The sequence below is a fragment of the Methylobacterium sp. JK268 genome, from assembly GCF_054052225.1.
The window spans coordinates 1-55,368 of the sequence record NZ_JBSVZN010000040.1; the positions used below are offsets into that span (position 1 = coordinate 1).

The window sequence follows — 55,368 nt, forward strand, 5'->3', positions numbered from 1 at the left end:
GGGCTACGGCCTTGACGGAAGTGAGTCGGGGTCTGCGAGGATTGCGCCGGCGAGCATGGCGGCGAAGCGCTGCCAGCCGCGGGCCATGATCTTGGGTCCCGGCGGCTTGCCGGCGACGTTCCAGCCGCCGTGCCGGGCCACGATCCAAGACAGCCAGGCCAGCGTCCCCGGTGGGTGTGGGTTCTGCAGGCGTGCCGTACTGCCCTCGCAGGCCCGGCCCAGCTGCGCCACCACGGGCAAGGCGACCGCGTCGAGCACGTCCTGCATCGGCCGCCCGCCGCCCGTGCGGGCATCGACCAACTGCAGGATGCGCACCGCCGCCCCCAGCGCCAAAGCCGCCAGCCGGAACAGCTTGTCGGGCACCCGCATCTGCGTCGCGTCCAGGCCCAGCCCGTCCCGCTTGAGCGCGCGGAACACCTCTTCAATGCGCCAGCGCAGCCGGTACAGCCGCACCGTCTCGCGCGCCTCGGCGGCGGTCGCGACCGGGCGCGTGCTCAGAAGGTGCCAGCACAGCGGCGCCTGACCGTCGGGCGGGGTGGGCTCCTCCACCGTCACCAGGCTCAGCGGCAGCGCGCCCGGCAGGCTCTTCGGCTCGCCCGCTGGCCGCTTCACCACCAGCGATCCGGCCCGCAACTGCACCCGTGCGGTGCGCTCGGGCCGGCCCGGCCGGGCGGGGACCGTCACCGTATCCTCGGCCAGGACCGGCCAGCGCGCCGCCTCCGCCGTCATCGCGCCCCCCGTGGCCAGCGCCCGGTCGTGGCGGGCGCGCACCAGCAGGTCGGTGCCCGCCGGACAGCGCGCGACGTGATCGTAGATGTCGCCTTCCTGGTCGGCCACCACGATCAGGCTCGCCGCGCTCTCGCCCAGGCGGGCCTGCGCGGCCTGCGCGCCCACACCCCAGCGCCGGCTCTCCTTGTCCGCGATCGGCCGGCCCGCCCGCGGCTTGACCGGCGCGTCCGCCCGCGTCCAGATCTGGGCATCGACCAGCCCCAGGATCGCCTCGTCCTGTGCGTCGACCGCCACGACCGGGTGCAGGAAGAAGCCGGGATTGCGCCCGTTGCCGGCGGGCCCGAGCCCGTGACGGCCCGCCGCCAGCGGGGTGAAGTTGATCTCGCTCGTGTCCTGCACCGCCACGACCGCGCGGCCGGCACAGGCCTGGGCCGTGCGCGCGCCAAACGCCCGCAGGATGGCGCCCACGCTCGTGTGCGGCGAGGACAGGTAGCGATGGGCTGCGGCCGTGCCGGCCTCGCTGCCCCCGACCGTGCTCAGCACCACGCTGCCGGTGGTCACGATCCGATCAAACAGCCAAGCGCCGCGCGCCTCGGTGCGGATGTCGCCGACCCCAAGTCCGTCCATGCAAAGCCTCCCGCACAGCGCAAAGGCTCACAACACGAACCGAGCGAATCAGATCCGTACAGGCCGTAGCCTGTGCGGGAGAGGAGTAGGGGTGAGGGTTCAGGTGGTTCAGCAAGCTCGTTGAACCGTCCCGCTACCAGCACGACGCTCGACGAATAATTCTGAAGGGTCCGGGACCCTCACCCCTGCCCCTCTCCCGCACGGGAGAGGGGTTCCCCGCGCCGGACTCGCTGGGTCATGTGCTTGAACAAGCGATTGTCTTGTAACATTTTTTCGATCGCTGTGCGCACACGGTAGCCCACTTGGAAAAGGGGGGAACGCCTCCCATCCTCCCGGACAGCCGTGCGCACGCGGGGAGCGAAGGCATCCGCGCCGTATCTGGCGGAATGTCGGAATGTGTCAGCCCGTGAGATCGGGAGTGTCGCGGCTCCCGCCGGGTTCGACTGCCAGAACCGCCGCCCCGCCCCCGGCGTTGTCGCCCCATGACCGCTCCCAACGACGCCCCCCGCCTCGGCTTCTGCTGCAAGTTCATCCCCGACGAGGCTCCCGGCACTCACGCGACGCTGAAGGCCGCGAAGGCGGCGGCGCTCACCATGAACGTGACGACCGTCACCATCGCCCACCTGCGCCGGCTCGACCCCGGCGCCGCGCGCGAGAAGCTCGTCGCCGTGGTGATGCACAACCTCGCGGCCCTGCGCCGCCAGGTCGACTGGGTCGCCGGGCGCCCGCCCCTGGAGCGGCTGCTGCGCCTCGCGAGCTCGATCCTGCCGGGCTACACCCATCCCGAGGTGCGCCACCTCTACGAGGATCCCGCCCTGCGCCGTGCGCTCGAGAGCGGGCTCGCGGCGGTCGGCGCCGCGGCGCGGGCGGGTGGGGTGCGGCTCAGCATGCATCCCGGGCCGTTCTGCATCCTCGCGTCGCGCAACCCGGCGGCGCTGGAGAACGGCATCGCCGAACTCGACTACCACGCCGACGTGATGGCGATGATGGGCTACGATTCCGGCTGGCACCCGCACGGGGCGCACGTGAACATCCATGTCGGCGCCCGCGATCCCGGCCTCGACGGCTTCCGGGCCACGCTGCCGAGGGTGAGCGCGGCGGCGCGCAACCTCGTCACGGTCGAGAACGACGAGGATTCCTTCGGCGTCGACGACGTGCTGCGGCTCGCCGATCTCGTCCCCGTGGTGCTCGACCTCCACCACCACTGGATCCACAGCGGCGGCGACTATCTCGATCCCGACGATCCCCGGATCGCCCGGATCCGGGAGTCCTGGCGCGGCGTGCGGCCCGTCAGCCACATCAGCGTGTCGCGGGAGGACCTGCTCCCCGGCCACGATCCGGACGCCCTGCCCGACTTCGCGGCGCTCCTCGCGGGCGGACTCAACGGCCGGGCGCTCGCCGGCCATTCCGATCTGATGTGGAACCGGGCCGTGAACGACCTCGTGGCGCGCCACCTCGCCTGGAGCGACTTCGAGATCGAGGCGAAGCTCAAGAACCTCGCCTCCGCGGGCATCGCCCGGCAGGTCTGTGGGCTGATGCCCCCGTCCCTGCCCCTCGCCGCCGAGTGAGCGGCCTCGACGCCCCCGCCCGGCCGCGCTATCGCTGAGGCGTTATGCGCACCGCCGATTGCGACATCCTCGTCGTCCCGGGCTACACCAATTCCGGGCCGGACCACTGGCAGACACGCTGGCAGGAGCGGCTCTCCACGGCGCGCCGCGTCCCGATGCCGGACTGGGACCGCCCCGAGCCCGGGCCGTGGCGCGACGCCGTGGTCGCGGCCGTCCAGGCCGCCGCGCGTCCGGTGGTCCTCGTCGCCCACAGCCTCGGGGTGGTCTCGGCGGTGCAGGCCGCCCCCTACTTGCCGCCGGGTGCCGTGCGCGGGGGCTTCCTCGTCGCCCTGCCGGACGTGGAGCGGCCCGACACGCCGCCCCTCCTCCACGCCTTCGCGCCGATTCCTCGCGAGCCCCTGCCCTTCCCAGCGGTGCTGATCGCGAGCCGCGCCGATCCCTGGACCGCCTACGACCGCGCCGAGGATTTCGCCTCCGCCTGGGGGACCGCGATCGTGGACGCCGGCGAGGCGGGCCACCTCAACGCGGAGAGCGGGCATGGGCCCTGGCCCGAGGGGCTGATGCGCTTCGCCGGCTTCCTGCGGGGCCTCGCGCCCTGACGCAGTGTTCGACGGAGCGGTCGCCGTTTCGTCGCAGACGATGCGGACAAACCAGAGACCGAGAGCAGCACTGCGACGTCGCGTCAGCGGAACCGTGAGCGGCCCGCGCCGCTTCGTGTCGAGGGCTGGCGTCGCGGGCGGGCGCCGTCGGATCGGACGAGGATGAGACCGGACGTGCTCCGCTTCCAGATCGTGCGCGCGCCCGCCGTCACCTGGATGAGCGCCGGGTTCTCGGCGCTCGTCGCGATGATCCTGATCGCGGTGGCGGGTTTCGCCTACCAGCGTCACGGCTCTGAGGCCGTGCGCCACACGGTGGTGGTCGATGGCCAGCTCGCCCACCTGCTCTCGGCGATCCAGGACGCCGAGACCGGCCAGCGCGGCTTCCTCCTCACCGGCGACGAGAGCTTCCTGGCGCCGTTCAACGCCGGCGCCGCCGCGATCACCCGCGAGCTCGATGCCCTCGACGCCCTCGTCGAGGACAATCCGGACCAGGCCGCCCGGGTCACGCGCCTGCGCGGGCTCGTCGCCGAGAAGCGGGCCGAGCTCGAGGAGACGATCGGGCTCGCGCGGCGCGGGGAGCGGGCCAGCGTCGAGCCGATCGTGGCGGGCGGGCGCGGCAAGCAGGTGATGGACGAGATCCGCGCCGTGCTACGGGAGATGGAGCGGCAGGAGGCGGCCCTGATGGCGGCGCGCCTGGAGCACGTCTCGCGGGTCGCGCTGGGGATCTGGGTCCTAGCGGCGCTGGTCGTGGTGCTGCTGACCGTGCTCGCCGTCTCGGCCGTGCGCGAGGCCGGGCGGCGCGCCTCCCTGTCGCGCTTCCTGCCGGAGGAGCTTGTCTCGCGCCTCGCCGACGACGCGGAGGGCCTGCGGGCGGGCCGCCGCCAGAGGGCGGCGATCGTGTTCGTCGACCTGCGCGGCTCGACGGCGCTGGCCGAACGCCTCGACCCGCAGGCGCTCTCCCTCCTGCTGACCGCCTTCCGGCGCCGCATCAACCGCCTTGCCCGCCGCCACGGGGGCGTCGTCGACAAGTTCATCGGCGACGGTGCACTCCTGGTCTTCGGGCTGCCGGAGCCGCGGCCGGACGACGCCGCCCGGGCGCTCGCCTTCGCGCAGGATCTCGCCGCCCTGATCGCCCGCCGCAGCGCCGCGTGGGCGCCGCCCCGCGGCCTCGCGATCGGCGTCGGCATCCACTACGGCGAGGTGTTCTGCGGCATCATCGGCCAAGCGGCCCGGCTCGAATTCACGGTGCTCGGCGACACGGTGAACGTGGCCGCGCGGCTGGAGCAGGCGACGAAGCAGCACGGGGTCGCGATCCTCGCCTCCGAGGCCGCCTGCGCGGCGGGGGGGGCCGCTGGCGCGAGGTCAGCCGGGCGCCCCTGCGGGGTCGGAGCGAGGCGATGGCCTATTACGCGCCGGACGAGGAGCCGGCCGCTCGGGCGCCGCGGGTCGCCGTGATGGCGTAGGGAGGCTCCAGGCTCATTCGGTCGTATTCGCTCGGCATCGGCGCGGTGCATCCCGATGGGTCTGGTCAATTCAGCAGCGCCACTCTACGGCCGAACATCGTCGTTGCGAGCGGCACCGATCTCGAACGTGCGGAGGCTATCCACCACGACGTTCACCGCTACTGCTTCATCGCCCGATCAGTGAACTTTCCCGTCAGCTATGCGCCGACCTTCGAGGCGCTGGCGGGGTGACATCAGCGTTCCCAAGACTCGTTCCTTCCGGGGGAGCGAAGGATTCGCCTAGGCAACGAGGGTCTGCAACGGCACGAAAGCGACGCCCCGCGGTCGGGTTGCTCAGGTGCCGACCCTACGCCCGCTCCCCCAGGCAGCGCCGGTACAGGGTGCTCCGGCTGATTCCGAGCCGCCGCGCCGCTTCGGACACGTTCCCGTCCGCCGCGTCGAGGGCCGCGCGCATCGCGTCCCGGGCGACCGCATCGAGCCGCGCGGTCGCGGGCGGCGCGCGACCGCCCGGGGACGCGAGTGGCGACGGTGACACCCGGGGCCGCAGCCCCTCGGGCAGATCCTCCGGCCCGACGGTCTCGCCCGGATCGGCGAGGGCCAGCAGGGCGCGCAACGTCCCGACGAGCTGGCGGAAGTTGCCGGGCCACTCCGCCCCCGCCAGGAGCGCCGCTGCCTCTGGCGCGAGGGAGACCTGCCGCGCCTCCCCGCCCAGCTGCGCCCACAGCCGGGTGACGAGAGCGGCGCGGTCGTCCCGCGCGCGCAGGGGCGGCAGGGTCACCCGGTAGGGGGCGATCCGATAGAACAGGTCGGCCCGGAAACGCCCCTCCTCCACGAGCTGCCCGAGGTCGCGGTGGGTCGCGCAGATCAGGCCGAAATCGACCGGCACCGGCCGCCCGCCGCCGACCGGCTGGACCTCGCGCTCCTGCAGCACCCGCAGCAGGCGCGACTGCAGGCCGAGCGGCATGTCGCCGATCTCGTCGAGGAACAGCAGCCCGCCCTCCGCCTGCCGCAGCAGGCCCTTGGCCCCGTGCCGGGCCGCGCCCGTGAAGGCGCCGGGCTCGTAGCCGAACAGCTCCGCCTCGATCAGGCTCTCGGGGAGCGCCGCGCAGTTCACCGCCACGAAGGGCGCCCCTGCCCGCGCGCCCCGGGCATGGGCGGCGCGGGAGAAGACCTCCTTGCCGGTGCCGGTCTCGCCCTCGACCACGATCGGGATGCCCGCGTCGAGGAGGCGCACGGCCCGCACGAGCAGCCGCTCGGTGCCGGGGTCGAAGACCGGGGATTCGGGGTTCGCCGCGATCTCCCCCGACCGGCGCCGGGCCGGGAGCCCGCGCGACGGCCGGGCCGTCTCGCCCCGGATGCGCCCATGCAGGACCCGCCCGGCCCCGTCGCGCAGGGCCAGGGCGCCGGGCGCCGGCGCGCGCAGGTCGGGGAACAGGCCGTCGAGGTGCTCCCGGTCGATCGCGCCCCAGTCGAGGCCCAGCAGCGCCAGGGCGGCGCGGTTCGCCCCAACCAGGCGCTGGCCGGAAAAAACCAGCACGCCCTCCCGCGGCGTGCCGAGCAGAGCCGCGTCCGCGTGGAGCCGCAGCACCGCGTGGTCGGGCCCGAGATCCTCGAACATCCGGTGCTCGATCGCGTCCACCGCCAGCCGGATCAGCCCGAGCGCGTGCATGTGCGGCACCGCGGCCGGCCCCGAGAGGTCGAGGGCACCGAGCGTCTCCCCGCGCATCCCCAGGATCGGCATCGCCGCGCAGGAGAGGATCCGGTGCGGCTCGAAATAGTGCTCGGCGCCCCGCACCTCGACGGCGCGCCGCTCGATCAGCGCGGTGCCGATGGCGTTGGTGCCGGTCACCGCCTCGCTCCACGGCACGCCGGGGCGCAGGGCCACCTGCGCGGCGCGCCCCGCGAAGCCGGTGCTGCCGAGCGTGTCGAGGACCAGCCCCTCCGCATCGGTGAGGATGACGAGGCAGTCGGTCGCCTGCGCGTCGGCGTGCAACGCCTCGATCTCCGGCCGGCAGCGGCGGCGCAGCGCCTCGTGGCGCTCGCAGGCCTCGCGCAGCTCCCGCGCGCTCAGCGGCTCGACCCGGGGGCCGGTCCCGAAATCGAGGCCCCGCGCGGCGCAGCGCTGCCAGGAGCGCAGGATCGGGTCCGGCACGCCCTCGGCGGTCCCGCCCGCGAACAGCCGCTGGCGGGCGGCCAGCAGGCTGCGCGGCGTCGCCACGCGCGTCTCCATGCTCAGCCTCCCGTCTGTCGCACGGTGCGACAGGTGTTGCAGGTGTCGCAGGATCAGTCGAGGAAAATCGCGCGGCCGCACAGCAGCACCTTCGTCGCACGACCCGACCAAAACCCCACCGCCGCCCGCCGTCCCAAGCAACGCCAGAGGCTTACCGCATCGCAGCAACTGTCACAGGCCGGCTCTCGACCGGGCTGGCACGGCCGTCGCTCAAGGAACTGCGGGTCGCCGGTCCCGCACGCGCCGGCGACGATTTGGGAGGATGACCATGAACAAGCCCGAATTCCTCAACGCCGCCACCGCCTCGCCCTTCGCCGCCCGCTACGAGAACTTCATCGGCGGCCGCTGGGTCGCGCCGGCCGCCGGCCGCTACTTCGAGAACACCTCGCCCCTCACCGGCCGCGTGATCTGCGAGGTCGCGCGCTCCGACGCGCAGGACATCGAGAGGGCGCTCGACGCCGCCCACGCCGCCAAGGAGGCCTGGGGCCGCACCGCGCCGGCCGAGCGCGCCCGCATCCTCAACCGGATGGCCGACCGCATGGAGGAGAACCTCGACCTCCTGGCCCGCGCCGAGACCTGGGACAACGGCAAGCCGATCCGCGAGACCACGCACGCGGACATCCCGCTCGCCATCGACCATTTCCGCTACTTCGCCGGCTGCGTGCGCGCCCAGGAGGGCTCGATCTCCGAGATCGACCACGACACGGTGGCCTACCACTTCCACGAGCCCCTCGGCGTCGTCGGCCAGATCATCCCGTGGAACTTCCCGATCCTGATGGCGGTCTGGAAGCTCGCCCCGGCGCTCGCGGCCGGCAATTGCGTGGTGCTCAAGCCCGCCGAGCAGACGCCGGCCTCGGTGCTGGTGCTGGCCGAGCTGATCGGCGACCTGCTGCCGGAGGGCGTGCTCAACATCGTCAACGGGTTCGGGCTGGAGGCGGGCAAGCCGCTGGCCTCCTCGCCGCGGATCGCCAAGATCGCCTTCACGGGCGAGACCACGACCGGCCGGCTGATCATGCAGTATGCCAGTCAGAACCTGATCCCGGTGACGCTGGAGCTCGGGGGTAAGTCGCCCAACATCTTCTTCGCCGACGTGATGGCGGAGGACGACGCCTATCTCGACAAGGCGCTCGAAGGCTTCACGATGTTTGCCCTCAACCAGGGCGAGGTCTGCACCTGCCCGAGCCGGGCCCTGGTGCACGAGTCGATCTACGAGCGCTTCATCGAGAAGGCGGTGGCGCGGGTGCGGGCGATCAAGCAGGGCTCGCCGCTCGACCCCGCCACGATGATCGGCGCGCAGGCGTCGAGCGAGCAGCTCGAGAAGATCCTCTCCTACATCGATATCGGCCGGCAGGAGGGCGCGGAACTCCTCACCGGCGGCGACCGGGCGCGGCTGGAGGGCGAGTTCGCGGAGGGGTTCTACGTGACGCCCACCGTGTTCCGGGGCCACAACCGGATGCGGATCTTCCAGGAGGAGATCTTCGGGCCGGTCCTGTCGGTGACGACCTTCAAGGACGACGCCGAGGCGCTGTCGATCGCCAACGACACCCTGTACGGGCTCGGCGCCGGGGTGTGGACGCGCGACGGGACCCGGGCCTACCGGTTCGGCCGCGCGATCCAGGCCGGCCGGGTCTGGACGAACTGCTACCACGCCTACCCGGCGCACGCGGCCTTCGGCGGCTACAAGCAGTCGGGCATCGGGCGCGAGACGCACAAGATGATGCTCGACCACTACCAGCAGACCAAGAACATGCTGGTCAGCTACTCGCCCAAGGCGCTGGGCTTCTTCTGAGGCCATACCGCCGCCGGCTGCCGAGCCGGCGGCCCCCGCGGGCACCGCCCGGCCGGACACGGTCGCGGCGGTGCCGTCGATTCCCTCGCCGAGGCCTCGCCGATGACCGATCTCCCCCCGCGCGTCACCGCGACCGACACCGCTCTCGCGCTGATCGAGACCCTGCGGGCCGCGCACGGTCCCGTCCTGTTCCACCAATCCGGCGGCTGCTGCGACGGCTCCTCGCCGATGTGCTACCCGGTCGGCGACTTCATCATCGGCGACAGCGACATCCATCTCGGCCGGATCGGCGGCGCCGATTTCTACATCAGCCGGGCGCAATTCGCGTACTGGAAGCACACGCAACTGATCATCGACGTGGTGCCGGGCCGCGGCGGCATGTTCTCGCTGGAGAACGGCCGCGACGTCCGCTTTCACGTTCGTTCCCGCCTGTTCAGCGATGCGGAAAGTCTCGCGCTGAACGGGTGAAATTCCTAAATAGAACGCTCTCGCAAGGCATTGTCGTTGCTGGGGGATTTGAAGTACTTGGTTTTGGTGATCATGGCGCGGGGAACCCCTCTCCCGAGTGGGAGTGGGGCAGGGGTGAGGGACGGACGCTTCAGCAAGAAGGCGGGACCGTGCCGCTGGCAGCTCAACGGTACAGATCGATCCTGAACCCGAGCCACCCTGCGCGATCTTCGATCGCCCCTACCCCTCTCCCACTCGGGAGAGGGGATCGCGCGCCAGTCTGGAAGTGCCAGCATCAAGAATTGAATGTCGTCGCCGTCAATCAGAACACGCGTTCGTCCGCAAGGGACGGCGAAGCCGGTGACGAACTCATACGATGTCCAGTTGATGGCTTCGCAAGGCAGGTATCGCCTTCGCTCAGCCGCCGCGGCATCGCAGCGGGTCTGCGTCGCGCAACAGGTTCTCGCCCATGAAGCTCACGAAGGCGGAGAGCTTGGGCGACGGGTGGCGGCTCGCCGGCCACAGGATGTGGAAGGCGCCGACATCGCGCAGGTGATCCTCCAGCACGCTCACCAGCGCGCCGGAGCGGAGCTGGCGCCGGATCGCGAAGACCGGCAGGCAGGCGAGGCCGAACCCTTCCTCGGCCAGGCAGATCTGCGGTTCGAGCGTGCTCGCCACGACCGCGACCGGGAGGTCGAGGTCGGCCCCGTCGCCGATCAGCGGCCAGGGTTCGAGCCGACCGGTCGAGGGGTAGCGGTGGCGCAGGCAGGCATGGCCGAGGAGGTCCTCCGGCACGGCCGGCGTGCCGCGGGCGGCGAGGTAGTCCGGTGCGGCGACGATCCGGTGCGAGAAGGCCCCGGCCCGGCGCATCATCAGCCGGGAATCCCGCGCCGGGCCGGTCCGGATCACCGCGTCGAACCCCTCCTCGATCACGTCCACCATCCGGTCGGTGAAGTCGAGGTCGAGCGTGATCTCCGGATAGGCCCGCATGAAGGCCATCACCGCGGGCATCATCAGCATGCCGACCAGCGGGAGGCTGACCCGCAGCGTGCCCCGCGGCGCCGCGCGGCTCTGCGACAATTCCAGTTCCGCCGCCTCGATCTCGCCGAAGATGCGCCGGCAGCGGTCGAGGAAGCGCGCCCCCTCCGGCGTGAGGGTCAGGGCGCGGGTCGAGCGGTGGAACAGCCGCACGGCGAGCCGCTCCTCCAGCCGCGCCACCGCCTTGCCCACCGCCGAGGCCGAGAGGCCGAGCTTGACGGCGGCGGCCGCGAAGCTGCCCGCCTCCGCGGTCTGCACGAAAGCATTGAGGGCCCCGAGATGCTCCATGCGGAAGGCTCCGATTCACGAACCCGCTGTCCGGGATATCCGGAAATCGCGTGATCTTATTCCCCTGCGGCAGGGAGCTTAACCTCCCGGGCCATGACGACGAAGCCCGCCCCACCCCGCATCGATCCGAGCGCCTGCCGCTTCCCGGTCTCCTCGCCCTCGCCATGGCGGGTTTCATCACGATCCTCACCGAGGCGCTGCCGGCCGGATTGCTGCCGCAGATCGCCGCCGGCCTCGCGGTGTCGGACTCCCTGGCTGGGCAACTCGTAACCGTCTACGCGGTCGGCTCGCTCGCGGCGGCGATCCCGCTGACGGCGGCGACACAGGGGATCGGGCGGCGTCCGCTGCTCCTCTCCGCCGTCGCGGGCTTCGCCCTCGCCAACACCGTCACGGCGGTCTCGGGCAGCTACGGGCTCACGATGCTGGCGCGGCTCGTCGCGGGCGTCTCGGCCGGGCTGGTCTGGGCTCTCCTCGCGGGTTACGCTGCCCGGATGGCGCCGCCGGCCCGGACGGGCCGCGCTATCGCGATCGCCATGGTCGGGACCCCCCTCGCCCTCTCTATCGGGGTTCCCGTCGGCACCGCGCTCGGCGCCCTGATCGGCTGGCGCGCCTGCTTCGCGCTCCTGAGCGGCCTCGCAGGCCTCCTGATGATCTGGCTTCGGGCCGCCCTTCCCGATTTCCCCGGGCGGTGGGAGGGGGGCAGGCTGTCGCTGCGGCGCGTCGCGGCACGGCCGGGCGTCCGGCCGGTCCTTCTCGTCACCCTCACCTTCGTGCTCGCGCACAATATCCTCTACACCTACGTCGCGCCCTTCCTCGCCGCGGCGGGGTCCGCCTCCCGCACGGATGTCGTCCTGCTCGTCTTCGGGGCCGGGTCGCTGGCCGGGATCGGCATCGTCGGGCTTCTCGTGGACCGTCGCCTGCGGGGGCTGACGCTGGCCTGCCCTGCCCTGTTCGGTCTGGCGGTTCTCGCCCTCGAATGGCCCGGACACGACCCGGCCGTGCTGCACGGGGCGGTCGGCCTGTGGGGGCTCGCGTTCGGCGGTGCGGCGACCCTGTTTCAGACCGCCCTCGCCAAGGCGGCGGGGGACGCGGCGGATGTCGCTCAGGCGATGCTCGTCACGGTGTGGAACCTCGCCATCGCCGGAGGCGGCCTCGTGGGCGGTGTGATCCTGGCGCGGCTCGGCGTGACGGGTTTCGCGCCGGCGCTCCTGCTGCTGCTCGGCGCGAGCCTGCTCACCGTCCTGCTGGGCCGCCGCCATGGCGTCCCGTCGGGGCCGGGGGCGGTGATGCCTGATCCGGACGCGGAGGTCCCGAGTGTCCGGAAGGCGAGCAGGATTCCGTAACGTCAGATCGCGCCCTATCGTCTCGCGTCATGACCGCCGCTCCGACCGATCCGCGCCGCCGCTCCCTCCTGGCCGCCGCCTGCCTCGGCCTCGGCTCGGTGCTGCCGACCCTGCTGCGCGCCTCGGCCCCTGCGATCGCACAACCGCCAGTCCTTGTTCCCGAGACGGAGTCTCCGATGCCCTCCTCCCGTTTGGCGCAGCGTCTCGACCGGACCATCGACGGAGCCCTTGCGGCCGAGCGCATCGTCGGCGCCGTGGTCCTGGTCCGTCGGGATGGCGAGCCGGTCTATGCCCGGGCCGCGGGTCTCGCCGACCGGGAGGCCGGGATCCCGATGCGGGAGGATGCGATCTTCCGCTTCGCCTCGGTGTCGAAGCTGTTCGTGGCCTCCGCCGTGCTGGCGCTCGTCGCTCAGGGCCGGCTCGATCTCGACCGCCCGATCACGCAGTGGCTGCCGGATTTCGCGCCGGCCTACGAGGGACGTCCCGCGATCATCACGCTCCGCCACCTCCTCAGCCACGCCTCCGGCCTCGGCTACGGCTTCTTCGAGCCGGAGGACGGACCCCTGCACCGGGCCGGCGTATCCGACGGAATGGACCGCTCGGGCCTGACGCTCACCGAGAACCTGCGCCGCCTCGCCGGCGTGCCGCTGCTCTTCGCGCCCGGAACGGGATTCCGCTACTCCCTCGCGATCGATGTCGCCGGTGCGATCGTCGCCGCCGCGACCGGCCTCCCGCTGCCGGAGGCCATCCGCCGCCTCGTCGCGGAGCCGCTCGGCCTCGGCGATGCGGGCTTCACCCTGACGGATTCCTCCCGCCTTGCCGCCGCCTACGCGGACGACACCCCGCATCCGCGCCGGATGCGCGAACCCGACCGCCTGGTCTTCGCGCCCGGCCTGCCCGGCGTCCTGATGGATCCGGCGCGCGTCTTCGACGTCGACGCCTTCCCGTCGGGTGGGGCCGGCATGGTCGGGACGGCCGCCGACGTGATGCGGCTCCTCGAGGCGCTCCGCCAAGGCGGCGCCCCGCTGTTTCCCCCGGCGCTCGCCGCCGAGATGGGCCGGGACCAGATCGCCGGGATCGCCATGGAGGGGTCGCCCGGCTGGGGCTACGGTCTCGGTTTCGCGGTGCTGCGCGATCCGCGCGCGGCCGGCGTTCCCGACTCGCCCGGGAGCTGGCGGTGGGGCGGTGCCTACGGCCATAGCTGGCTCGTCGACCCGGCGCGCCGGCTCACCGTGGTGGCCCTCACCAACACGGCCTTCGAGGGCATGTGGGCCGGCGGGCGCTTCCCGGTCGACCTCGGCCGGGCGATCGCCGCGGCGCTCTGACGAGGCCCGCGGCGTCCCGCTCCGCTGCGCTGCGGCCGGGCGGATTGCCCCGGCCCTGACGCTGCGCCACTCTCCGGTCTATCCGGCCTCCCTCCCGATCGAGCACATCGCCATGCCCGCCTCCAGCCTGAGCGCCCGCCTCGACGCCGTCATCGCCGGCGCGCTGGCGGCCGAGCGCATCGTCGGGACCGTCGTGCTCCTGTCTCGCGGCGGTGAGACGCTCTACGCTCGGGCCGCGGGTCTCGCCGACCGCGAGGCCGGGAGCCCGATGCGGGAGAACACGGTGTTCCGCCTCGCCTCGGTGACGAAGCCCTTCGTGGCCGCCGCCGTCCTGGCGCTGGTGGCGCAGGGCCGGCTCGATCTCGACCGCCCGATCACCGAGTGGCTTCCCGATTTCGGGCCGACCCACGAGGGACGCCCGGTCGTCATCACGCTCCGCCACCTCCTCAGCCATTCGTCGGGGCTCGGCTACGGCTTCCTGGAGCCCGAGGACGGGCCCCTGCACCTGGCCGGCGTGTCCGACGGGCTCGACCGCTCCGGCCTCACCCTCGCGGAGAACCTGCGCCGCCTCGCGGGCGTGCCGCTTCTCTTCGCGCCCGGGACGGCCTTCTGCTACTCGCTCGGGATCGATGTGGCCGGGGCGATCGTCGCGGCCGCCACCGGGCTCGCCCTCCCGGAGGCGCTGCGGCGCCTCGTTCTCGAACCGCTCAGCCTGCGCGACACCGGCTTCGCGCCCGGCGACGCGTCCCGGCTCGCCGTGCCCTACGCCGACGACACGCCCCGTCCCCGCCGCATGCGCGAGCCCGACAGCCTGCCCTTCGTCCCCGGACTCGCCGGCATCGCGATCGACCCCGCCCGCGCCTTCCATCACGAGGCGTTCCCGTCCGGCGGGGCGGGCATGCTCGGCACGGCCGCGGAGGTGATGCGCCTCCTCGACGTCCTGCGCCGGGGCGGGGCGCCCCTGATGCCGGCCGCCCTCGCGGCGGAGATGGGCCGCGACCAGATCGCGGGCCTCGCCATCCCGGGCTCGCCGGGCTGGGGATACGGGCTCGCCGGGTCGGTCCTGCGCGACCCGGCCGAGGCCGGTTTCGCGGCCTCGGCCGGGAGCTGGCGCTGGGGCGGCGTCTACGGCCACGGCTGGCTCGTGGACCACGCCCGCGGCCTCACCCTCGTGGTGCTGACCAACACCGCGCTCGAAGGCATGTGGAGCGGTGGGCGCTTCGCCCTCGATCTCACCCGGGCGCTCGCCGCGGCCGGCTGACCGCGGTCCGGCCCCTACTCCGCCGCCTGCCGCATCGGCACGAACCCGATCGGCTGGCGCTGCGGCCCCTCCTGCTTGAGGGTGCGCAGCATGGTCTCGTAATCCTGCTCCATCTCCGGCGTCACCGAGGGCCGCGTCTCGTGCAGCGCGGCGTCGAAATGCGCCCGCGTCACCTCGCTCGCCTGCAGGTTCGCCCTGAGCGCCATCAGGCCGGCGCGGCGCGTCAGGTCCTCCAGGTCGGCGCCCGTGAAGCGCACCGTGCGCGTCGCGAGGTCGTCGAGATCGACGTCCGGCGCGAGCGGCATGCCGCGGGTGTGGATGCCCAGGATGTGGCGGCGGCCCTCGGCGTTCGGCACCGGCACGTAGACGAGTTCGTCGAAGCGGCCCGGGCGTAGCAGCGCCGGGTCGACGAGGTTCGGCCGGTTGGTGGCGGCGATCACCACCACCCCCTGCAGCTCCTCCAGCCCGTCCATCTCGGCGAGGATCGTGTTCACCACCCGCTCCGTCACGGCGGGCTCGCCGAGGCCGCCGCCGCGCACGGGGGCGAGCGAATCGATCTCGTCGATGAAGATCACCGTCGGCGCGACCTGGCGGGCGCGGGCGAAGAGCCGCGACACCTGCTGCTCGGATTCCCCGTACCATTTCGAGAGCAGGTCCGAGGATTTCGTGGCCACGAAATTGGCCGAGGCCTCGCGGGCCACCGCCTTGGCAAGGAGCGTCTTGCCGGTCCCGGGCGGGCCGAACAGCAGGAAGCCCTTGGCCGGGCGGATGCCGATGCGCCGGAACGCGTCCGGATTCTTGAGCGGGAGTTCCACCCCCTCGCGCAGCGTCGTCTGGACCTCGCCGAGCCCGCCGATGTCGTCCCAGCCGACATTCGGCACCTGGATCATGATCTCGCGCAGGGCCGAGGGCTGCACGCGCTTGAGCGCGTTCAAAAAATCCTCGCGGCAGACCTGGAGGGTCTCCAGGATCTCCGGCGGGATCCCCTCCTTCAGATTGATCTGCGGCAGCACCCGGCGCAGGGCGTCCATGGCCGCCTCGCGGGCGAGCGCCGACAGGTCGGCGCCGACGAAGCCGTAGGTGGTGCGGGCGATCTCGTCGAGGTCGACATTGTCGCCGAGCGGCATGCCGCGGGTGTGGATGGTCAGCACCTCGCGCCGCCCGGGCTCGTCGGGCACGCCGATGACGATCTCGCGGTCGAAGCGGCCGGGCCGGCGCAGGGCCTCGTCGATCGCGTCGCGGCGGTTGGTGGCGCCGATCACCACGATGTTCTGGCGCGGCTCCAGCCCGTCCATCAGGGTCAGGAGCTGGGCGACGATCCGCCGCTCGACCTCGCCGCGGGCCTCCTCGCGCTTGGGCGCGATCGAGTCGATCTCGTCGATGAAGATGATGGCCGGCGCGTTGCGCTGCGCCTCCGAGAAGATCTGGCGCAGGCGCTGCTCGGACTCGCCGTACTGGCTGCCCATGATCTCCGGCCCGGCGATGTGGAAGAACTGCGCCTCGGTCTCGTTGGCGACGGCCCGGGCGAGGAGGGTCTTTCCGGTGCCGGGCGGGCCGTAGAGGAGCACGCCCTTCGGCGGGTCGATCCCGAGGCGCTGGAACAGCTCGGGATGCCGCAGGGGCAGCTCCACCATCTCGCGCACCTGATCGACCGAGGGGCCGAGGCCCCCGATATCGTCGTAGGTGACGTCGGCCCGGCGCGCCTCCTTGGGCTCCTCGAACATCGGCCGCAGCTCGACCTCGGTCTCGCCCGTCACCTGGACGATGCCGCGCGGCTGCGTCGAGACCACGACGAGGCGGATCTCCTGCAGGCCGTAGGCCGGCATGTTGAACATCTGGCGCAGCTCCGGCGGGATCTCCTCGCGGTCCATCCGCGACTGCACCGAGGTCGAGATCACGTCGCCCGCCACCAGCGGGCGGCGGAAGAAGGTGCGCCGCAGCGCGTCGCCGGAGCCCTGGAGGCGCAGGTTCTTCTGCGCCGGGGCGAGGACGACGCGGGTCGCGGGGCGGACCTCGGCGCGCTTGATCTCCACGTAGTCGCCCGAACCGACGCCGGCATTGACGCGCTGCAGGCCATCAAGGCGGATGATGCTCAGGCCCTCGTCCTCGGTGCCGAGCGCGATGGCGAGCGCGGTGGTGTGGCGCTTGCCCACGATCTCGATCGGGTCGCCCTCCTGGATGCCGAGGTCGCGCAGGACCGCCCCGCTCACGCGGGCCACCCCGCGGCCGACATCCTGCGCCCGCGAATTCGCAACCTGCGCCCGCAGGCTCCTGGTTTCGTCCGCCATGCCCATCCGCCTTCCGATGCGCGGGCCCGCGGCGTCGGGCCCGGATGTCCCGGCCGCCGGGTGTCCCCGGCCGCCCGGAGAACGCCCGCCGCGGGCGGATTGTTCGGCGGCGGATGATCCCGTCGGGATCGTCCGGGTCGGGGTGGCGGCGCGCGATCCCGCCGGGACCCCGCCCGCGGCCGCCCCGGGAACAACGGATCAGCCGTGGAGCGTCAGGACGCCGAGTTCGCCGATGCGGTCGTCCACCGTCAGCCCTCGCAGGCTCGCCGTGAGGGCGAACCCGGTCGGGGTCCGCTCGAAGCCGTACAGGTGGTAGCCCGCGCAGTGGCTGTGCCCGCCGGCGCGGGCCGAGGCCGAGGGGGCCCCGATCACCGGCACCCGCCGCCCGTCGGGGCCGACCAGGAAGGCGACCGAGCCGACGTGGTTGTGGCCGTGCAGGAGGAGATCCGCCCCGACCCGCCGGATCATCGCTTCGAGGGCGGGCGCGTCGGTCAGGTTGCGGCCGGGCAGCGCGCCGCCGACATGGGGCGGATGATGGATCATCACCACGCGGCAGGGCCGCTCGGGCTCGCGGGCGAGGCTGCCGAGGAGCGCCTCCGCGGCGGCGAGCTGGCGCGAGCCGAGCCGGCCGCTCGCCACGAAGGGCGCGGTCGGGATCGCCGAGGACAGGCCGACCAGGGCGAGCGGCCCGCGGCGGCGCAGGTACGGGAAGGTGCGCTCGCGCCCCGCATCGTCCCGGGTCCAGGGCCCGACCGCGTCGAGGAGCCCGTCGAGGGAGCCGCGCACGTAGGCGTCGTGGTTCCCGGGCACGAAGCTCACCGCCTCGGAGCCTCCCAGCGCCTCCAGGAACACCCGGGCCGTCTCCCACTCGCTGGGCAGGCCGATGTTGCACAGGTCGCCCGTGCAGGCGATGTGATCGGGGGCGGCCGCGCGCAGGTCCGCGACCAGCGCCTCCAGCACCGCCATGTCGTGGGTGCGGTGGCGGCCGCGGGTCCAGTTGACCCAGCCCGTCGCGCGCTTGCTCAGGAGCTGGCGCAGGCGCGGCTTGGAGAGCGGGCCGACATGGGGGTCTGTCAGATGGGCGAGGCGGAACATCGCGGGGAAACGCTCGACGCGCCTCCTGGGGACCGGCGCGGATCGGCGGTCCGCCGGCTTATGGCCAAGCGCGGATGCGGCCGCAAGCCCGGCGGAAAACAGGCGGACCCCGCCGGGCCGCCCTGCCGCCATCGGCCGGGGCGGCGGCGCGCACGGTTGCGACTTGGCGCCGACGGCGCTAGACGGCGACCTCCGGTCGGGGATGTCGCTGGGGAAGTCGACGCGGCCCGTGTTCGGCCGCACCGGTCCCAAGCGGCCTCGTTGCCCCTAGGTCGTCGACGTTCGTGCTTGATGAGACCCCCCTTCACCCGCGGCCCCTGCCGCGCCCCGACTCCGCCGCTTCGCGGCGGCGCGCCGGCAGCGCGGCGTCGATGAGGACCCGCTCGCTTCCCTTCTCCCTGTGGACCTACCATCACGGCCTGATCGCCCTGGAGCCGGCCATCGCGGCTCTGCTCGTGTGGCGCCGCCGGAAGGGCAAGGAGGATCCCGAGCGGCTGCCCGAGCGGGTCGGACGGCCGGGCAAGCCCCGCCCGTCCGGTCCCCTGGTCTGGGCGCATGGCGCGAGCATCGGCGAGGCCTTGTCGCTCCTGCCCCTCGTCGAGCGGCTGACCCGCCGGGGATTCACGGTGCTGGTCACCTCGGGCACCCGCACCTCGGCCGCGCTCGTCGCCGCCCGCCTGCCGCCGGGCGCCCTCCACCAGTTCGCGCCCGTCGACGCGCCGCGCTACGTCGCGCGGTTCCTCGACCACTGGGAGCCCGACCTGGCGCTGGTGGCGGAATCGGAACTCTGGCCGAACACCATCCTGGCGCTCGCCGAGCGGCAGGTTCCGCTGATCCTGGTGAACGGGCGGATGTCGGAGCGCTCGGCCCGCGGATGGGCCCGCCTGCCGGGCTTCGCGCAGGCGGTCCTCTCCCGCATCGCCGTCTGCCTCGTCCAGACCGGCGAGGAGGCCGAGCGCTTCGTGACGCTCGGCGCGCCGCGGGTGATCGTGGCCGGCAACCTGAAATTCGACGCTCCGGCCCCGCCGGCCGATCCGCAGGCGCTGGCGCAGCTCGCGGCGATGATCGCAGGCCGTCCGGTCTGGCTCGCCGCGAGCACCCATCCGGGCGAGGATCCGGCCGTGATCGCGGCCCACCGGGCGCTGGCCGCGGCCCATCCGGGGCTGCTCACCCTGCTGGCGCCGCGGCACCCGCGCCGCGGCGACGAGGTGGCGGCCCAGGCGCGCGGGGCGGGCCTGCGCGTCACGCGGCGCAGCGAGGGCGGCCTCATCGATGGGTGCACCGACCTGCACGTGGTGGATACGGTCGGCGACCTCGGCCTGTTCTACCGCGTCGCGCCCGTCGCCTTCATGGGCGGCTCCCTCGCGGCGCATGGCGGCCAGAACCCGATCGAGCCGGCGCTGCTCGACACCGCCGTGCTGCACGGCCCGCATGTCTGGAACTTCGCGCAGGCCTACACGGTCATGGGGCGGGCGGGCGCGGCCGACCTCGTCTCGGACCCGGACGGGCTCGCGGAGGCGGTCGGTCGCCTCCTGGCGGATCCGGCGCGCCGCGCCGCCATGGCGCGCGCCGGCCGCGACGCGATCGCGGCCTGCGGCGGCGCCCTCGACCGCACGATGGCGGCCATCGAACCCTTCATCGTGCAGATGAAGATCACCGGCCGGTTCGGCTGACCATGCGGGCGCCGGGCTTCTGGTGGCGCGCGGATCCCTCCTGGCAGGCCCGGCTGCTCGCGCCGATCGGCCGCCTCTACGGCGGGCAGGTCGCCCGGCGCATGCGGCGGCCGGGCACGCGCGCGCCGCTGCCGGTCCTGTGCGTCGGCAATCTGACGCTCGGGGGGGCCGGCAAGACCCCGACCGCGCTGGCGCTCGCGGAGCTGCTGCGCGCGGGCGGGCGCCGGCCCGCCTTCCTCAGCCGGGGCTATGGCGGCCGGCTGCCGGGGCCGGTGCAGGTGGAGCCCGGCCGGCACGAAGCGGCGGATGTCGGCGACGAGCCGCTCCTCCTTGCCGCCGCAGCGCCGACCGTGGTGTCCCGCGACCGCGTCGCGGGCGCGGCCCTCTGCGCGGCGGCCGGCGCCGACGTGATCGTGATGGATGACGGGCTCCAGAACCCGTCCCTGCGCAAGGACTGGTCGATCGCCGTGTTCGACGCCGGGGTGGGCGTCGGCAACGGGCTGCCCTTCCCGGCCGGTCCGCTGCGGGCGCCCCTCGACGCGCAGTGGCCCTTCGTCGACGCGGTGCTGACCATCGGCGACGGTCCCGAGGTTCCGTTGCTCGCCTCGCTCGACCGCCCCGCCTTCCGGGGCCGGCTCGCTCCCGACCCGCAGGCGGCCTCAGCCCTTGCCGGTCGGCCGGTCCTCGCCTTCGCCGGCATCGGCCGCCCGGAGAAGTTCTTCGCGACCCTGCGCGAGGTCGGGGCGGATCTCCGGGCGACGCGCGGCTTTCCCGACCACCACCCCTACGCCGCAGGGGATCTCGCGGCGCTCCTGCGCGAGGCCGCGCGGGACGGCCTGACCCTCGTCACGACCGAGAAGGACCGCGTCCGCCTGCCGCCCGGGGCACCGGTGGCGGTGCTGCCGGTCCGGCTCGTCCTGGCGGATGGACTGGGGGACGCCCTCGCCGGGCAGCTTGCCGGCGTGCTCGAAGAGGGGCGAGCCCGCTCGTCGCCGGGCCGGCGGCCACCGTGAGCCTCGCGGCTTTCGTCATGGCGGCAGGCCGGCCTCCCCGAGCGCCCCGGCGTAGAGCCGCGCCATGCGCTCCAACGGGAAGGGGATCCGCGCGAGGAAACCCGACCGGTGAGGTTGGGTTCGATCTCCAGCAGGTCCGCGACGGCTCGGCGGGCGCGATCGCGCTGGCCGAGCGCGACATGGGCGACCGCGGCCGCCCTCAGCGCCGCCGCGAAGCGGGGGTTCTGCGCCAGCGCCCGCTCGGCCCACAGGATCGCTGCCGGGTAATCCTCCTCGCTTACCGCGGCGATCGCCATGACCCCCGCCATCAGCCAGCCGCGCGGGTCGCGCGGGTTGAGCCGCTGCGCCCGCGCCACCATCGCCCGGCCCGATTCCGCGTTGCCGCACATGGCCTCGATCCAGCCCGCGAGCGTCAAAGCCGTTGCGGAATTCGGGTTGATCAGGAGCGAGCGGCCGAAGAGCTCGCGCGCCCGCTCCCGGCCGCTCGCGGCCATGTTCCAGATCGCGAAGGCCGCCATCCAGAGCACCTGCGCGTCGCCGGGTGCGAGGTCGACGGCGCGCCACGCCAGGGTCACGGCCGCGGCGCGATCCGCGTCGCTCTGCGCGATCCAGCCCTGAAAGTGGCAGACGGCCCGGGCGTAGGCGGAGGCCGCCATGGCCGTGGCATAGGCCGGATCGAGCGACAGGGCTTGGTCGAGGAGGGCCAGGGCTTCCACCACGCTCGCGGCCGTGAAGTCGGCGAGCCGCCCATTCGCGCGAAGAAGGCACTCGTAGGCGTCGAGCCGCGGCGGCCCGCCGCGGCCGAGCCGTCCGATCTCGGCGATCTGCACGGTCGGCTCGATCGCCGCGGCCACGCTCTCGGCGACGCGCTCCTGAAGCGCGAAGACGTCCCTCAGGTCCCCGTCGAAGCGCTCGGACCAGAGCGCGGCGCCCGAGACCGCGTCGACGAGCTGTCCGGTGATGCGCAGCCGCTCGCCGCCGCGCCGCACGCTGCCCTCCAGCACGTAGCCGACGCCGAGCTCCTGCCCGACCCGGCGGACGTCGATCGCCCCGCCGCGATAGGTGAACGAGGAGTTGCGGGCGATGACGAGGAACCCGCTGCCGCGCGACAGGGCCCCGATGATCTCCTCAGCCATGCCGTCGGCGAAATCGTCCTGCGCGGGATCGCCGCTCATGTTCGCGAAGGGCAGGACCGCGATCGCCGGCAGCCGCGGTCCGGCACGCCACGCGGCGGGATCGGCGGGTGCCTCGGGCCGCGCGGGGGCCGGCGTGCTGATCTCCTCGACGTCCCCGACGAAGCGCACGCCCTTCCGGGGGAGCGTGCGGATCAGGCGCTGTGCGCTCCCGGTATCGCCGATGGCGGCCCGCGCGGCGTTCAGGCGGCTGCCGAGCGTCGCCTCGGAGACGAGGCGCCCGTTCCAGACCGCCTCCAGCAGGTCGTCGCGGGTCACCACCCGGTCGCGCGCCCGGATCAGGACCGTGAGGACGTCGTAGACCTGCGGCTCGACCGCGACGAGGCTCCCGTCGCGGCTCAGTTCGCGCCGAGCGGTGTCGAGGGTGAAGGCTCCGAACCGATAGATCACGAGACGGCCGCCGCGGTGGGGCGCATCCCGGTCGCGCGCCGCCTGCCGTAGAAATCACGCGATTCTCAAGGCGCCGTCCACGCCTCCTCAATGCGCGACGCCGCCGATCGGAGCAGTCTGCCCCCATCGCAGACGGCACCCGAGGAGGCCGCCCATGACACACGCCAGACGACCCGCGACCCTCGACCCGAGCCGCCGCCGGCTCCTCGGCCTCGCCGCCGCCGCCGCGGTGTCCGAACTCGGGCTCGGCGGCCGCGCGAGCGCCGAGACCGGCCCCGCCCAGGTGCCCGGCCCCATGCCCGGCGCGTTGCGGCAGGTCGCGGCCGGCGTCCTTGACATCGGCTACGTCGAGGCCGGCCCGGCGGAGGGCCCGGCGGTGATCCTGCTGCACGGCTGGCCCTACGACATTCATGCCTTCGCCGAGGTGGTGCCGATCCTGACCGCCGCCGGGTATCGGGTGATCGTTCCCCACCTGCGCGGCTACGGCACGACGCGCTTCCTGGCCGGCGACGCGGTCCGCAACGGCGAGCAGGCGGCGCTCGCGCTCGACGTCATCGCCCTGATGGATGCCCTCGGGATCGCCCGCGCGGTGCTCGGCGGTTTCGACTGGGGCGCGCGCACGGCGTGCATCGTCGCCGCGTTGTGGCCGGAGCGGTGCAAGGCCCTGGTCTCTGTCAGCGGCTACCTGATCGGCAGCCAGGAGGCGGGCAAGGCGCCGCTGCCGCCGCGAGCCGAACTCTCCTGGTGGTACCAGTTCTACTTCGCGACGAGCCGGGGCCGGGCCGGCTACGAGGCCAACCGGGCGGACTTCGCCCGGCTGATCTGGGAGACGGCCTCGCCGCGCTGGCGCTTCGACGACGCGACCTTCGCTCGGAGCGCCCGCGCCTTCGACAATCCGGACCACGTCAGCATCGTCATCCACAACTATCGCTGGCGGCTCGGCCTCGCCGACGGCGAGAGGCGGTACGACGCCCTGGAGGAGCGGCTGGCCCGGGCGCCGGAGATCCGGGTGCCGACCATCACGATGGAGGGCGATGCGAACGGCGCGCCCCACCCCGCACCCGAGACCTATGCCAGGAAGTTCACCGGGCGATACGCGCATCGCCTGATCGACGGGGGCATCGGCCACAACCTGCCCCAGGAGGCGCCGCGCGCCTTCGCCCAGGCGGTGATCGACGTCGACGCGGCCTGATCCGCCGGCTTCGCGGCTGTGAGCTGCAATTCGGGTCGCATGGTGCATCGCCCGTCCGCGGACTAGGGTCCTGTCGCCGCCACCGCGGCGAGCGGCGGCGGAGATCCCGGGGGATGATGCGCGTGGAGGAGCGACCGAAGCCGGCGGGGGCGGACCTCGCGGGCCTGATCGCCGAGGTCGCCGGCCGCGACGAAGCCGCGCTTCGCGTCCTCTACGACCGCACGGCGGCGAAACTCCTGGGCGTCGTGCTGCGTATCGTGCGGGACCGGGCGAGCGCCGAGGATGTTCTGCAGGACGCCTATCTCAGGATCTGGCAGAGCGCGCCCTCCTACGCGCCGGAGACCGGGAGCCCGATGGCGTGGCTCGTCGCGATCGCGCGGAACCGGGCCATCGATGTCGTCCGCCGCAGGACGGAGGTCGCGATGCCGGACGGCGAGGACGGTGAGGATTGGCTGGCGCGCATCGCGGACCCGCGCGACGAGGAGGCGGCCGTGCTCGACCGCAAGGCGCTGCTCTCCTGCCTCGCCGGGCTCGACGTCACGCACCGCGAGTGCATCGTGCTCGCCTATTGCGAAGGATTGTCCCGGGAGGAACTGGCCGCGCGCTACGCGAAGCCGGTCAACACGGTGAAGACGTGGCTGCACCGCGGGCTCGCGGCGCTCCGCCTCTGCCTGGACGCAGCCGCATGAGCGAGACCGACGATCCCGACCTGCGCGCCGCCGAATACGTCCTCGGCACCTTGAGCGCCGACGAGCGCTTCGCCTTCGAGCGCGACCGCGCGGCCGATCCGCGTCTCGCGGCGGCCCAGGCCGCCTGGGAGCGCCGTCTCGCCCCGCTCCACGAGGCGGCCTTGCCCGTGAGGCCCGATCCCGCCACCTGGGACGCGATCCGCGCCGCGCTCCCCGGGCGGGCTTCCGCGCCGGTCGTCGACCTCGCCCCGGCCCTGCGGCGCTGGCGGCGGATCGGGGTGGCGGCGAGCGCGCTCGCGGCCGGTCTCGCCCTGTTCATCGCGGTCGACCGGTTCCGGCCGGCCGAACCCGCCGCGCAATACGTGGCGGTGGTCAACCGCGGCGGCGAACTGCCCGCGCTGGTCGTGCGGGTGGATACGGGGGCCGGGACCGTGCAGGTGCGCGCGCTCGCGGCGGAGACGCCGCGCGAGCGCAGCCTCGAACTCTGGTACATCGGCCGGGATGCGGCGCCCCGTTCGCTGGGCCTCGTGCCGGGCGGACCGAGCGCCCGCTTCCTGCTGCCCGCGGCCGAGCGCACGATCGGCGACGGCGCACGCATCGCGGTCACCGTCGAGCCCCCGGGCGGCTCGCCCTCCGGCAGCCCGACCGGGCCGGTCGTCTACAGCGGGGCGCTCGTGCGGGATTGAGGTCCGAGGCTCCCGAAACTTTCCGCACCCTCCCTCCGTACAGGCTCCCGTCCCCGAGACACGGGGCGCACGAACGAAGGGATGAGATCATGACGTTCCGCCGCTTCCAGACCCCCGCCCTGGCCCTCGCTCTCGCGATCGGCGTCGGTGGTGCCGCGCTGGCCAAGAACCCGATGGTCGGCGGTGCGCCGATGTATCCGACGAAGTCGATCGTCGAGAACGCGGTGAACTCGAAGGATCACACCACGCTCGTCGCGGCGGTGAAGGCCGCGGGGCTGGTCGACACGCTGGCCGGTCCCGGCCCGTTCACGGTCTTCGCGCCGACCAACGCCGCCTTCGCCAAGCTGCCGGCGGGCACGGTCGAGTCGCTGGTCCAGCCGCAGAACAAGCCGACGCTCACCAAGATCCTGACCTACCACGTCGTGCCGGGCGCCTACACGGCCAGGGACCTGATGGCCCTGGTCAAGCAGGGCGGCGGCCAGGCCGAACTCAAGACCGTCGAGGGCGAGCCGCTCACCATCATGCAGAAGGGCAAGGCCCTCTACGTGGCCGACGCCAAGGGCGACACCGCCAAGGTGACGATCGGCAACGTGATGCAGTCGAACGGCGTGATCCACGTCGTCAACACCGTGCTGATGCCCTGATCGCGCCTCCGCGGCGCGGCCGGACGCCTCTCGCCTCCGGGCGGGGGCGTCCTCGGCGGGCGGCGGCTCCCGCCCGGTCTTCGTGCCGGCGCGACGGCCCGTTCAGGGACGGCCGGTCTCCTTGAGGCGCTCCATCGCGGCGTCGGGACCCGCGTAGGCCTCCTGACGGGCGACGCTCCAGTAGCGCAGGTCGTCGAGCGGGATCTCCGCCCCCGTCACCGCGCAGCGCACGAAGCGGCCGGGACGCACCACCCGCAGGTTGCTGTCCCCGTACTCGACCACCGCCTCACCCGAGCCCCCCCGGTCGAATCGCCCTAGCATGCCGGCCCCTCCTGTCTCGCCGACGGAGCGTGTAGGCCGCGGCGGCGCGCCTGTCGACGGGCCGCGCCGGTCGCGGGGGCCGGCGCGTCTCACAGGCGGTAGCGGATCTGGTCGGTCCAGAAGCGCTCCAGGCGCGCCAGCGACTGGTTCAGGCGCATGAAGTCGTCGTCCGAGATGCCGCCGATCGGCTGGATGGTCTTGGCGTGCTTGTCGTAGAGGCCGCGCACGATCTCGTGGACCTCGCGGCCCTTGTCGGTGAGGCTGATGCGCACCGAGCGGCGGTCGGTCTTGGAGCGGGCGTGGTGCAGGTAGCCGGTCTCGACCAGCTTCTTGACGTTGTACGAGACGTTCGAGCCCAGGTAGTAGCCGCGGGTGCGCAGCTCGCTCGCCGTCAGTTCCTTGTCGCCGATGTTGTAGAGGAGCAGCGCCTGCACGCTGTTGACGTCCTCGCGGCCGCGGCGCTCGAACTCGTCCTTGATGACGTCGAGCAGCCGGCGATGCAGGCGCTCGACGAGATGCAGGGCTTCCAGGTAGTGGCTGCGCACCGCCGGAGCGGCATCGACGGTGTGGGACGGCTCGGCAGCCTTCAGGGCCCGGTTCTTCATGGTTTCGCCTCTCTGTACTTCGGTGCGTCGGCGGCGTTTCCCGCTCCGCTTATGTCCTCAACCTAGGCCGACCCCGTGAATTTGGCTTTAAACGATAGGATAAATTCGCGATTTACCGGTGTGGGTAAATTGAAGATGAAGCGGCGGGATGCGCCGCCCCGGAAGGCTCTCTTCACCGTATCTCGCGCGAAGCGAGCCAGGATACCGTGAAGTAAACAAGTACGATTGCTCCGTCGAAAGCAAGATTCGGTAAACTCATCGGCAGGAGTTCGGGCGTGAGCAGCGCCAGGACGAAGGCGGAGGTCGCGGCGAGCAGCCAGACCACGCCGCCCCAGGCGGTGGCGAGCCAGAGGCCGACGGCGGCCAGGAGGTCGATCACGCCGAAATAGATGATGACGGCCTGGCGCCCGACCGGCGCACCCTCGAAGGGCGAGGCCCCGGGCCGCGCCCCCAGGATCTCCGCCCAGGCGCTCAGGCCCTTGACCATCCAGATCGCGGCGACGATGCGCATCAGCCAGATCAGGACGATGTCCCAGCGCGCGCCGGGCTGGGGCGCGTGGCGCTCGATGCGGTCGCCCCCGTCCTCCGAGAGCGCTATGCCGCGGGCGGGCGGCGTGCGGACCTTGGGGAGGCCGCGCATCTCAGCCGAACCGCGGCTCGTCGGGGAGCGGGGCGAAATGCGCCTCCACCGCCGCGGGCGGCACGGCGTCGAGCCGGTCCGGCCGCCAGCGCGGGGCGCCGTCCTTGTCGATCAGCACCGCGCGCACGCCCTCGTAGAAGTCGTGTCCCTCCAGGATGCGGCTGACGATCCGGTACTCGGTGAGCATCGCCTCCGGGAAGCCCATCGCGCCGCCGCGGCGCATCTGCGCGAAGGCGACGAGGAGGCTCGTCGGCGAGCGGCTGCGGATCGTGGCCGCCGTGGTCTGGGCGAAGGGGGATCCCTCCGCGTCGAGCCGCGCCAGCACCTCCGGGACGCTCGGCGCCGAGAAGCACGAGTCGATCACGGCGCGCGCCGCGTGGATCGGCCCGGGCGGGGGCGCCGGGTGGGCGCCGATGGCCGCCTCGATCTCGCCGCCGGCCGCGAGGGCGTCCACGATCGCCCCGAAGGACGCGGCCGGCGCCGCGTGGGTCGCGAGCCCGAGCACGAGCGCGTCGCCGGGTCCGACCCGGTCGCCGGTGAGGGCGAGGTAGGTCCCGGCGGCGCCGGGGAGGCGCGGCAGGGCGTAGGTCGTGCCGACATCGGGAAAGAAGCCGATCCCGACCTCTGGCATCGCGAACAGGTAGCGCTCGCCCGCCACGCGGTGCGAACCGTGCAGCGACAGGCCCACGCCGCCCCCCATCACGATCCCGTCGATCAGCGAGACCACCGGCTTCGGGAAACGCTGGATCAGCGCGTTGAGCCCGTATTCCTCGCGGAAGAAACCCACCGCGGCCCCGGCGCCCCGCGCCTTCCCCTCGTCGTGGACCCGCCGGATGTCGCCGCCCGCGCAGAAGGCGCGCCCCTCGCCGCGCAGGACGATCCGGGTCACGGCCGGATCCTCCGCGAAGGCCGCGAAGGCCGCGTGCAGGCTGCGGACCATCCCGAGGTCGAGGGCGTTGAGCGCCTTCGGCCGGTTGAGGGTCAGGAGTCCCGCCGCGCCCCGCCGCTCGACCAGGACGTCGTTCTGCGCCGCATCCGTCATCGCCATCCTTCCTCCTCGCCAGCGCCGTTAGCCGCCGCGCGCCCACGGCGTCAACGCGCGCCGCGCCCGATCGGCCCGCCCGCCCGACGCATCCCCAGAGAGGGCGGGCGCCGGGGCCGGGCGGCCCGTGATCCGCGGCGGACGGATGCCGCTCATGCGGCCCGCGCCCCCACGGCCGGGTTCCGCGCCGGGCCGCGTCTGTGCTACCTCATCCTTAGAACAATGACAGGGCCCGTCCCCGGGCGGGTCCGTGAGAGCCCGAGCCGATGTCGCAGATCCAGCCCTTCCCCCGGCCCCTCGCCCGCGATGCCGCCCGGAGCGAGGCCGCGCCCGGCCTCGGCCTCACGCAGCGCCCGCGCCGCAACCGCAAAGCGGAGTGGTCGCGCCGCCTGGTGCGCGAGACCACGCTCAGCGTCGACGACCTGATCTGGCCGCTCTTCGTGATCGAGGGCGAGCGCCGCCGGGAGCCGATCGCCTCGATGCCGGGCGTCGAGCGCCTGAGCGTCGACGAGGCGGTGCGCGCGGCCGAGCAGGCGGCCGCCCTGCGCATCCCGGCCATCGCCTTCTTCCCCTACGTCGAGTCCGGTCTGCGCGACGAGACCGGCTCGGAGGCGCTGAACCGCAACAACCTGGTCTGCCGGGCGGTGCGGGCCGTGAAGGCGGCGGTGCCGGACCTCGGCATCATCACGGACGTGGCCCTCGACCCCTATACGAGCCACGGCCATGACGGGATCCTCGACGACACCGTGATCGTCAACGACGAGACGGTGGCGCTCCTCGTGGAGCAGAGCCTGATCCAGGCCGAGGCCGGGACCGACGTCATCGCCCCGTCCGACATGATGGATGGGCGCGTCGGCGCGATCCGGGCCGGGCTCGACCGGGCCGGCTTCCGCGACGTGCAGATCATGGCCTACGCGGCCAAGTACGCGAGCGCCTTCTACGGCCCGTTCCGCGACGCGATCGGCACGAGCGCGACGCTCAAGGGCGACAAGCGCACCTACCAGATGGATCCCGGCAATTCCGAGGAGGCCCTGCGCGAGGTGGCGCTCGACCTCGAGGAGGGCGCCGATTCGGTGATGGTGAAGCCGGGCCTGCCCTATCTCGACATCATCCGGCGGGTGAAGGACGGGTTCGGCGTGCCGACCTTCGCCTACCAGGTGTCGGGGGAATACGCGATGATCGCCGCTGCCGCCCAGAACGGCTGGCTCGACGGCGACCGCGCCATGCTGGAGAGTCTCGCCGCCTTCAAGCGCGCGGGCGCGGACGGCGTCTTCACCTATTTCGCGCCGCGCGTGGCGGAGCGCCTGCGGGCCGGGTGAGGACCGCCCTCGCCCTCTTGGCGCTGACGCTGGCGCTCGGCGCCTGCGCACCGGACATCGATCCCGAGCAGGAGCGCGTCTGCCGCCGCGTCCTTCCGACCCTCGTGGCGGCGGGCGCGCGCATCCGCGTGATCGGCGCCGCGCCCGGCCGCGCGCCGCGCAGCCTGCGCGTCGACTTCGCCGAGGAGCGCGACGGGCGCACGCCCCTCGTCCGCTGGGTGATCTGCCGCTTCTCCGAGCGCAGCCGCACCGATCTGGGCGCGGTCGTCAGCGACCGCGGCCCGGTCGGCGAGGCCGCCCTCTACCTCCTCAAGCACTACTACCTCGACACGCCCGATGCGGCCTTGGCCGAGCCCGCCCCGGGCTGATCCGGAGGTTCCCCGGCGGGACGACATCTTCTGAGATTCGTCCATCGACAGGGAGCGCGCCGCGGCCCATGCTGACCGCGCAGTTACCCGCCGCAGACGGGCCGATCATCGCGAGCGATACCTTGAGCGAACCCTACGTCATCGGCCCGGAGGACGTCGCCCGCGCGGCGCACACCATCCGCGGCCACGTGCTGCGCACCCCCCTGGTGCCGGCCCCCCGCCTGTCCGAGCTCACCGGCGCCCGGGTGCTCGTGAAGCACGAGAACATGCAGGCGACCGGTGCCTTCAAGGAGCGCGGCGCCGTCAACCGCCTGAGCCGGCTCGACGCCGACGAGCGGCGCCGCGGCGTGGTGGCGATGTCGGCCGGCAACCACGCACAGGCCGTCGCCTACCATGCCCGCCGGCTCGGGATCCCGGCCACGATCGTGATGCCGGCGACCACCCCTCTGGTGAAGGTCGAGAACACCCGCGCGCACGGCGCCACCGTCGTCCTGGAGGGCGAGACCCTCTACGAGGCCGCCGACGTCGCCCGCGGCCTCGTCGAGACGAGGGGCCTCGTCCTCGTCCATCCCTACGACGACCCGGCGGTGATGGCCGGGCAGGGCACCGTGGCGCTGGAGATGCTGGAGGACGCTCCGGATCTCGACTGCCTCGTGGTGCCGATCGGCGGCGGCGGGCTGATGGCCGGCATGGCAGTGGCGGCCGCGACCCGGCCCGGCCTCGACCTCTACGGCGTCGAGGCAGCGCTCTACCCCTCCTTCCTCAACGCCATCGACGGCGGCGAGCGCCCGATCGGCGGCCCGACCCTCGCCGAGGGCATCGCGGTCAAGACGGTCGGGCGCCTCACCCTGCCGATCATCCGCGACCGGGTGCGGGAGATCCTGCTCGTGACCGAGCCCGAGATCGAGCGCGCCGTTCACGATTACGCGACGCTGCAGCGCAGCCTGGCCGAGGGCGCCGGCGCGGCGGGGCTCGCGGCCCTCCTGGCGCATCCGGACCGCTTCGCCGGGCGCTGCGTCGGCCTCGTCCTGTGCGGCGGCAACATCGACGCGCGGCTCCTCGCCTCCGTGATGGTGCGCGAGCTGGAGCGAGCGGACCGCATCGTCTCCTTCCGCGTGACGGCGAGCGACCGGCCCGGCGTGCTCGGGCGGGTCGCCGGGCGGCTCGGCGAACTCGGCGCCAACATCCTGGAGGTGTCGCACGGGCGGCTGCACCTCGACGTGCCGGCCAAGAGCGTGACGATCGACGTCACGATCGAAACCCGCGGCCCCGGCCACACCGCCGAGATCCTGGCGACGCTGGCCGCCGAGGGCCTGAGCCCGCGCCGGATCGGCCCGCACGGCACCGCGGCGTCTCCGTGAGGACTTGAGCAGGACCGACAGCGACGCCACTTAGATGGCGGACAGACCCGATGGAGCACGGGCGATGGCGAATTCGTGGCAGGGCAACAACTGGCAGAACCCGGGCTGGCAGGGACAATCCTGGCCGGGCTCCGCGCCGGATTTCGGCTCCGCGCCCGTCCCGGTGGTATACGCGTCGCTGACACGTCGCTTCCTCGCCTACCTCCTCGACATCGCCTTCATCTTCGGCTTCACCTGCCTGCTCTGGCTGGCGATCGCCTTCCTGGGGGTGATCACCTTCGGGCTCGGCTGGACCCTGTTCGCGATCCTGCCGGCGAGCGGGATCCTCTACAGCGCCATCACGCTGGGCGGCCCGGCCCAGAGCACCTACGGCATGCGGATGCTCGGCCTGCGCGCCGTTCAGGCGGAGACCGGCGGACCGGTCGACTGGATCACGGCGGGCGTGCACGCGCTGCTGTTCTACGTGGCGGTCTCGACCTTCCTGCTCTGGGTCCTCGATGTCGGGATCGGCCTCCTGCGCGCCGACCGGCGCACCGGCCACGATCTGATCGTCGGCCTCGCGGTCGTGCGGGCCGCCTGAGAGCGCGCCGGGGAGAGCCTGGGGATGACGGGAGTGCCTCGGCCGTGTGGACGTGTTGAGCCGCGGACTCGCGGTGCTATGGTGGGGCATGCGGTGTTTTCGCGCCGCCCGAGGAGGCGGTCCCAGGCGTGACGAGTCATCCGCGCGACGCCCCGCAATTCTACCTGACGGCGCCCTCGCCCTGTCCCTACCTGCCGGGGCAGCACGAGCGGAAGGTGTTCACGCACCTCGTCGGGCGCCGCGCCCGCGACCTGAACGAGATCCTGACCCAGGGCGGTTTCCGTCGTTCGCAGACCATCGCCTACCGGCCGGCCTGCGAGACCTGCCGGGCCTGCGTCTCGGTCCGGGTGGTGGTGAGCGACTTCCAGCCGAGCGCGAGCCAGCGCCGGGTGCTGAAGCGCAACCGCGACCTCGTCGGCCAGCCGCAGGCGAACCGCCCGGCCTCGGAGCAATACGCGCTGTTCCGCCGCTACCTCGACGCCCGCCACGGGGATGGCGGCATGGTCGACATGACGGTGCTCGACTACGCCATGATGGTAGAGGACAGCCACGTCGAGACCCACCTCGTCGTCTACCGCAAGCGCGGGCCGGACACCGCGATCAACGGGCGCGGCGTCGGCACGCCCGTGGCCGTGTGCCTGACCGACGTGCTCTCGGACGGGCTCTCGATGGTCTATTCCTTCTACGAGCCGGCGGAGGCGGACCGCTCGCTCGGCACCTTCATGATCCTCGACCACATCGAGCGGGCGCGGCTGCTCGGGCTGCCGTACCTCTATCTCGGCTACTGGGTCGAGGGCTCGCGCAAGATGGACTACAAGGCGAAGTTCGGCCCTCAGGAGCGGCTGATGCCGCAGGGCTGGGCGCGGGTGGAGTGACGGCACCCCGTCGATCCGGCCCGGCCGCGGCGCCTCACGCGGCCGGTTCGCGCCGGATGCTCGCGCCGAGCGCGTTCAGGCGCGCATCGATGCGCTCGTAGCCGCGCTCGATCTGGTCCGCGTTCTCGATCACGCTGGTGCCCTCCGCGCACAGGGCTGCGAGCAGCATGGCCATCCCGGCGCGGATGTCCGGCGACGAGACCCGGGCGGCGTGCAGCGTCGAGGGACCGGCCACGATCGCCCGGTGCGGGTCGCAGAGGACGATGCGGGCCCCCATCGCGATGAGCTTGTCGACGAAGAACAGCCGAGACTCGAACATCTTCTCGTGGAAGAGGATCATGCCGTCGCACTGCGTGGCCGTGACGATCGCGATCGACATCAGGTCGGCCGGGAAGGCGGGCCAGGGCTGGTCCTCCAGCTTCGGCACGTGGCCGCCGAAATCGGGCTGAACGCGCATCGTCTGCCCTCCGGGGACGATGAGGTCCTCGCCCTCCGTGTCGCAGCGGACGCCCAGACGCTCGAAGCCCATCCGGACACAGCGCAGATGCTCGAGGCCGGCCTGCGCGATCCGCAGGGGCGAGCGGGTGGCGGCGGCGAGGCCGATGAGCGAGCCGACCTCGATGTGATCCGGTCCGATCGTGAAATCGGCGCCGCCGAGGGAGGAGCGTCCCTGGATCGTCAGGGTGTTGCTCCCGATCCCCGCGATCGGCACGCCGAGCGCGACCAGGAAGCGGGCGAGATCCTGCACGTGCGGCTCGCAGGCGGCGTTCCGGAGAACGGTCGTTCCCTCCGCCGCTGCGGCGGCCATGAGCGCGTTCTCGGTTCCGGTCACGCTCGGCTCGTCGAGGAAGACGTCGGCCCCGCGCAGCCCGTCGGTGACCACCTCGATGTGGTCGTCCAGGGTCACCCGCGCCCCGAGCTGCTCGAAGGCGAGGAAATGCGTGTCGAGGCGGCGGCGTCCGATGACGTCGCCGCCGGGCGGGGGCAGCCGCACCCGGCCGCACCGGGAGAGGAGCGGGCCCGCGAGGAGGATCGAGGCCCGGATGCGGGCGCAGAGTTCGGGATCGAGGTCGACGGCATCGACCGATCGGGCCTGGATCCGGAGCCGGCCGCCCTCCTCCCACGAGGCCTCCGCTCCCACCGATCGCGCGAGGGCGATCAAGGTCTCGGTGTCCCGGATCCGGGGCACGTTCGACAGCGTGACGGGCTGCGTCGTGAGCAGGCACGCCGCGATGATCGGGAGGGCCGCATTCTTGTTGCCGGCCGGCCGGATCGTTCCGGCGAGAGGGCGCCGGCCCTCGACGAGGTAGCGGATCGACGGCATCTGAGCCTCACGACGACGGACGGGCTGAAGCGACGCGGCCTTGCGCCCAATGCTCTTACGGCACCGCGGCGGCGGCGGCGACTTGGTTTTCGCGGGCGCCTCCCGGCGCCGTGCCGCGGGGCGGCGTTGAGCCCCTCCCCGCCCCGTGCTACCGGCGCGCCAGACCCGTGAACCGCGTGCGAGGCGCCCGATGATCCCCCGTTACAGCCGCCCCGAGATGACGGCGATCTGGTCGCCCGAGACCCGCTTCCGGATCTGGTTCGAGATCGAGGCCCACGCCACCACGGCGCTCGCCGAGATCGGGGTCGTGCCCAAGGAGGCCGCCGACAAGGTCTGGGAGAAGGGCCGCGACGCGGTCTTCGACGTCGAGCGGATCGACGAGATCGAGCGCGTCACCAAGCACGACGTCATCGCCTTCCTCACCCACCTCGCCGAGATCGTCGGTCCCGAGGCGCGGTTCGTGCACCAGGGCATGACCTCGTCCGACGTGCTCGACACCTGCCTCAACGTGCAGCTCGTGCGGGCGAGCGACCTCCTCATCGCCGACATCGACGCGCTGCTCGCCGCCCTCAAGCGCCGGGCCTTCGAGCACAAGCTGACCCCGACCATCGGCCGCTCGCACGGCATCCACGCCGAGCCCGTCACCTTCGGGCTCAAGCTCGCCCAGGCCTACGCGGAATTCGCCCGCGCCCGCGAGCGGCTGGCGGCGGCCCGCAAGGAGGTCGCGACCTGCGCCATCTCGGGGGCGGTCGGCACCTTCGCCAATATCGACCCGCGGGTGGAGGAGTACGTCGCGCAGAAGATGGGCCTGACCCCCGAGCCGGTCTCGACCCAGGTCATCCCCCGCGACCGCCACGCCATGTACTTCGCGACGCTCGGCGTGGTCGCCTCCTCGGTCGAGCGGCTGGCGATCGAGGTGCGTCACCTGCAGCGCACCGAGGTGCTGGAGGCCGAGGAGTTCTTCTCCGAGGGGCAGAAGGGCTCCTCCGCCATGCCCCACAAGCGCAACCCGGTGCTCACCGAGAACCTCACCGGCCTGGCCCGGATGGTGCGCGCCTACGCGCTGCCGGCCATGGAGAACGTCGCGCTCTGGCACGAGCGGGACATTTCCCACTCCTCGGTCGAGCGCATGATCGGGCCCGACGCCACCGTCACCCTCGACTTCGCGCTCGCCCGGCTCACCGGGGTGATCGACAAGCTCCTGGTCTACCCGGCCACCATGCAGAAGAACCTCGACCGGCTCGGCGGGCTCGTGCACTCGCAGCGGGTGCTGCTGGCGCTCACTCAGGCCGGCGTGTCGCGCGAGCATGCCTACCGGCTGGTGCAGCGCAACGCCATGCCGGTCTGGCGCGGCCAGGGCGACTTCCTCACCCTGCTCAAGGCCGATCCCGAGGTGACCGCGGCGCTGAGCCCCGAGGCGATCGAGGCCTGCTTCGACCTCGGCTACCACTACAAGCACGTCGACACGATCTTCCGCCGGGTGTTCGGCGAGGGGTGAGCGAGGTGCGGCGCGTACCCTCCACTCCGCGGCACGGCTGTCCGGAGAAGATTGGAGGCCCGTTCAAATGAGCTTTGGCCTCCGAAAAAAGGCTACGTCAACAACGAACTACGCCATCCCTGCTCGCGCAGGATCCCCTCTCCCGAGTGGGAGAGGGGTAGGGGTGAGGGCCGGACGCGTCAGCAAGAAAACTGGACCGTTGAGCTGCCAGCGGCACAGTTGCGCCTTCTTGCGGAAGCCGAGCCACCCTCACCCCCGGCCCCTCTCCCACTCGGGAGAGGGGAGGAGTGCCTCACAATTTCCCCGGACAGCCGTGCAAACACGGGGAGAGGACATGCGAACGACCCGAACTGAATCCGCGAGCGCAGAGGAGCGAGGCTCGGATGAGCGTCAGCTCAGCCGCGCCCGCGCGTCCTGCCGCGCCAGCCGCCCGAGCAGGAAGTCCACCTCGGCCCGCGCCGTCGCCGAGAGCCCGCCCGCGGGCCGGCGCTGGGCGTCCGACGTGATCAGGCCCCGGCGCATCATCACGTATTTGCGCACCGCCAGCCCGGCGCCCGGCTGCTGCTCGTAGCGCAGGAGCGGCAGGTGCGCGTCGAACACGTCGTGCGCCCGGTCGCGCTCGCCCGCGCCCGTGAGGCGCACCACGTCGACCAGCATCTCCGGGAAGGCGTAGCCCGTCATGGCCCCGTCGGCGCCGCGCTCGCACTCGAAGTCGAGGAAGAGCCCGCCATTGCCGCACAGGATCGAGATCGGCCGCATCGAGCCGTCGCGCTGGAAGCCGCGCAGCGCCGAGATCTTCTCCAGGCCCGGCCAGTCCTCGTGCTTCAGCATCACGCAGGACGGGTTGTCCTGCACGATCCGCCGGATGACGCCGGGCGTCATCACCACCGTGAAGGTCAGGGGGAAATCCTGGATCACGAAGGGCACATCGGCCCCGATCGCCTCGACCGCCTGGGCGTAGTAGCCGACGATCTGGTCGTCCGTGCGCAGGTTCGAGGGCGGGGCGATCATCACGCCGGCCGCCCCGGCCTCCATGGCGGAGCGCGCCAGCCCGGCCATCGCGGCGAAGCCCGGCGCCGAGACGCCGACGATCACCGGCAACGTGGTGCGGCGGATGAAGCGCGACGCCACCGCGGCGGCCTCGGCTCCGTCGAGCTTGGGCGCCTCGCCCATCACGCCGAGCACGGTCAGGCCGGTGGCGCCGATCTCGCCGTAGAAGTCGGTGATCCGGTCGATCGAGGCCTCGTCGATCCGCCCGTCGGGCAGGAACGGGGTCGGGGCGATGGGATAGACGCCCTTCGCGTCGGGGGAGAGGCGCATGTGCCGGATCCGTGCTGCGGGGCCTCTACCCTAGGAGGCCGCCGCCGTCGGGCGCAACCGCATCCCCCGCATGCGCGTGCGCCGCGGAATGCGCTTGCGGCGCAGCCGCCCGCTTGCTTGAAGGATGGTGCCGCCCCGCGAGGACGTCGTCCCGAGGAAGTCCTATGTCGCGCATCGTCTACGTCAACGGCCGCTTCCTCCCCTATGAGGAGGCGACGGTCTCGATCATGGATCGCGGCTTCCTGTTCGCCGACGGAATCTACGAGGTCAGCGCGGTGCTGAACGGCCGCCTCGTCGACAACGACGCGCATCTCGCCCGGCTCGACCGCTCGCTCAAGGAGATCGGCATCCTCAATCCCTTCGACACGGAGGGATGGACGGCGCTGGAAACCGGCCTCGTCGAGCGGAACGGCCTGCGGGAGGGCCTCGTCTACATCCAGGTGACGCGCGGCGTGTACGAGCGCGACTTCCCCTTCCCGCCGGAGGGCACGCCCGCCACGGTGGTCATGTTCACGCAGGCCAAGACCGTGGCGCAGAACCCGCTCGCGGAGCGCGGCGCCAAGGTGGTGTCGGTCGAGGACCTGCGCTGGAAGCGCCGGGACATCAAGTCCGTGGCCCTGCTCGCGCAGGTTCTGGCCAAGCAGGCGGCCGCCGCCTCCGGCGCCAACGAGGCCTGGATGCACGAGGACGGCTTCGTGACCGAGGGCGGCTCCTCCACGGCCTTCATCATCACGGAGGACGGGCGCATCGTCACCCGGCCGCTCTCGACCGCGATCCTGCCCGGCATCACCCGCCAGGCGGTGATCCGCCTCGCCGAGGAATCGGGCCTGACCGTCGAGGAGCGGCCCTTCACGCTCGCGGAGGCGCTCGGCGCGGCCGAGGCCTTCTTCACCAGCGCCTCCGCCTTCGTGATGCCGGTGGTCGAGATCGACGGCCAGCGAATCGGTGGCGGCCAGCCCGGGCCGCATACGCGCCGCCTGCGCGGCCTCTACCTCGAACTCGCCGGGGCCTGAAGCGGCCCCCTCCGTCGCGAGCTTTGCCGGAACCGGAGGGCGACCGGGCCTGTTCTCCTGGCACGATCGAAGGAGACAGAGATGCCGAAGCTGACGCGCGGCGCCGTGCTGGCCGTCGCGGCGCTGATGAGCACCGCGGCCCTGGCCCAATCGCCCGACGCGCCTCTGAAGGGGCGCGACACCTCCCCCAACCTGCCGCCGCCCAACCAGACCATCCCCGAGAAGGTCCGGCCCGGCACGACCGACACCGACACGACCGGCTCGACGCTGAGCGACAAGCTGGAGAAGTCCGACGGCGTGATCAAGCCGCCGGCGAACGGCACGCCGGACATGAGCGTGAAGCCGCCGGTCGCCGATCCCAACTCGACTCGCGTGATCAAGCCGGGCGACCTCCCGGGCAACGGACCGGCGACCGAGGCCAAGTAGGGGGCCGAGGAGGGGACCAAGTCGGGGGCGAGCGGCCGGGACGGCGGCTCCGATCGCGCTTCCTTGATTTCCCGCGGCGGATCGCCCAAGACCGCCCCGAGCGACAGCCCCGGCCGCCGGCCGGGGCTGTCCGTCTGCGTTCACAGGATCGGATCAGCGGATGGCGAACGTCGTCGTCGTGGGCGCCCAGTGGGGCGACGAGGGCAAGGGCAAGATCGTCGACTGGCTCGCCGAGCAGGCCGACGTGGTGGTCCGCTTCCAGGGCGGCCACAATGCCGGCCACACGCTGGTCATCGACGGCGTCACCTACAAGCTGTCCCTGCTGCCCTCGGGCGTCGTGCGCGGCGGCACCCTGTCGGTGATCGGCAACGGCGTCGTGGTCGATCCCTGGCACCTCGTGGAGGAGATCGCGCGGATCGCCCGGCAGGGCGTGTCGGTCACGCCCGACTCGCTGCGGATCGCCGACAACGCGACCCTGATCCTGCCGCTCCACCGCGAGCTCGACCATTACCGCGAGACCGCCAACAGCACGCTCAAGATCGGCACCACCAAGCGCGGCATCGGCCCGGCCTACGAGGACAAGGTCGGGCGGCGCGCGATCCGGGTCGTCGATCTCGCCGATGCCGACCTCCTCGGCGCCAAGATCGAGCGGCTGCTCGCCCACCACAACGCCCTGCGGCGAGGGCTGGGCATCGAGGAGGTGGACGGGGCCGCGCTCAAGGCGGACCTCCTCGCCATCGCGCCCAAGATCCTGCCCTACGCCGACACGGTCTGGGCACTCCTCGACGAGGCGCGGCGGTCCGGCCAGCGCATCCTGTTCGAGGGGGCGCAGGGCGCGCTCCTCGACGTCGACCACGGCACCTACCCCTACGTGACCTCCTCAAACATCGTGGCGGCGCAAGCCGCCACCGGTTCGGGCCTCGGTCCCTCGGCGATCGGCTACGTGCTCGGTATCGTCAAGGCCTACACGACCCGCGTCGGCGAGGGGCCCTTCCCCACCGAACTCACTGACGCGATCGGCGAGCGGATCGGCGAGCGCGGCCGGGAATTCGGCGTCGTGACGGGCCGCAAGCGGCGCTGCGGCTGGTTCGACGCCGCCCTGGTGCGCCAGACCGTGCGCACCTCCGGCATCCACGGCATCGCGCTCACCAAGCTCGACATCCTGGACGGGTTCGAGACGATCAAGATCTGCACCGGCTACCGGCTGGATGGGGCGGTGATCGACCACCTGCCGGCGAGCCAGGGCGCCCAGGCGCGCGTCGAGCCGGTCTACGAGACGATCGACGGCTGGTTCGAGACCACGGCGGGGGCCCGCTCCTGGGCGGACCTGCCGGCCCAGGCGATCAAGTACGTCCGGCGCATTGAGGAACTGATCGGCGCGCCGGTGGCGCTGCTGTCGACCTCGCCGGAGCGGGACGACACCATTCTCGTCCACAATCCCTTCGAGGATTGAGCCCCCTTCGTCGCGTCTTCTGGGCCGGGTGTGGCACCACGAAGCTTGACGACCGCCGCCCGGCGCGACATGGCAGGCGGCGGATATGGCTGATTATTATCCCCTGCTCGCTCGTGCGCTGGACGCGCTGCCCGATCGCTCGCCCGAGATGCGTGAGGCGGTGTATGCGCGCGCGCGCACGGCCCTGACCGGCCAGCTCCGTTCACTCGATCCGCCCCTGTCCGAGGAGGACATCGACGCCGAGTGCCGCTCCCTCGACGGCGCCATCGCGCGCCTGGAGGTCGAGCACGGCGCGGCGCCCGTTGCCGAGCCGGCCGTAGCGGCCGCGGCGGCCGCGGTGCCGAGCCGGCTGCCCGAGGAGCCGCCCCCGCCGCCGGCGCCCGACCTGCCCGAGCCGGGCCCGCCGGTCGCCCTGAAGCTGCCGGAGCCGGAGCGGGTGCGCCCGTCCGAGGCCGTGGTGGACCCGGCCGCCGAGGACGTCCCGGCCCGTCAGCGTCCCCGCATCGACGTGGTGCGGCCGAAGGGCGATCGCTCGCGGCTGCTGCGCAACGGCATCGTGGCGGCGGCGCTGGCGGGCGTGATCGGCGCCATCGCGGTGGCGGCCTATTCCCTGCGCGACACGCCGGCGACCGTGCAGTCGAAGATCAGCGAGAACGCCGCCGAGCGCCCGCCCGAGAATCAGGATTCGAAGTTCGCCGACCGGGTCGGCGGTGGGGCCGAGCGGCCGGCGCCCGTCGCGCCCTCGTCCACCGCGCCCTCGCCTGTCCCGGCCGCGGCGCCGGCGCCGGCAGCGGCCGGCAAGGACATCGCGATCGCGCAGCGCGCGACGCTCTACGAGGAATCCGGCGGCCCGAACAATGCCCCGCGGGCGGTCCAGGGGCAGGTGGTCTGGCGGCTCGACGCCGTGAATGCCGGCCAGGGCCAGCCGCTGCAGACGGTCGTGCGCGCGACGATCGAGGTCCAGGAGGCGGGCCTGACGGTCGGGATGGTGATCCGACGCAACACCGACGCGACCCTGCCGGCCTCGCACGTGATCGAACTCACCTTCACGCCCACCGATCCGGCCCGCAGCGTCCGCGACGTCGGCCTGCTCCAGTTCAAGGACGACGAGAGTGCGCGCGGCTCGCCCGTCTCGGGCCTGCCGGTGCCCGTGCGCGAGAACATCTTCCTGATCGGCCTGTCGAACCTCAAAGCCGACATCGACCGCAACAGCGACCTCTTGCTGCGGCGCGCCTGGATCGACCTGCCGATCCGCTACGCCTCGGGCGTGCGGGGGATCCTCACCTTCGAGAAGGGATCGGCCGGCGACACGGTGATGCGCGAGGCCTTCGAGCAGTGGCGGTGAGCGGGGCCGGCCCGCGCCCGGGGCGCTTCCCGGGCGGCCGGGCGCCCGTCTAGGCCGGCACGCTCGCGCGGGCGGATTCGCGGCTGGCGAGGTTGCGCTTGACCGCGTCCTGCACCTTCTCGAAGGCCCGCACCTCGATCTGGCGCACGCGCTCGCGCGAGACGCCGAACTCGCTCGACAGGTCCTCCAGCGTGATCGGGTCCTCGGCGAGGCGCCGGGCCTCGAAGATCCGCCGCTCGCGCGGGTTGAGGACGCCGAGCGCGTCGCGCAGGGCGGCGAGCCGGTTCTGCCCCTCCTCCTCGCGGGCGAGCACGGCCTCCTGGCTCGGGCTGTCGTCCACGAGCCAGTCCTGCCACTCGCCCTCGCCCTCCTCGCGCAGGGGCGCGTTGAGGGAGGCGTCGCCGCTCAGGCGGCGGTTCATCTCGATCACGTCCTGCTCGGGCACGCCGAGCCGGGTGGCGATCTGCTTCACCTGGTCGGGGCGCAGGTCGCCCTCGTCGAGGGCCGAGATGCGGCCCTTCGCCTTGCGCAGGTTGAAGAACAGCTTCTTCTGGTTCGCGGTGGTCCCCATCTTCACGAGGGACCACGAGCGCAGGATGTATTCTTGAATGGCGGCCTTGATCCACCACATCGCGTAGGTGGCGAGGCGGAAGCCCTTGTCGGGATCGAAGCGCTTGACGGCCTGCATCAGGCCGACGTTCCCCTCCGACACGACCTCGCCGATCGGCAGGCCGTAGCCGCGGTAGCCCATGGCGATCTTGGCGACCAGCCGCAGGTGCGACGTCACGAGCCTGTGGGCCGCCTCTCGGTCGCCATGCTCGCGCCAGCTCTTGGCGAGCATGTACTCCTCCGTCGGCTCCAGCATGGGGAAGCGACGGATCTCGTCGAGATAGCGGGACAGGCCCCCTTCATTGGCGAGCACGGGCAGTGCAGCAGCCATTCATACCTCCTGGAAGCTCCCCGAACCGGGCGAGCGCGAACGGCCTCCGAGCGGCCGGCCGTCCGATCCACCCTTATAGCAGGCTGCGGGGCCGGCGGGTAGCAACGGACGGGTGGTCTGGAGCGATCAACGCGCAACCCCCGCTTTGGTGCGCATGTCCGTTTTCGCTCTATAACGCCGCACCGTCACGCGGAGCGGCACACGGTCGCGCGCGCGGCGGTCAGGCCCGGCCCGGAGCGGCAGCCGCACCGCGACCGAGCGCCGCCACGAGGTGGGCGAGATCCGGCGGCAGGGCACTCTCGAAGCGGAGCCGCTGCTTGGTCCGCGGGTGAAGGAACCCGAGCACGGCCGCGTGGAGGGCCTGCCGGTCGAGGGCGTCGAGGGCCGCGCGCGCCTCCGGGTCCAGCCGCGCGGCCTTGGTGCGGAACGCCGCCCCGTAGGTCCTGTCGCCGAGGAGCGGGTGGCCGCGATGGGCGAGGTGGACGCGGATCTGATGCGTGCGCCCGGTCTCCAGCTGGCAGCGGACAAGCCCGACCGGCTCGCGGGTCCCGAGCACGTCCTGCGTCCGGTAATGCGTGACGGCGTGGCGGCCCTGCTCGGCGCGCACCACGGCGATCTTCTCGCGGTTGCGCTCGGACCGGGCGAGTGCGGCGTCGATCGTGCCGGCCCGGGGCTCCGGCACGCCCCAGACGAGGGCGAGGTAGGCCCGTTCCAGCGCCCCGTCGCGGCCGTGATCGGCGAATTGGCGGGTGAGCCCCGCATGGGCGAGGTCGTTCTTGGCGACGACGAGGAGGCCGCTCGTGTCCTTGTCGAGGCGGTGGACGATCCCCGGCCGGCGCACGCCACCGATGCCCGACAGGCTGGTCCCGCAATGCGCGATGAGCGCGTTGACGAGCGTGCCGCTGTGGTGACCGGGCGCCGGGTGCACGACGAGACCGGGCGGCTTGTCGATCACGATCAGATCCTCGTCCTCGTACGCGATGACGAGGTCGCGGGCCTCGGCCTCCGGCGCGGCCGGGCGGGCGGGCGGCACCGCCACGGCGACCCTCTGCCCGCCCCCGACCTTGGCGGAGGCGTCGCGGATCTCGGCGCCGTCGAGCTGCACGGATCCCTCGCGGATCAGCGCCTGCAGGCGGCTGCGCGACAGGTCCGGCCACGTCCGCGCGAGGGCGCGATCGAGGCGCTCGGGCCCCTCGCCCACCGGAATCTCCGCGATCCTGACTTCGTCCTCCACGCACCTCTCCCGAAAAAGCGTCGCGCCGCCGCGATTCAGGGCTTGTGCGCCCGGAGAGCCGTCGCTATACCGCCGCTCACCGCTCGGGCAAGCTCCCATCGTCTAGCGGTCTAGGACGTCGCCCTCTCACGGCGAAAACAGGGGTTCGAGTCCCCTTGGGAGCGCCACCTATCCTTTCAAGCCCCTGAGTCTCCTTGAGTATCCTGCCGGTTCGCGGATCGGCGGGTGAAGGCTTGCCACCACCTGCTCGCGCATCACCTCCCGGGCCAGCCGGACTTGGTGGGCCGCCCGCGTGCAGCACTCGACCTCACTCAGGGTCCTGTGGCCGGTCACCGCCATGATCGCGTTGGCCGTGCAACCCGCCTCGGCGAGGCGCCGTGCCGCAGCCTCGCGAAGGCCGTGCAGCACGCACCGTTCCGGCAGATCAGCCTTCCGGATCGCATCCCCCATCCCCTTGCCTTAGCCGGCCACCGGGAACGGCTTGCCGTAATCGGTGAGCCGGATCGCCACCCCGGCTCGCTTCGTGCCGGCGAGGATGGCGGAGGGGTCCGGGTGCGCGGCGATCGCGCGCTTGGTCGCGGTCTTCTGCTGGACGACGCGAGGCGGATCGCCGTCGTAGTCGCCCCAGGTCATGCGGTGCACGTTCGACCGCCGCCGGCCCGTGAAGAGGTGGAGCGCGAAGGCGAACCGCGGTTTCGAGCCTACGGACCAGACGGCCTCGAGCTGCGCGATCTCCGCTTCGGTCCAGGTGTGGATCTCCTCCGACGCGAACGCCGTCGCCCGGGGGTCGGATCGACCTCAATCATCCCGTCTCGATGCCGAAGCCGATCACCGTCCTGAGGCGCTTGAGCAGAACCGTCGCGGCGCCGGGCGGGTCCGCCATGCGGGCGTACGGCATCTCGGGCCAGCCCTGCGGCACGCTGTTCGGCCGGCCGGTGATCCCGGTGGAGCACGCCGAGGCGCTCGGCACCGAGGGCGACATCTGCCTCGTCGACTTCAGCCAGCACCTGCTCGCCCACGTGGACGGCTTGCAGGCGGCGTCCTCGATGCAAGTCGCCTTCCTGTCCGACGAATGAGCTTCCGCATCACCTGCCGGGTGGACGGCGAGCCGATCTGGAACGCGCCGCTCACCCCTACGTGGGCGCCAACACCCGCTCGCCCCTCGTCACCCTGCCAGCCGCACCGAGGCGACGATGGTGCTCGGCCCGCGGCGCGACCTGCAGCAGACCCCGCCCACCACCTACGCCCGTTTGCAAGCCTGAGAACCCGCACGCGTCACGACGAGGCGGGTTACTGTTCAAGTGAGCGAGTGGGATAACCTCAATACGCCCTCCTTTATGAACCGTCCCGGGATTTCCGGAGGCTCCAACTCTCGAGAGGATGGAGCCATGAGGAAGCATACACCCCCCTTCTCGCCTGAGGTCCGCGAGCGGGCGGTCCGGATGGTGCGGGAGCACCAGGGCGAGCACAGCTCGCAATGGGCGGCGATCCAGTCGATCGCCGCCAAGATCGGCTGCTCGGGCGAGACCCTCAGGAACTGGGTGCGGCAGTCCGAACGGGATCAGGGCCTGCGCGCTGGGCCGACCACGGATGAGGGCGAGAGGATCAAGGCGCTCGAGCGGGAGAACCGTGAGCTGCGCCAAGCCAACGAGATCCTCAGGAAGGCGTCGGCCTATTTCGCCATGGCGGAGCTCGACCGCCGGTCTCGGACATGATCGCGTTCATCGACGACCATCGAGAGGTCTACGGGGTCGAGCCGATCTGCAGGGTGCTGCCGATCGCCCCGTCGACCTACCACGCCTATGTCGCCCGGCGCGCCGACCCCGGCCGGCTGCCAGCGCGGGCCAAGACCGATGCGGCGATGATGGGCGAGATCCGGCGCGTGCACGAGGCGAACTTCGGCGTCTACGGCGTCCGGAAGGTCTGGCGGCAACTCGCCCGAGAGGGGATCGTGGCCGCCCGCTGCACGGTGGCGCGGCTGATGCGGACCATGGGCTTGGCGGGGGTGGTGCGAGGACAGACGGTCCGCACCACCATCCCCGATCCGGCGGTGTCTTGCCCCCTCGATCGGGTCAACCGCCAGTTCCAGGCGCCGCGCCCGAACGCCTTGTGGGTGGCGGACTTCACCTACGTGGCCACCTGGAGCGGCTTCGTCACCGTGGCCTTCGTCATCGATGCGTTCGCCCGCCGGATCGTCGGCTGGCGGGTGTCGCGCACCGCGCACGCCAGCTTCGTGCTCGATGCTTTGGAGCAGGCGTTGCACGAGCGCCGCCCTGTTCAAGGGGGCGGGCTCGTGCATCACTCGGATCGTGGGTCGCAATACCGGGCTCTCCGGTACACGGACCGGCTGGCGGAGGCCGGGGTGCAACCTTCGGTCGGCAGCGTGGGCGACAGCTACGACAATGCCCTCGCCGAGACGATCAACGGCCTGTTCAAGGCTGAGGTGATCCACCGGCGCGGTCCCTGGCGCAGCTTCGAGGCGGTGGAGTTCGCCACGCTCGAATGGGTCAACTGGTTCAATCACCGCCGGCTGTTGGAGCCGATCGGCAACCTGCCTCCCGCTGAAGCGGAAGCGCGCTACTATGCTCAGGTGCAGGAGCCAGCCCTCGCCGCCTGACCCAAGCCAAACAGCCTCCGGGAAAACCGGGGCGGTTCATTATGCAGCTCGTATCCCACCTATAAAGGCGCCAACCTCACGGCTGAGAGTGGACGATCCTTGCGCCAGCTCAGCTGCAGCTGAGAGAACTTGCTCAGCAGCTGATCCTGTCTGCGTTGCCGCCTCGCGCACGCTGTCGATGTTGCGCGACACTGCATCCGTGCCTCGCGCGGCCTGCGCGATGGTCCGGGCGATCTCTTGAGTCGCCGCCTGCTGCTCTTCAGCCGCAGCCGAAACCGTTGTGGCGATCTGGTAGACCTCCTCGATCGTCTGGCCAATCCCGCGGATCGCCTCCACAGCATGTCCGGTGGCAGTTTGGATCTGCGTGATCTGCGCCGAGATATCCTCGGTTGCCCGCGCCGTCTGGTTGGCGAGTTCCTTGACCTCCGCAGCCACAACCGCAAAGCCTCGCCCAGCCTCCCCTGCACGCGCCGCCTCGATCGTGGCGTTCAGCGCGAGCAAGTTTGTCTGCCCCGCGATGCCACTGATCAAGGCTGCCACGTCCCCGATCTTCTGCGCGCTCTGGGCGAGTGTCTGGACCGTCGCGTTCGTCCGCTTGGCGTCATCAAGCGCCCTGCCGGCTATCGCTGAAGACTGGGCAATCTGAGCCCCTATCTCGCTGGCCGAGGCTGCAAGCTCCTCGGTGGCCGCTGCAACAGCCTGAACGTTCGCCGTCGTCTGGTTGGCGGCCGTGGTGAGCCTGTCCGACTGCTGACTGGTGTGCTCGGCGGTCGTGGTCATCGCGCCGGCAGTCGTTTCCAACTCTGACGCTGAGCGGGCAAGCGCCTGAACCAAGCCGCTCACCTTGGCGTCGAAGCGCTCGATGAGTTCAGCTGTCGCATGCGTCCTGCGCGCCGTCATGTCGGCCGCCGAGGCAGTCAGCTGCTCCCGGTGCGCGCGCTCGATCAGCGCATTCTTGAACACTGCAAGCGCGTTGGCGATCGCGCCGATCTCGTCCTTCCGCTCCGTTCCTGAAACCATCACGGCGGTCTCCCCGGTCGCGAGACGCTCAACGGTCAAGGTCAAACCGGCAAGAGGCCTCGCCACTCGGCGCACCACGATGAGAGCGGCGCTCGCCGCAGACACAAGCCCCAGAAGGAACAAGGCGAGCTGCGAGGCAAGGCTCCACAGGGCTGCCTGACGCACAGCTTCGGTGTGCAGCTCACTCGCTTGACCAGCCGCGTACATCACTTGCAAGAGGGTTCCCAGCTGCGGCGTCGTCGTCCCAACCCACTGCGGCGTCGTGAGACCGTACTTGCCACCCTCGTCGCTTGCCTTGCGCATCTGGTCGGCGAGATTGCGGAACCCGGTGAAGTAGTCCTCCCTGGCCCTTGCCATAGCCCGCGTGATCGCCGGCGACGTCGCAGCATCGGCCGTCAGGTTCTCGAGCTGCTGCCAGAGCAGGTCGACCCGCGACCGTATGGCTGCGTTCTCCGGGATCCGCTCGGCAGGAAGTGGCGCGGCTGCGGAGATGGCCGAGGCGATGTTCGAGCGCTCCATGCCTGCGATGTCGCGCATGCGCCACCCAAGCTCCTTGATGATCGCAAGGCGGGCCAGACTTGGATCGCTGGTAGCTGCATCATGGAGGGCGGCAAACCAGACCTTCAGAGCAGCGTTCACCGAGGCCGTGATAGCCGGCACATAGGATTTACGCAGAACCTCGTCGCGCTGATCGCGCGGGAGCTTCAGGGCGTCGTCGGCCTGCCGACGCGCCTGATTGGCGGCATTCACGGCCGTGCTGAGGTCCTGCAGCAGGGCTTGCTTGTTGGGGAAGTCGAACCTTTCCAAGGCCGTCAGACCGATGTCGAAGTTCTGCCGTACAGCAAGGCGTCGTCGCTCGACTTCATCCAGGACTTCGACGCTCGCGGGCGCCGGCGCCTGAAGTCCATTGTTGGTGGCAAGGCGCTCCATGAGCACTTCGAAGAGGCCCGTGACGAAGCGATTCGCGCCGGCGTCGAACTCCTGAGCTGCCTGGGCCGATCGGTAGCTGTGCCACGCATCCAAGCTTTGACGGCCATCGGCGAAGAGCAGCAAGCCTGATAAACCCAAAATAGGAGCTAGCAGGGCCGTTTTGACCGACCTATTAACTCGTACATGGGTCATCTCGGTTCTGCCTTATAAAGCGAGTTGTGGCGAAATGTGGATTGCCAGGTGCGCTGACGCTCAGGTTTCGGCTGGGAACAACAGAGACGCAGCCTGACCCGGAATACAGTATCGTGGAATCATGAATACTTTCATAAATACAGGTTCGACTTTTTCACCAACTTCAACATGTAATCTGCAACTTGTGAAACCGTGGGAAGGTCATTTAGATCTTTTGCTCTATACAATCGGCCTATCGGAAGGCGATGAGATTAGGCCGCGGTGATTAGATCCTTCGAGGATGGCGCGCACCACGACACCGCGCGAGGCGCTCTCTGGTTCTCACTTTGACCGCTGGATCCGGAGCATACCTCTCGCGTCTCTCAGGTCGTGTTCCGCCGCTTCAGTCGCTGGAGCCAGAAGGGCGTGTGGTGGCGCCTCCGAGGCCATGGCCGACGATCCCGACTTCGAGGACCTGATCGTCGACTCGACCATCGTACGCGCTCACCAACATGCGGCGGGCGCGAAAAAAGGGGGTCTGATGATCCCGCGCCCTCCGATCAGGCGCTCGGCCGGTCCCGCGGCGGCCTGAGCACCAAGATCCACTTGGTCGTCCGCGGTCTGGGCTGTCCGGTCCGGTTTGCCCTGACGGCGGGCCAGCAGGGCGACGCGCCACAGGCTGAGGCTCTGCTTGTGGATCTCCCTGCTGCGGTGGTGCTGGCCGATGCGGCCGACGATGGCGACCGGCTGCGCCAGGCGATCGCCGCCAAGGCCGCCAAGGGCCTGATCCCGGACAATCCCTCACGAGCCAAGAAGTATGGTCTCGACGCGGCCCTCTGCACCGAGCGCCACCTGATCGAGTCCTGCGTTGCCAAGCTCAGGCAGTTCCGGCGCGTCGCCACACGCCACGAGAGAACTGCCCGCAACTACGCCGCCGTGGTCACCATCGCCGCTATCGTCGTGTGGCTCCGGTAAGTGTCCGCAGCGCCTGGAGCATTTTCCGACGAAGTGGATACCGGTTCGTCGTAGAAAATGCCTGAAAAGCAAAGACCTAGAGCAGTGTCCGATTGCAACGTGATCGGATGCTGCCCTAGGCCACCATCGGCGTGTGGGTGATCCTGGCGGCCTGATCGGCGACAGGCGCCAGGGCGATGCTGTGGCGGCTCTCCGACGAGCCTGCCTACCTCGTCAACAACGCGCTCGGGATTGCTCGAATACGTGGTAAACTTCCTGATAATTCACTGCATTCTCGGGGTTGTCCCGGGTCTATCGAGAGCGCCACCATCCCGAAATTCCCGTTCGTCCCCGAGGTCTCCGCTTGGCCGGGATCTCCGCCCGGACGGGAGCGCAGCCGTCCCGGGAGCAGCGTGGCGCCGTTGACGGCGGCGTGACCGTCGAGGCACGCGCCCGTCTCCGGAGGCAGGGCTCGCGGACGACGCACTACCGCTCGGACGACGGACGAAGCTGCCGCAGCCACTCGTCGAACTGCGCGCGCAACTCGGCGACGGCCTGCCGGTGCAGGTCGGCGTCCTGCTCGGCGCCGTAGCCGGGCGGCCGCGTGTCCCTCACCTCGCCGATGATCTCATCGGCCATCGTGGCGAAGTCGTCCGCGAAGCCCGGCTCGTCGACCAACCGGCGCAGCAACCGGAAACTCAGGCTGGCGAAGGCATTGGCCGCGACGGCGCCGAACAGCGCCGCGGCCCGGTGGATATCCGCCTCGTCTCGATCCTGCTGCTCGGCCATCGTCGATCCATTCCTGAGGCTGCCGCGTCGACACGCGGGGGGTGAGGTTGACGACCCGCAGGCGCCCGCGCCGACCCGAGAGCCTCGTCCCGATCCGCCACCTATGCCATGTAGCTCGACCAGAGCCCGTTTCGGAACAGCAGGCCGGGATCGTAGCGACGCTTGGCCGCCGCGAACGCGTCGAGCCGCGGATAGGCCAGGGCCAACTGGTCGCGTCGGGCATGCAGGCGGTAAGGCAGGTAATAGGACCCGCCGAGCGCGATCACGCGGTCGACCAGCGTCTCCGTCAGGCGCATCATCGCGACGTCGTCGCCCGGGGTCAGCCCCTGCGAGAAGGACATCACGGCGGCGATCCGCGGGGTCGGAGCGTAGGCGAGCAGCGAATCCGGATCGGCCGCCACGTAGCGCGAGGTGATGTTGAGGCAGTCGCAGCCCGAACCCGGGATCGTCTCGCGGCACGCGGCCAGGAACGCGGTCAAGCGGTCGGGCGGAACGAAATACTCCTGCAGGATGTCGGTGCGGCCGCGATCCGTCGACGCAAGGTTCGCGACCGGCTCGCTCATCAGGCTGTTGCGGGTGGCGATCCCGGGATTCACGGCCGGGCTGAGGCGGGTCTCGGCAAGCCAGCGCGCGCGCTTCCCCAGCTCAATGCCCGTCTGGGCGCGGTAGATCTTGCGCGTGAGGGGCGTGAACGCCCCGTGCGACGTCGCCGCGGGCAGAACCGTCGGTTGCGGATCGGCGATCGCGTAGGTGACCAGGATCGCCTCGTCGAGGAAGCCGGCCCGCGCCACCGAGAGCCGCCCGTAGGCCATCCGGACTCTCGGATCCCGCAGGACGCAGGCCGCGAAGGCGTCGGCCCAGCGGTCGGCGGGGAGGACCGCGTGGGTCGGGGCCAAGAGGACATTCGGCACCATCTCCGTGTCGAGGTCGATGACGATTCCGAACAGGCCATATCCCCCCATCGCCGCCCGGAAGAGGTCGGCATTCTCGGAGCGCGAGCAGGTCACGAGGCTGCCATCCGCCAGAACGAGGCGGATCGCCCGGACGGTGGAGCCGAAAGGACCCAGCGGCACGGGCCAGCCATGCGCGTTGACGCTGAACGTCGACCCCACCCCGAAATCGCTGTTCGACTGCATCACGGCTGGCGAGAACCCGATCCTGTCGAGCTGCCGGATCACCTGCGACCAGCGCGCGCCCGCCCCGACCCGGTAGGTGCCGCCGACGGTGTCCGTCTCGATCGGGCCGCCGTCGAGGGTCAGGGCCGTCCCATCCCGTGCGAGGCTCTGGCCGCCCATGGAATGGCGTGCGACCCCGACAGAGACCGGCCGCCCGGCGGCGGCGGCGTCCCGGAGCTCGGCCCGCACGGCCGCCACGAGGGCATCGCCCGTCGCGGTCGGGAGCACGGCGTGACGCGCCACCGGGGTCGGATTGAGGCCGCTCGCGTCGTTGAGAACCATCCGCGGCGCAGCACTCGCGCGCAGCGGCAGCAGAGCCGACGCCAGAACGGCGCCCCCGCCCTCCAGGATCGCGCGTCGGCTCGGGAGAGGAGAGGTCATGGCGGCCGTCTCTGTCGCGTCTGCGTCGGCGCAGCCCACCAGGACCCCGCCCCATCGCGATCCTGGGACGGCCCCTGCACGGCCGGTGTGCGCTGGCGCACGACATGACGTAAGGGAATAGCGCGGAGCGTCTGCAAGGCCTCGGGCGGGGCGGTTCGGCGGGCCGAGGCGGATGGCACCCGGGAGCGGTCGCGAACGTTCACCGCCTGCCGAACCCGGAGTCCCCCGTGCTGTCCCGCCATGCCCCGCCGAGAATGCGCTTCGCCCTCCTCGCGTGTCTCACCCCCTGGGGCCTGGCGGTGCCGACCGGGGCGCACGCGCAGGAGCGCCCGTCGACCACCGCCATGACGTGCCAGCAGGCGCGGGGCTTGCTGACGGCGCGGGGAGCCGCGGTGCTGGGCACCGGCGGCTCCACCTACGACCGTTACGTGCGCGACCGCAGCTTCTGCGAGCCCACGCAGGCGACGACCAACGCCTTCGTGCCGACGCGCGACAACCCGGAATGCCTCGTCGGCTATCGCTGCTTCGATCCAGGCCGCGACAGGTTCGGCGATGATTAGGATTGGCCCTGGACCGCAGGCCCGCTCCGCGAGCGCTCACCCCATCGGCACGACGGCACCGCGCTCCTCCCGGAGGCGTCTCGTGATCGGCGGCGCGATCCTTCTCGACGCTGGCGGCGGCGCAACGGTCGGACGTCAGAGGACGACAGCGACCCGTGCCCGGGCCCGACGCTGGGCGCCTCTCTCCCGCCGAGGCCAGAACGTCGACACGTCGCCGGATGAAGCACGGGTTTCTCCTCTTCCCGCATGCGGGGACGGAGCGTCCTCACCCCCCGACGTGGGAAACCTCTAGCCCCCTCTGGAGCATCGGATCCCGCGACGATATCGAGGACCGGATACACCGATCGCACCTCGTATCCTCGTACCGGGAGACGGCCGCGCACCCGCGACGGGCGGGAAAGCCGGTGACGAACAGCCACGCGGTCCCTCCCGATCGAGCGGACCGCATCTCACGCCTCTGGCCAGCCGCGAAACAGCGGCTGGCCCTGGTCGGTGAGCGCGGCCAGCGCCTTGCGCAACTCCGGGACGTCGAAGGCCGCGAGGCGCTCCATCAATCCCGCCTGCGTCTTCTCCCAGAGCGGAATCGCCTGGAGCAGGAGGGCGCGGCCCTCCTCGGTGAGCTGCGGGCGGCGAACGCGCCGGTCGGCCGCGTCCACCTCGACCTGCACCAGGCCCCGCCGCTCCAGGGGCTTCAGGTTCGCGGTGATCGTCGTGCGGTCCATGGCGAGACCCTCGGCGAGTTCGCTCAGGGTCGCCGGCTGCGGCCGCGTCAGCATCATCATCAGGGCGAATTGCCAGCTCGACAGGCCGAGCGAGCGGAAAGCGGCGTCGGAGTGTCGGCCGAGGCTGCGGGCCGCGCGCTGCACGCTGAAACACACGCAACTCCGCCCGATCGCCGCGACCATCGCCGGCGTCAGCGCGATTGTCTCCGTCATGGGTGATCCGCCTCCTCCCGATTTGTTGACATCCATCATAGGAAGCCGCCGCTCCGCGCGGTAGAGCGCCGCGACGATCCATCAAGCCAATGAGTTGATATCAACTGGTGTGCGCTGGCGCACATCGGGCCGCCCCGATCGTTGATATCAACGCTTCATGCCGGGCTGGCCGGGCGGCCGCTGAGGCGACCGCCGCGAGCCTCGGTTTCGATGGAGATCCGCCATGACCCTTCGTGTCGCTTCCGCCGCCCTCCTGGCCCTCGCGCTCGGCACCGCCGCCGCCCCGGCGCACGCGCAGGAGCGCACCTTCCGCCTCTGGGGCTACGAGCTCGTCGCCCCGAACGCGCCGGCCCGCACGGACGCCCTGGTGACCGGCTCGGTCGCGGCCCCGGTCGAGACCGCCGCGAGCGCGCTGCCGGCCCCGCGGGCGCATCGCGGCGCCCACCATGCCCGGGTCGAGCAGCCGGCGCGCTGAGCCGCCGGTCCCTCAGCGCCGGCCGGGCCGGTCCTTGCGGATCGGCGCGGCCGAGGCGGGGCGGCGCGACATCACCTTCGGCAGGGGCGCGCGCCGCGCGGGCGGCGGGGGCTCCGCGGGGGTCGCGAGGTCCGGATCGGGCGGCGGCTCCGGGAGCCGGGGCGCCGCCGGCGCGGTCTGCGCCAGGGCGTGGGCCAGGACCTTCTTCATCGCCCCGGGCAGCGGCTCCTCGTCGAGGTGCCGGCGCGGCGTGAAGCGCATGCCGTCCGGCGGCTCCGTCCCGGCCGAGACCCGCGCCAGGAACACCGTCAGTTCGAGCGGGAAATGCGTGAAGGTGTGGCGCACCACGCCCGGCAGCCGCTTCCAGCGCGCGTCGAGCGGCGCATCGAGGAGCCCCCGCGCCGGATCGTAGTCCGGCGTCCAGGGACTGGTCGGCGGCTCCGCCATGCTGCCGAGGAGCCCCTCCGGCGGCCGGGTGCGCAGCAGGATCGCCTCGTCCCCCGCCCGCATCGCCACGAAGGCCGCCCCCCGTCGCAGGATCCCGGGTTCCTTGCGGATCTTGCGCGGGAAACTCTCCTGCAGGCCCTCGGCTCGGGCGCGGCAGGGGAGCATCCAGGGGCAGAGCGCGCAGGCCGGCCGCTTGGGCGTGCAGATCGTCGCGCCGAGATCCATCGCGGCCTGCGCGAAGTCGCCGGGACGGTTCGTCGGCACCAGCGATTCGGCGAGGCGCCGGATCTCCGGGCGCGCGGCGGGCAGCGGCGTCTCGACGGCGAAGAGCCGCGCCATCACACGCTCGACGTTGCCGTCCACCGCCGCTTCCGGCCGGTCGAAGGCGATCGCCGCGATCGCGCCCGCCGTGTAGGCGCCGATGCCCGGCAGCTTGCGCAGGCCCTCCGCATCGTCCGGGAAGCGCCCGGCGGCGGCCACCGCCTTGGCGCAGGCGTGGAGGTTGCGGGCGCGCGAATAGTAGCCGAGGCCCGCCCAGGCGCTCATCACCGCCTCCTCGGGCGCCGCGGCCAGGGCCGCCACCGTCGGGAACCGCGCCAGGAACTTCGCGAAGTAGGGCTTCACCGCCGCCACGGTGGTCTGCTGCAGCATCACCTCCGACAGCCAGACCCGGTAGGGATCCGCACGCTCGCCCGGCAGGGCGCGCCAGGGCAGCGCGCGCCGATGGCGGTCGTACCAGACCAGCAGGTCCTCGGCGTGGGGCTTCGCGGGCGTCGCGGCGGGCGCTACCATGCCGTCCCGCTTAGCCGGTTTTCGCGGCGCTGAGGAGGAGGTCTCCCGGCGACCGCGGAATCCGACGCGGCGGGCCCGCCCGGCAACGAATCCTTGAAGCCGGCGTGGTCCTGTGGCCGTCTCGCGTTCCGGCCCTTCCCGGCTCCGACAGGTCCCGTCTGCCCATGGCCCGCCCCAAGCCTCTCAGCGAACTGATCGAGCGGTCGCTGGGACCGGTCTTCGCCGCGCAGGGCTTCGCCTCCACCGACATCCTGGCCTCCTGGCCGGAGATCGTCGGGGAGCGCCTCGCGGGCTTCTGCCAGCCGGAGAAGTTCGAGTGGCCGCGCCGCCGCGGCGCCCGCGGGAGCGACGCGAAGCCCGCCCCGGGCACGCTGGTGGTGCGGGTCGAGGGCGCCTTCGCGCTCGAACTCCAGCACCTCGCGCCGCTGGTGATCGAGCGGATCAACCGCCATTACGGCTTCGCCTGCGTCGGCCGCCTGACCCTGCGCCAGGACCGGATCCTGCGCGGCGGCCGGGGCCGGGCCGCGGCGCCGAAGCCCGCCCTCGACCCCGCGCGGCGCGGCGAGGTGGCCCGGGCCGTCTCGGCGATCGGGGAGGATCGCCTGCGCGACGCCCTCGACCGGCTCGGCATCGCCGTGATGACGCCCCGCTGACGGGCCGCGGCGACACCGCGGCGCCTTGCCACGAGATGGCCGCGATTCTACCGCTCCGGGTCTGGACCCATCGGCTCGTCTCGGAGAACGTCCCATGATCACCCGGCGCGATGCGTTGACGCTCACCGGTTCGGCCCTCGGTGCCGCCCTGCTGCTGCCCCGGCTGACCCTCTCCGCCCTCGCCCAGAGCGCGTCCCCGGACGCGCTGATGCAGCCCGGCCCCCTCGGGGACGTC

Annotated in this window: 50 protein-coding genes, 1 tRNA gene, 1 pseudogene and 1 other annotated feature (1 of these 53 only partly in view); of the genes and pseudogenes, 32 read left to right on the forward strand and 20 right to left on the reverse strand. The window is 72.0% G+C overall.

What is annotated here, in order from left to right:
• Window positions 1–3: 3 nt before the first annotated feature.
• A complete protein-coding gene (locus ACW9J6_RS30205; RefSeq protein ID WP_457118717.1) occupies window positions 4–1,356 on the reverse strand; it encodes an IS4 family transposase in 1,353 nt (450 codons plus the stop codon).
• A gap of 482 nt (window positions 1,357–1,838) precedes the next feature.
• Here ACW9J6_RS30205 and ACW9J6_RS30210 point away from each other — a divergent pair, with 482 nt between their 5' ends.
• The 3 genes from ACW9J6_RS30210 to ACW9J6_RS30220 all read left to right on the forward strand — a co-directional run bounded on the left by ACW9J6_RS30210 (window position 1,839) and on the right by ACW9J6_RS30220 (window position 4,978).
• Window positions 1,839–2,924, forward strand: coding sequence for a UV damage endonuclease UvsE (locus tag ACW9J6_RS30210; RefSeq protein ID WP_457120055.1), 1,086 nt, complete (start codon window positions 1,839–1,841; stop codon window positions 2,922–2,924).
• A 44-nt stretch (window positions 2,925–2,968) separates the two neighbouring features.
• Entirely contained in the window at window positions 2,969–3,523 is a 555-nt protein-coding gene (locus tag ACW9J6_RS30215) for an RBBP9/YdeN family alpha/beta hydrolase (protein ID WP_457120056.1), read from the forward strand.
• A 162-nt stretch (window positions 3,524–3,685) separates the two neighbouring features.
• On the forward strand, window positions 3,686–4,978 hold the full coding sequence (locus ACW9J6_RS30220) for a CHASE3 domain-containing protein (RefSeq protein WP_457120057.1): 1,293 nt from the start codon (window positions 3,686–3,688) through the stop codon (window positions 4,976–4,978).
• A gap of 354 nt (window positions 4,979–5,332) precedes the next feature.
• Here the strand turns inward: ACW9J6_RS30220 and ACW9J6_RS30225 are convergent, their stop codons facing one another.
• The gene (locus tag ACW9J6_RS30225) at window positions 5,333–7,216 is read right to left on the reverse strand and encodes a sigma-54-dependent Fis family transcriptional regulator (protein ID WP_457120058.1); all 1,884 of its coding nucleotides are present in this window, start codon (window positions 7,214–7,216) and stop codon (window positions 5,333–5,335) included.
• A gap of 268 nt (window positions 7,217–7,484) precedes the next feature.
• Between ACW9J6_RS30225 and adh the strand changes: the two genes are divergently transcribed.
• Both adh and ACW9J6_RS30235 read left to right on the forward strand, forming a co-directional pair.
• Window positions 7,485–9,005, forward strand: a complete 1,521-nt coding sequence (gene adh / locus ACW9J6_RS30230; protein ID WP_457120059.1) for an aldehyde dehydrogenase — start codon at window positions 7,485–7,487, stop codon at window positions 9,003–9,005.
• A 102-nt stretch (window positions 9,006–9,107) separates the two neighbouring features.
• Window positions 9,108–9,473 carry a DUF779 domain-containing protein gene (locus tag ACW9J6_RS30235; RefSeq protein ID WP_457120060.1) on the forward strand — a complete coding sequence of 122 codons (366 nt, stop codon included), beginning with the start codon at window positions 9,108–9,110 and terminating at the stop codon, window positions 9,471–9,473.
• A gap of 396 nt (window positions 9,474–9,869) precedes the next feature.
• Here ACW9J6_RS30235 and ACW9J6_RS30240 read toward each other — a convergent pair whose 3' ends face one another.
• Entirely contained in the window at window positions 9,870–10,778 is a 909-nt protein-coding gene (locus tag ACW9J6_RS30240) for a LysR substrate-binding domain-containing protein (protein ID WP_457120061.1), read from the reverse strand.
• Between the two features lie 50 nt (window positions 10,779–10,828).
• On the opposite strand from ACW9J6_RS30240, the gene ACW9J6_RS30245 reads away from it, so the two are divergent.
• The 3 genes from ACW9J6_RS30245 to ACW9J6_RS30255 all read left to right on the forward strand — a co-directional run bounded on the left by ACW9J6_RS30245 (window position 10,829) and on the right by ACW9J6_RS30255 (window position 14,707).
• Window positions 10,829–12,121 carry an MFS transporter gene (locus ACW9J6_RS30245; protein WP_457120062.1) on the forward strand — a complete coding sequence of 431 codons (1,293 nt, stop codon included), beginning with the start codon at window positions 10,829–10,831 and terminating at the stop codon, window positions 12,119–12,121.
• A gap of 176 nt (window positions 12,122–12,297) precedes the next feature.
• Window positions 12,298–13,446, forward strand: a complete 1,149-nt coding sequence (locus tag ACW9J6_RS30250; protein WP_457120063.1) for a serine hydrolase domain-containing protein — start codon at window positions 12,298–12,300, stop codon at window positions 13,444–13,446.
• 112 nt (window positions 13,447–13,558) lie between these two features.
• On the forward strand, window positions 13,559–14,707 hold the full coding sequence (locus tag ACW9J6_RS30255; RefSeq protein ID WP_457120064.1) for a serine hydrolase domain-containing protein: 1,149 nt from the start codon (window positions 13,559–13,561) through the stop codon (window positions 14,705–14,707).
• 14 nt (window positions 14,708–14,721) lie between these two features.
• Here the strand turns inward: ACW9J6_RS30255 and ACW9J6_RS30260 are convergent, their stop codons facing one another.
• The gene (locus ACW9J6_RS30260; RefSeq protein WP_457120065.1) at window positions 14,722–16,995 is read right to left on the reverse strand and encodes a CDC48 family AAA ATPase; all 2,274 of its coding nucleotides are present in this window, start codon (window positions 16,993–16,995) and stop codon (window positions 14,722–14,724) included.
• Between the two features lie 198 nt (window positions 16,996–17,193).
• A complete protein-coding gene (locus ACW9J6_RS30265) occupies window positions 17,194–18,090 on the reverse strand; it encodes a metallophosphoesterase family protein (RefSeq protein ID WP_457120066.1) in 897 nt (298 codons plus the stop codon).
• A 371-nt stretch (window positions 18,091–18,461) separates the two neighbouring features.
• On the opposite strand from ACW9J6_RS30265, the gene ACW9J6_RS30270 reads away from it, so the two are divergent.
• Complete coding sequence (locus ACW9J6_RS30270; RefSeq protein WP_457120067.1) at window positions 18,462–19,763, forward strand: 3-deoxy-D-manno-octulosonic acid transferase; 1,302 nt, start codon at window positions 18,462–18,464, stop codon at window positions 19,761–19,763.
• Between the two features lie 2 nt (window positions 19,764–19,765).
• Window positions 19,766–20,776 carry a tetraacyldisaccharide 4'-kinase gene (gene lpxK / locus ACW9J6_RS30275; protein ID WP_457120068.1) on the forward strand — a complete coding sequence of 337 codons (1,011 nt, stop codon included), beginning with the start codon at window positions 19,766–19,768 and terminating at the stop codon, window positions 20,774–20,776.
• A 15-nt stretch (window positions 20,777–20,791) separates the two neighbouring features.
• On the opposite strand, the pseudogene ACW9J6_RS30280 reads toward lpxK, so the two are convergent.
• Window positions 20,792–22,359 (reverse strand): annotated as a pseudogene (locus tag ACW9J6_RS30280) (winged helix-turn-helix domain-containing tetratricopeptide repeat protein).
• A gap of 154 nt (window positions 22,360–22,513) precedes the next feature.
• Between ACW9J6_RS30280 and ACW9J6_RS30285 the strand changes: the two are divergent.
• The 4 genes from ACW9J6_RS30285 (at window position 22,514) to ACW9J6_RS30300 (ending at window position 25,570) form a co-directional block, all read left to right on the forward strand.
• Window positions 22,514–23,551 (forward strand): alpha/beta fold hydrolase, encoded by a 1,038-nt coding sequence (locus ACW9J6_RS30285; protein ID WP_457120069.1) that lies wholly within the window; start codon window positions 22,514–22,516, stop codon window positions 23,549–23,551.
• Between the two features lie 116 nt (window positions 23,552–23,667).
• Window positions 23,668–24,240, forward strand: a complete 573-nt coding sequence (locus tag ACW9J6_RS30290) for a sigma-70 family RNA polymerase sigma factor (protein ID WP_457120092.1) — start codon at window positions 23,668–23,670, stop codon at window positions 24,238–24,240.
• Window positions 24,237–24,926: an anti-sigma factor gene (locus ACW9J6_RS30295; RefSeq protein ID WP_457120070.1), complete on the forward strand. Its 690-nt coding sequence runs from the start codon at window positions 24,237–24,239 to the stop codon at window positions 24,924–24,926. Before ACW9J6_RS30290 ends, ACW9J6_RS30295 begins: the two co-directional genes overlap by 4 nt.
• A gap of 89 nt (window positions 24,927–25,015) precedes the next feature.
• Complete coding sequence (locus ACW9J6_RS30300; protein ID WP_457120071.1) at window positions 25,016–25,570, forward strand: fasciclin domain-containing protein; 555 nt, start codon at window positions 25,016–25,018, stop codon at window positions 25,568–25,570.
• A 102-nt stretch (window positions 25,571–25,672) separates the two neighbouring features.
• Here ACW9J6_RS30300 and ACW9J6_RS30305 read toward each other — a convergent pair whose 3' ends face one another.
• The 4 genes from ACW9J6_RS30305 to ACW9J6_RS30320 form a co-directional block, all read right to left on the reverse strand.
• The gene (locus ACW9J6_RS30305) at window positions 25,673–25,891 is read right to left on the reverse strand and encodes a DUF2093 domain-containing protein (RefSeq protein WP_457120072.1); all 219 of its coding nucleotides are present in this window, start codon (window positions 25,889–25,891) and stop codon (window positions 25,673–25,675) included.
• Window positions 25,892–25,980: 89 nt separating this feature from the next.
• Window positions 25,981–26,496, reverse strand: a complete 516-nt coding sequence (gene ldtR / locus ACW9J6_RS30310; protein WP_457120073.1) for a transcriptional regulator LdtR — start codon at window positions 26,494–26,496, stop codon at window positions 25,981–25,983.
• A 172-nt stretch (window positions 26,497–26,668) separates the two neighbouring features.
• Window positions 26,669–27,136 (reverse strand): DUF6163 family protein, encoded by a 468-nt coding sequence (locus ACW9J6_RS30315; RefSeq protein WP_457120074.1) that lies wholly within the window; start codon window positions 27,134–27,136, stop codon window positions 26,669–26,671.
• 1 nt (window position 27,137) lies between these two features.
• Entirely contained in the window at window positions 27,138–28,184 is a 1,047-nt protein-coding gene (locus ACW9J6_RS30320; RefSeq protein ID WP_457120075.1) for an enoyl-CoA hydratase/isomerase family protein, read from the reverse strand.
• A 260-nt stretch (window positions 28,185–28,444) separates the two neighbouring features.
• On the opposite strand from ACW9J6_RS30320, the gene hemB reads away from it, so the two are divergent.
• The 5 genes from hemB (at window position 28,445) to ACW9J6_RS30345 (ending at window position 32,681) form a co-directional block, all read left to right on the forward strand.
• Window positions 28,445–29,497 (forward strand): porphobilinogen synthase, encoded by a 1,053-nt coding sequence (gene hemB, locus ACW9J6_RS30325; RefSeq protein WP_457120076.1) that lies wholly within the window; start codon window positions 28,445–28,447, stop codon window positions 29,495–29,497.
• Entirely contained in the window at window positions 29,494–29,865 is a 372-nt protein-coding gene (locus ACW9J6_RS30330; RefSeq protein ID WP_457120077.1) for a hypothetical protein, read from the forward strand. The genes hemB and ACW9J6_RS30330 overlap by 4 nt, the downstream gene beginning before the upstream one ends.
• Before the next feature lie 122 nt (window positions 29,866–29,987).
• Window positions 29,988–31,226 (forward strand): threonine ammonia-lyase, encoded by a 1,239-nt coding sequence (locus ACW9J6_RS30335; protein WP_457120078.1) that lies wholly within the window; start codon window positions 29,988–29,990, stop codon window positions 31,224–31,226.
• 64 nt (window positions 31,227–31,290) lie between these two features.
• Complete coding sequence (locus tag ACW9J6_RS30340; RefSeq protein WP_457120079.1) at window positions 31,291–31,806, forward strand: RDD family protein; 516 nt, start codon at window positions 31,291–31,293, stop codon at window positions 31,804–31,806.
• Between the two features lie 128 nt (window positions 31,807–31,934).
• On the forward strand, window positions 31,935–32,681 hold the full coding sequence (locus tag ACW9J6_RS30345) for an arginyltransferase (RefSeq protein WP_457120080.1): 747 nt from the start codon (window positions 31,935–31,937) through the stop codon (window positions 32,679–32,681).
• Between the two features lie 34 nt (window positions 32,682–32,715).
• On the opposite strand, the gene murA is transcribed toward ACW9J6_RS30345, so the two are convergent.
• Window positions 32,716–34,005, reverse strand: a complete 1,290-nt coding sequence (gene murA, locus ACW9J6_RS30350; RefSeq protein WP_457120081.1) for a UDP-N-acetylglucosamine 1-carboxyvinyltransferase — start codon at window positions 34,003–34,005, stop codon at window positions 32,716–32,718.
• 190 nt (window positions 34,006–34,195) lie between these two features.
• Between murA and purB the strand changes: the two genes are divergently transcribed.
• Window positions 34,196–35,503, forward strand: a complete 1,308-nt coding sequence (gene purB, locus ACW9J6_RS30355; protein WP_457120082.1) for an adenylosuccinate lyase — start codon at window positions 34,196–34,198, stop codon at window positions 35,501–35,503.
• A gap of 390 nt (window positions 35,504–35,893) precedes the next feature.
• Here purB and ACW9J6_RS30360 read toward each other — a convergent pair whose 3' ends face one another.
• Window positions 35,894–36,823, reverse strand: coding sequence for a dihydrodipicolinate synthase family protein (locus tag ACW9J6_RS30360; protein ID WP_457120083.1), 930 nt, complete (start codon window positions 36,821–36,823; stop codon window positions 35,894–35,896).
• 164 nt (window positions 36,824–36,987) lie between these two features.
• Between ACW9J6_RS30360 and ACW9J6_RS30365 the strand changes: the two genes are divergently transcribed.
• The 4 genes from ACW9J6_RS30365 to ACW9J6_RS30380 all read left to right on the forward strand — a co-directional run bounded on the left by ACW9J6_RS30365 (window position 36,988) and on the right by ACW9J6_RS30380 (window position 41,060).
• Window positions 36,988–37,836, forward strand: coding sequence for a D-amino-acid transaminase (locus ACW9J6_RS30365; protein WP_457120084.1), 849 nt, complete (start codon window positions 36,988–36,990; stop codon window positions 37,834–37,836).
• Window positions 37,837–37,917: 81 nt separating this feature from the next.
• The gene (locus ACW9J6_RS30370) at window positions 37,918–38,262 is read left to right on the forward strand and encodes a hypothetical protein (RefSeq protein WP_457120085.1); all 345 of its coding nucleotides are present in this window, start codon (window positions 37,918–37,920) and stop codon (window positions 38,260–38,262) included.
• A 160-nt stretch (window positions 38,263–38,422) separates the two neighbouring features.
• Window positions 38,423–39,715 (forward strand): adenylosuccinate synthase, encoded by a 1,293-nt coding sequence (locus ACW9J6_RS30375; protein ID WP_457120086.1) that lies wholly within the window; start codon window positions 38,423–38,425, stop codon window positions 39,713–39,715.
• An 85-nt stretch (window positions 39,716–39,800) separates the two neighbouring features.
• Entirely contained in the window at window positions 39,801–41,060 is a 1,260-nt protein-coding gene (locus tag ACW9J6_RS30380) for a histidine kinase (protein WP_457120087.1), read from the forward strand.
• Between the two features lie 49 nt (window positions 41,061–41,109).
• On the opposite strand, the gene rpoH is transcribed toward ACW9J6_RS30380, so the two are convergent.
• Both rpoH and ACW9J6_RS30390 read right to left on the reverse strand, forming a co-directional pair.
• Window positions 41,110–42,000, reverse strand: a complete 891-nt coding sequence (gene rpoH / locus ACW9J6_RS30385; RefSeq protein WP_457120088.1) for an RNA polymerase sigma factor RpoH — start codon at window positions 41,998–42,000, stop codon at window positions 41,110–41,112.
• A 220-nt stretch (window positions 42,001–42,220) separates the two neighbouring features.
• Window positions 42,221–43,234, reverse strand: a complete 1,014-nt coding sequence (locus ACW9J6_RS30390) for an RluA family pseudouridine synthase (RefSeq protein WP_457120089.1) — start codon at window positions 43,232–43,234, stop codon at window positions 42,221–42,223.
• A gap of 91 nt (window positions 43,235–43,325) precedes the next feature.
• On the opposite strand from ACW9J6_RS30390, the gene ACW9J6_RS30395 reads away from it, so the two are divergent.
• A tRNA-Glu gene (locus ACW9J6_RS30395) sits at window positions 43,326–43,401 on the forward strand.
• 292 nt (window positions 43,402–43,693) lie between these two features.
• Here ACW9J6_RS30395 and ACW9J6_RS30400 read toward each other — a convergent pair.
• Window positions 43,694–43,867 carry a hypothetical protein gene (locus ACW9J6_RS30400; protein ID WP_457120015.1) on the reverse strand — a complete coding sequence of 58 codons (174 nt, stop codon included), beginning with the start codon at window positions 43,865–43,867 and terminating at the stop codon, window positions 43,694–43,696.
• 212 nt (window positions 43,868–44,079) lie between these two features.
• On the opposite strand from ACW9J6_RS30400, the gene ACW9J6_RS30405 reads away from it, so the two are divergent.
• Together ACW9J6_RS30405 and ACW9J6_RS30410 are read left to right on the forward strand one after the other, a co-directional pair.
• Complete coding sequence (locus ACW9J6_RS30405; protein WP_457120016.1) at window positions 44,080–44,310, forward strand: hypothetical protein; 231 nt, start codon at window positions 44,080–44,082, stop codon at window positions 44,308–44,310.
• Window positions 44,311–44,622: 312 nt separating this feature from the next.
• Window positions 44,623–45,851, forward strand: a protein-coding gene (locus ACW9J6_RS30410) for an IS3 family transposase (protein WP_457120017.1) whose coding sequence is annotated in 2 segments (ribosomal slippage) — window positions 44,623–44,917 and window positions 44,917–45,851 — 1,230 coding nt in all. Because the reading frame shifts where the segments join, the coding sequence is not laid out codon by codon here.
• Window positions 44,904–45,020: a sequence feature (AL1L pseudoknot), on the forward strand. (Overlaps the previous gene by 117 nt.)
• Window positions 45,852–45,890: 39 nt before the next feature.
• Here ACW9J6_RS30410 and ACW9J6_RS30415 read toward each other — a convergent pair.
• Window positions 45,891–47,924 carry a methyl-accepting chemotaxis protein gene (locus tag ACW9J6_RS30415; RefSeq protein WP_457120018.1) on the reverse strand — a complete coding sequence of 678 codons (2,034 nt, stop codon included), beginning with the start codon at window positions 47,922–47,924 and terminating at the stop codon, window positions 45,891–45,893.
• Window positions 47,925–48,398: 474 nt separating this feature from the next.
• Between ACW9J6_RS30415 and ACW9J6_RS30420 the strand changes: the two genes are divergently transcribed.
• On the forward strand, window positions 48,399–48,947 hold the full coding sequence (locus tag ACW9J6_RS30420; protein ID WP_457120019.1) for an IS5 family transposase: 549 nt from the start codon (window positions 48,399–48,401) through the stop codon (window positions 48,945–48,947).
• Between the two features lie 465 nt (window positions 48,948–49,412).
• Here ACW9J6_RS30420 and ACW9J6_RS30425 read toward each other — a convergent pair whose 3' ends face one another.
• Entirely contained in the window at window positions 49,413–49,715 is a 303-nt protein-coding gene (locus tag ACW9J6_RS30425) for a hypothetical protein (RefSeq protein WP_457120020.1), read from the reverse strand.
• A gap of 101 nt (window positions 49,716–49,816) precedes the next feature.
• Complete coding sequence (locus ACW9J6_RS30430; RefSeq protein WP_457120021.1) at window positions 49,817–51,271, reverse strand: FAD-binding oxidoreductase; 1,455 nt, start codon at window positions 51,269–51,271, stop codon at window positions 49,817–49,819.
• A 254-nt stretch (window positions 51,272–51,525) separates the two neighbouring features.
• Between ACW9J6_RS30430 and ACW9J6_RS30435 the strand changes: the two genes are divergently transcribed.
• Window positions 51,526–51,831 (forward strand): hypothetical protein, encoded by a 306-nt coding sequence (locus ACW9J6_RS30435; RefSeq protein WP_457120053.1) that lies wholly within the window; start codon window positions 51,526–51,528, stop codon window positions 51,829–51,831.
• 449 nt (window positions 51,832–52,280) lie between these two features.
• Here ACW9J6_RS30435 and ACW9J6_RS30440 read toward each other — a convergent pair whose 3' ends face one another.
• Window positions 52,281–52,766: a MarR family winged helix-turn-helix transcriptional regulator gene (locus ACW9J6_RS30440; protein ID WP_457120022.1), complete on the reverse strand. Its 486-nt coding sequence runs from the start codon at window positions 52,764–52,766 to the stop codon at window positions 52,281–52,283.
• Window positions 52,767–52,989: 223 nt separating this feature from the next.
• Here ACW9J6_RS30440 and ACW9J6_RS30445 point away from each other — a divergent pair, with 223 nt between their 5' ends.
• A complete protein-coding gene (locus ACW9J6_RS30445) occupies window positions 52,990–53,241 on the forward strand; it encodes a hypothetical protein (RefSeq protein ID WP_457120023.1) in 252 nt (83 codons plus the stop codon).
• 12 nt (window positions 53,242–53,253) lie between these two features.
• Here the strand turns inward: ACW9J6_RS30445 and mutY are convergent, their stop codons facing one another.
• Window positions 53,254–54,480, reverse strand: a complete 1,227-nt coding sequence (gene mutY / locus ACW9J6_RS30450) for an A/G-specific adenine glycosylase (protein ID WP_457120024.1) — start codon at window positions 54,478–54,480, stop codon at window positions 53,254–53,256.
• Window positions 54,481–54,644: 164 nt separating this feature from the next.
• Here mutY and ACW9J6_RS30455 point away from each other — a divergent pair, with 164 nt between their 5' ends.
• On the forward strand, window positions 54,645–55,133 hold the full coding sequence (locus ACW9J6_RS30455; protein ID WP_457120025.1) for a DUF721 domain-containing protein: 489 nt from the start codon (window positions 54,645–54,647) through the stop codon (window positions 55,131–55,133).
• Window positions 55,134–55,227: 94 nt separating this feature from the next.
• Window positions 55,228–55,368: the beginning of a DsbA family protein gene (locus ACW9J6_RS30460; RefSeq protein ID WP_457120026.1), read on the forward strand. Its footprint extends 504 nt past the window's final position; 141 of the gene's 645 nt are visible here — the first part of the coding sequence; it begins with the start codon at window positions 55,228–55,230; its stop codon lies off the right edge, out of view.

Excerpts from the sequence above, each read along its gene's own strand:
- ACW9J6_RS30205 (WP_457118717.1), bottom strand. The coding sequence starts at position 1,356 with ATGGACGGACTTGGGGTCGGCGACATCCGCACCGAGGCGCGCGGCGCT.
- ACW9J6_RS30210 (WP_457120055.1), top strand. The coding sequence starts at position 1,839 with ATGACCGCTCCCAACGACGCCCCCCGCCTCGGCTTCTGCTGCAAGTTC.
- ACW9J6_RS30215 (WP_457120056.1), top strand. The coding sequence starts at position 2,969 with ATGCGCACCGCCGATTGCGACATCCTCGTCGTCCCGGGCTACACCAAT.
- ACW9J6_RS30220 (WP_457120057.1), top strand. The coding sequence starts at position 3,686 with ATGAGACCGGACGTGCTCCGCTTCCAGATCGTGCGCGCGCCCGCCGTC.
- ACW9J6_RS30225 (WP_457120058.1), bottom strand. The coding sequence starts at position 7,216 with ATGGAGACGCGCGTGGCGACGCCGCGCAGCCTGCTGGCCGCCCGCCAG.
- adh (WP_457120059.1), top strand. The coding sequence starts at position 7,485 with ATGAACAAGCCCGAATTCCTCAACGCCGCCACCGCCTCGCCCTTCGCC.
- ACW9J6_RS30235 (WP_457120060.1), top strand. The coding sequence starts at position 9,108 with ATGACCGATCTCCCCCCGCGCGTCACCGCGACCGACACCGCTCTCGCG.
- ACW9J6_RS30240 (WP_457120061.1), bottom strand. The coding sequence starts at position 10,778 with ATGGAGCATCTCGGGGCCCTCAATGCTTTCGTGCAGACCGCGGAGGCG.
- ACW9J6_RS30250 (WP_457120063.1), top strand. The coding sequence starts at position 12,298 with ATGCCCTCCTCCCGTTTGGCGCAGCGTCTCGACCGGACCATCGACGGA.
- ACW9J6_RS30255 (WP_457120064.1), top strand. The coding sequence starts at position 13,559 with ATGCCCGCCTCCAGCCTGAGCGCCCGCCTCGACGCCGTCATCGCCGGC.
- ACW9J6_RS30260 (WP_457120065.1), bottom strand. The coding sequence starts at position 16,995 with ATGGCGGACGAAACCAGGAGCCTGCGGGCGCAGGTTGCGAATTCGCGG.
- ACW9J6_RS30265 (WP_457120066.1), bottom strand. The coding sequence starts at position 18,090 with ATGTTCCGCCTCGCCCATCTGACAGACCCCCATGTCGGCCCGCTCTCC.
- ACW9J6_RS30270 (WP_457120067.1), top strand. The coding sequence starts at position 18,462 with ATGAGGACCCGCTCGCTTCCCTTCTCCCTGTGGACCTACCATCACGGC.
- lpxK (WP_457120068.1), top strand. The coding sequence starts at position 19,766 with ATGCGGGCGCCGGGCTTCTGGTGGCGCGCGGATCCCTCCTGGCAGGCC.
- ACW9J6_RS30285 (WP_457120069.1), top strand. The coding sequence starts at position 22,514 with ATGACACACGCCAGACGACCCGCGACCCTCGACCCGAGCCGCCGCCGG.
- ACW9J6_RS30290 (WP_457120092.1), top strand. The coding sequence starts at position 23,668 with ATGCGCGTGGAGGAGCGACCGAAGCCGGCGGGGGCGGACCTCGCGGGC.
- ACW9J6_RS30295 (WP_457120070.1), top strand. The coding sequence starts at position 24,237 with ATGAGCGAGACCGACGATCCCGACCTGCGCGCCGCCGAATACGTCCTC.
- ACW9J6_RS30300 (WP_457120071.1), top strand. The coding sequence starts at position 25,016 with ATGACGTTCCGCCGCTTCCAGACCCCCGCCCTGGCCCTCGCTCTCGCG.
- ACW9J6_RS30305 (WP_457120072.1), bottom strand. The coding sequence starts at position 25,891 with ATGCTAGGGCGATTCGACCGGGGGGGCTCGGGTGAGGCGGTGGTCGAG.
- ldtR (WP_457120073.1), bottom strand. The coding sequence starts at position 26,496 with ATGAAGAACCGGGCCCTGAAGGCTGCCGAGCCGTCCCACACCGTCGAT.
- ACW9J6_RS30315 (WP_457120074.1), bottom strand. The coding sequence starts at position 27,136 with ATGCGCGGCCTCCCCAAGGTCCGCACGCCGCCCGCCCGCGGCATAGCG.
- ACW9J6_RS30320 (WP_457120075.1), bottom strand. The coding sequence starts at position 28,184 with ATGGCGATGACGGATGCGGCGCAGAACGACGTCCTGGTCGAGCGGCGG.
- hemB (WP_457120076.1), top strand. The coding sequence starts at position 28,445 with ATGTCGCAGATCCAGCCCTTCCCCCGGCCCCTCGCCCGCGATGCCGCC.
- ACW9J6_RS30340 (WP_457120079.1), top strand. The coding sequence starts at position 31,291 with ATGGCGAATTCGTGGCAGGGCAACAACTGGCAGAACCCGGGCTGGCAG.
- murA (WP_457120081.1), bottom strand. The coding sequence starts at position 34,005 with ATGCCGTCGATCCGCTACCTCGTCGAGGGCCGGCGCCCTCTCGCCGGA.
- purB (WP_457120082.1), top strand. The coding sequence starts at position 34,196 with ATGATCCCCCGTTACAGCCGCCCCGAGATGACGGCGATCTGGTCGCCC.
- ACW9J6_RS30360 (WP_457120083.1), bottom strand. The coding sequence starts at position 36,823 with ATGCGCCTCTCCCCCGACGCGAAGGGCGTCTATCCCATCGCCCCGACC.
- ACW9J6_RS30365 (WP_457120084.1), top strand. The coding sequence starts at position 36,988 with ATGTCGCGCATCGTCTACGTCAACGGCCGCTTCCTCCCCTATGAGGAG.
- ACW9J6_RS30370 (WP_457120085.1), top strand. The coding sequence starts at position 37,918 with ATGCCGAAGCTGACGCGCGGCGCCGTGCTGGCCGTCGCGGCGCTGATG.
- ACW9J6_RS30375 (WP_457120086.1), top strand. The coding sequence starts at position 38,423 with ATGGCGAACGTCGTCGTCGTGGGCGCCCAGTGGGGCGACGAGGGCAAG.
- ACW9J6_RS30380 (WP_457120087.1), top strand. The coding sequence starts at position 39,801 with ATGGCTGATTATTATCCCCTGCTCGCTCGTGCGCTGGACGCGCTGCCC.
- rpoH (WP_457120088.1), bottom strand. The coding sequence starts at position 42,000 with ATGGCTGCTGCACTGCCCGTGCTCGCCAATGAAGGGGGCCTGTCCCGC.
- ACW9J6_RS30400 (WP_457120015.1), bottom strand. The coding sequence starts at position 43,867 with ATGACCTGGGGCGACTACGACGGCGATCCGCCTCGCGTCGTCCAGCAG.
- ACW9J6_RS30425 (WP_457120020.1), bottom strand. The coding sequence starts at position 49,715 with ATGGCCGAGCAGCAGGATCGAGACGAGGCGGATATCCACCGGGCCGCG.
- ACW9J6_RS30430 (WP_457120021.1), bottom strand. The coding sequence starts at position 51,271 with ATGACCTCTCCTCTCCCGAGCCGACGCGCGATCCTGGAGGGCGGGGGC.
- ACW9J6_RS30435 (WP_457120053.1), top strand. The coding sequence starts at position 51,526 with ATGCGCTTCGCCCTCCTCGCGTGTCTCACCCCCTGGGGCCTGGCGGTG.
- ACW9J6_RS30440 (WP_457120022.1), bottom strand. The coding sequence starts at position 52,766 with ATGACGGAGACAATCGCGCTGACGCCGGCGATGGTCGCGGCGATCGGG.
- ACW9J6_RS30445 (WP_457120023.1), top strand. The coding sequence starts at position 52,990 with ATGACCCTTCGTGTCGCTTCCGCCGCCCTCCTGGCCCTCGCGCTCGGC.
- mutY (WP_457120024.1), bottom strand. The coding sequence starts at position 54,480 with ATGGTAGCGCCCGCCGCGACGCCCGCGAAGCCCCACGCCGAGGACCTG.
- ACW9J6_RS30455 (WP_457120025.1), top strand. The coding sequence starts at position 54,645 with ATGGCCCGCCCCAAGCCTCTCAGCGAACTGATCGAGCGGTCGCTGGGA.